The sequence below is a fragment of the Enterobacter nematophilus genome (genome assembly GCF_026344075.1).
Taxonomy (GTDB): domain Bacteria; phylum Pseudomonadota; class Gammaproteobacteria; order Enterobacterales; family Enterobacteriaceae; genus Enterobacter; species Enterobacter nematophilus.
The window spans coordinates 57,672-99,842 of sequence record NZ_JAPKNE010000012.1; the positions used below are offsets into that span (position 1 = coordinate 57,672).

The 42,171-nt window shown below is 57.5% G+C and carries 44 protein-coding genes and 1 tRNA gene (1 of these 45 cut by a window edge); 23 read left to right on the forward strand and 22 right to left on the reverse strand.

The window, feature by feature from the left end; all coding sequences use genetic code 11:
- The 4 genes from OSH03_RS20720 to OSH03_RS20735 form a co-directional block, all read left to right on the forward strand.
- Positions 1-113, forward strand: partial view of a type I secretion system permease/ATPase gene (locus OSH03_RS20720; protein ID WP_266179974.1) — the 3' end only. Its footprint begins 2,083 nt before the window's first position; only the last 113 of its 2,196 coding nucleotides appear in the window; its start codon lies beyond the left edge, outside the window; its stop codon occupies positions 111-113.
- 10 nt (positions 114-123) lie between these two features.
- Positions 124-1,293, forward strand: coding sequence for a beta-barrel domain-containing protein (locus OSH03_RS20725; RefSeq protein WP_151412901.1), 1,170 nt, complete (start codon positions 124-126; stop codon positions 1,291-1,293).
- A gap of 293 nt (positions 1,294-1,586) precedes the next feature.
- Positions 1,587-1,886: a type II toxin-antitoxin system RelE/ParE family toxin gene (locus OSH03_RS20730; RefSeq protein ID WP_048957972.1), complete on the forward strand. Its 300-nt coding sequence runs from the start codon at positions 1,587-1,589 to the stop codon at positions 1,884-1,886.
- 10 nt (positions 1,887-1,896) lie between these two features.
- Positions 1,897-2,244 carry a HigA family addiction module antitoxin gene (locus OSH03_RS20735; RefSeq protein WP_266179975.1) on the forward strand — a complete coding sequence of 116 codons (348 nt, stop codon included), beginning with the start codon at positions 1,897-1,899 and terminating at the stop codon, positions 2,242-2,244.
- A gap of 50 nt (positions 2,245-2,294) precedes the next feature.
- Here OSH03_RS20735 and OSH03_RS20740 read toward each other — a convergent pair whose 3' ends face one another.
- The gene (locus tag OSH03_RS20740; protein WP_266179977.1) at positions 2,295-3,476 is read right to left on the reverse strand and encodes an aminotransferase-like domain-containing protein; all 1,182 of its coding nucleotides are present in this window, start codon (positions 3,474-3,476) and stop codon (positions 2,295-2,297) included.
- A 20-nt stretch (positions 3,477-3,496) separates the two neighbouring features.
- A complete protein-coding gene (locus OSH03_RS20745; RefSeq protein ID WP_266179979.1) occupies positions 3,497-4,384 on the reverse strand; it encodes a LysR family transcriptional regulator in 888 nt (295 codons plus the stop codon).
- Between the two features lie 97 nt (positions 4,385-4,481).
- Between OSH03_RS20745 and OSH03_RS20750 the strand changes: the two genes are divergently transcribed.
- Complete coding sequence (locus OSH03_RS20750; RefSeq protein WP_266179980.1) at positions 4,482-5,084, forward strand: short chain dehydrogenase; 603 nt, start codon at positions 4,482-4,484, stop codon at positions 5,082-5,084.
- Here the strand turns inward: OSH03_RS20750 and OSH03_RS20755 are convergent.
- From OSH03_RS20755 to OSH03_RS20775, 5 genes are all read right to left on the reverse strand, one after another.
- The gene (locus OSH03_RS20755; RefSeq protein WP_266179982.1) at positions 5,078-5,812 is read right to left on the reverse strand and encodes a class I SAM-dependent methyltransferase; all 735 of its coding nucleotides are present in this window, start codon (positions 5,810-5,812) and stop codon (positions 5,078-5,080) included. The genes OSH03_RS20750 and OSH03_RS20755 overlap by 7 nt on opposite strands.
- A 75-nt stretch (positions 5,813-5,887) precedes the next feature.
- Entirely contained in the window at positions 5,888-6,886 is a 999-nt protein-coding gene (locus OSH03_RS20760) for a transketolase family protein (protein ID WP_266179983.1), read from the reverse strand.
- Positions 6,886-7,731 carry a transketolase gene (locus tag OSH03_RS20765; protein WP_061097318.1) on the reverse strand — a complete coding sequence of 282 codons (846 nt, stop codon included), beginning with the start codon at positions 7,729-7,731 and terminating at the stop codon, positions 6,886-6,888. The genes OSH03_RS20760 and OSH03_RS20765 overlap by 1 nt, the downstream gene beginning before the upstream one ends.
- Before the next feature lie 12 nt (positions 7,732-7,743).
- Positions 7,744-8,493, reverse strand: coding sequence for an SDR family NAD(P)-dependent oxidoreductase (locus OSH03_RS20770; protein WP_061097317.1), 750 nt, complete (start codon positions 8,491-8,493; stop codon positions 7,744-7,746).
- A 36-nt stretch (positions 8,494-8,529) separates the two neighbouring features.
- Positions 8,530-9,861: an MFS transporter gene (locus tag OSH03_RS20775; RefSeq protein WP_266179984.1), complete on the reverse strand. Its 1,332-nt coding sequence runs from the start codon at positions 9,859-9,861 to the stop codon at positions 8,530-8,532.
- A 215-nt stretch (positions 9,862-10,076) separates the two neighbouring features.
- Between OSH03_RS20775 and OSH03_RS20780 the strand changes: the two genes are divergently transcribed.
- On the forward strand, positions 10,077-10,997 hold the full coding sequence (locus OSH03_RS20780) for a LysR substrate-binding domain-containing protein (protein ID WP_061097315.1): 921 nt from the start codon (positions 10,077-10,079) through the stop codon (positions 10,995-10,997).
- Between the two features lie 18 nt (positions 10,998-11,015).
- On the opposite strand, the gene OSH03_RS20785 is transcribed toward OSH03_RS20780, so the two are convergent.
- The 6 genes from OSH03_RS20785 to OSH03_RS20810 all read right to left on the reverse strand — a co-directional run bounded on the left by OSH03_RS20785 (position 11,016) and on the right by OSH03_RS20810 (position 18,582).
- Positions 11,016-12,395: an amidohydrolase family protein gene (locus OSH03_RS20785; RefSeq protein WP_266179985.1), complete on the reverse strand. Its 1,380-nt coding sequence runs from the start codon at positions 12,393-12,395 to the stop codon at positions 11,016-11,018.
- Between the two features lies 1 nt (position 12,396).
- On the reverse strand, positions 12,397-13,353 hold the full coding sequence (locus OSH03_RS20790) for a carbamate kinase family protein (RefSeq protein WP_266179987.1): 957 nt from the start codon (positions 13,351-13,353) through the stop codon (positions 12,397-12,399).
- Entirely contained in the window at positions 13,350-14,900 is a 1,551-nt protein-coding gene (locus OSH03_RS20795) for a xanthine permease (RefSeq protein ID WP_266179988.1), read from the reverse strand. The genes OSH03_RS20790 and OSH03_RS20795 overlap by 4 nt, the downstream gene beginning before the upstream one ends.
- 11 nt (positions 14,901-14,911) lie before the next feature.
- On the reverse strand, positions 14,912-16,327 hold the full coding sequence (locus OSH03_RS20800) for a YlbE family protein (RefSeq protein ID WP_266179989.1): 1,416 nt from the start codon (positions 16,325-16,327) through the stop codon (positions 14,912-14,914).
- The gene (gene fdrA / locus OSH03_RS20805; protein WP_266179990.1) at positions 16,327-17,868 is read right to left on the reverse strand and encodes an acyl-CoA synthetase FdrA; all 1,542 of its coding nucleotides are present in this window, start codon (positions 17,866-17,868) and stop codon (positions 16,327-16,329) included. The genes OSH03_RS20800 and fdrA overlap by 1 nt, the downstream gene beginning before the upstream one ends.
- A gap of 108 nt (positions 17,869-17,976) precedes the next feature.
- Positions 17,977-18,582: an ankyrin repeat domain-containing protein gene (locus OSH03_RS20810; RefSeq protein WP_266179991.1), complete on the reverse strand. Its 606-nt coding sequence runs from the start codon at positions 18,580-18,582 to the stop codon at positions 17,977-17,979.
- A gap of 319 nt (positions 18,583-18,901) precedes the next feature.
- On the opposite strand from OSH03_RS20810, the gene OSH03_RS20815 reads away from it, so the two are divergent.
- A complete protein-coding gene (locus OSH03_RS20815) occupies positions 18,902-19,831 on the forward strand; it encodes a LysR substrate-binding domain-containing protein (protein WP_266179992.1) in 930 nt (309 codons plus the stop codon).
- Here the strand turns inward: OSH03_RS20815 and OSH03_RS20820 are convergent.
- Positions 19,828-19,986, reverse strand: coding sequence for a YqaE/Pmp3 family membrane protein (locus tag OSH03_RS20820; RefSeq protein ID WP_032644909.1), 159 nt, complete (start codon positions 19,984-19,986; stop codon positions 19,828-19,830). The genes OSH03_RS20815 and OSH03_RS20820 overlap by 4 nt on opposite strands.
- Before the next feature lie 178 nt (positions 19,987-20,164).
- Between OSH03_RS20820 and OSH03_RS20825 the strand changes: the two genes are divergently transcribed.
- Together OSH03_RS20825 and OSH03_RS20830 are read left to right on the forward strand one after the other, a co-directional pair.
- Positions 20,165-20,686, forward strand: a complete 522-nt coding sequence (locus tag OSH03_RS20825; RefSeq protein WP_151412880.1) for a rhodanese family protein — start codon at positions 20,165-20,167, stop codon at positions 20,684-20,686.
- Positions 20,687-20,765: 79 nt separating this feature from the next.
- On the forward strand, positions 20,766-20,945 hold the full coding sequence (locus tag OSH03_RS20830) for a hypothetical protein (protein ID WP_266179994.1): 180 nt from the start codon (positions 20,766-20,768) through the stop codon (positions 20,943-20,945).
- Between the two features lie 38 nt (positions 20,946-20,983).
- Here the strand turns inward: OSH03_RS20830 and stpA are convergent, their stop codons facing one another.
- On the reverse strand, positions 20,984-21,388 hold the full coding sequence (gene stpA, locus OSH03_RS20835) for a DNA-binding protein StpA (protein ID WP_061099627.1): 405 nt from the start codon (positions 21,386-21,388) through the stop codon (positions 20,984-20,986).
- A 493-nt stretch (positions 21,389-21,881) separates the two neighbouring features.
- On the opposite strand from stpA, the gene alaE reads away from it, so the two are divergent.
- Positions 21,882-22,331 (forward strand): L-alanine exporter AlaE, encoded by a 450-nt coding sequence (gene alaE / locus OSH03_RS20840; protein WP_028014172.1) that lies wholly within the window; start codon positions 21,882-21,884, stop codon positions 22,329-22,331.
- Positions 22,332-22,363: 32 nt separating this feature from the next.
- Here the strand turns inward: alaE and OSH03_RS20845 are convergent, their stop codons facing one another.
- Entirely contained in the window at positions 22,364-22,708 is a 345-nt protein-coding gene (locus tag OSH03_RS20845; protein WP_023308923.1) for a DUF2002 family protein, read from the reverse strand.
- 160 nt (positions 22,709-22,868) lie between these two features.
- Between OSH03_RS20845 and OSH03_RS20850 the strand changes: the two genes are divergently transcribed.
- The 13 genes from OSH03_RS20850 to leuA all read left to right on the forward strand — a co-directional run bounded on the left by OSH03_RS20850 (position 22,869) and on the right by leuA (position 37,608).
- Complete coding sequence (locus OSH03_RS20850) at positions 22,869-23,195, forward strand: ElaB/YgaM/YqjD family protein (protein WP_023308924.1); 327 nt, start codon at positions 22,869-22,871, stop codon at positions 23,193-23,195.
- Positions 23,196-23,438: 243 nt separating this feature from the next.
- The gene (gene nrdH / locus OSH03_RS20855; protein ID WP_080441995.1) at positions 23,439-23,678 is read left to right on the forward strand and encodes a glutaredoxin-like protein NrdH; all 240 of its coding nucleotides are present in this window, start codon (positions 23,439-23,441) and stop codon (positions 23,676-23,678) included.
- Complete coding sequence (gene nrdI / locus OSH03_RS20860) at positions 23,675-24,085, forward strand: class Ib ribonucleoside-diphosphate reductase assembly flavoprotein NrdI (protein ID WP_266179995.1); 411 nt, start codon at positions 23,675-23,677, stop codon at positions 24,083-24,085. Before nrdH ends, nrdI begins: the two co-directional genes overlap by 4 nt.
- Positions 24,058-26,202 carry a class 1b ribonucleoside-diphosphate reductase subunit alpha gene (gene nrdE / locus OSH03_RS20865; RefSeq protein ID WP_266179996.1) on the forward strand — a complete coding sequence of 715 codons (2,145 nt, stop codon included), beginning with the start codon at positions 24,058-24,060 and terminating at the stop codon, positions 26,200-26,202. The genes nrdI and nrdE overlap by 28 nt, the downstream gene beginning before the upstream one ends.
- A 9-nt stretch (positions 26,203-26,211) precedes the next feature.
- Positions 26,212-27,171: a class 1b ribonucleoside-diphosphate reductase subunit beta gene (gene nrdF, locus OSH03_RS20870; protein ID WP_061097302.1), complete on the forward strand. Its 960-nt coding sequence runs from the start codon at positions 26,212-26,214 to the stop codon at positions 27,169-27,171.
- A 333-nt stretch (positions 27,172-27,504) separates the two neighbouring features.
- Positions 27,505-28,707, forward strand: coding sequence for a glycine betaine/L-proline ABC transporter ATP-binding protein ProV (proV, locus tag OSH03_RS20875; protein ID WP_266179997.1), 1,203 nt, complete (start codon positions 27,505-27,507; stop codon positions 28,705-28,707).
- On the forward strand, positions 28,700-29,761 hold the full coding sequence (proW, locus tag OSH03_RS20880) for a glycine betaine/L-proline ABC transporter permease ProW (RefSeq protein WP_266179998.1): 1,062 nt from the start codon (positions 28,700-28,702) through the stop codon (positions 29,759-29,761). The genes proV and proW overlap by 8 nt, the downstream gene beginning before the upstream one ends.
- A 9-nt stretch (positions 29,762-29,770) precedes the next feature.
- Positions 29,771-30,766: a glycine betaine/L-proline ABC transporter substrate-binding protein ProX gene (proX, locus tag OSH03_RS20885; protein WP_266179999.1), complete on the forward strand. Its 996-nt coding sequence runs from the start codon at positions 29,771-29,773 to the stop codon at positions 30,764-30,766.
- A 194-nt stretch (positions 30,767-30,960) separates the two neighbouring features.
- Complete coding sequence (locus tag OSH03_RS20890) at positions 30,961-32,145, forward strand: MFS transporter (RefSeq protein WP_266180000.1); 1,185 nt, start codon at positions 30,961-30,963, stop codon at positions 32,143-32,145.
- A 315-nt stretch (positions 32,146-32,460) separates the two neighbouring features.
- Positions 32,461-32,991: a transcriptional repressor MprA gene (gene mprA, locus OSH03_RS20895; protein ID WP_028014181.1), complete on the forward strand. Its 531-nt coding sequence runs from the start codon at positions 32,461-32,463 to the stop codon at positions 32,989-32,991.
- A 128-nt stretch (positions 32,992-33,119) separates the two neighbouring features.
- On the forward strand, positions 33,120-34,292 hold the full coding sequence (gene emrA, locus OSH03_RS20900) for a multidrug efflux MFS transporter periplasmic adaptor subunit EmrA (RefSeq protein WP_266180001.1): 1,173 nt from the start codon (positions 33,120-33,122) through the stop codon (positions 34,290-34,292).
- A 16-nt stretch (positions 34,293-34,308) separates the two neighbouring features.
- Positions 34,309-35,856, forward strand: a complete 1,548-nt coding sequence (emrB, locus tag OSH03_RS20905; RefSeq protein ID WP_028014182.1) for a multidrug efflux MFS transporter permease subunit EmrB — start codon at positions 34,309-34,311, stop codon at positions 35,854-35,856.
- Positions 35,857-35,952: 96 nt separating this feature from the next.
- Positions 35,953-37,608 carry a 2-isopropylmalate synthase gene (gene leuA, locus OSH03_RS20910; RefSeq protein ID WP_266180003.1) on the forward strand — a complete coding sequence of 552 codons (1,656 nt, stop codon included), beginning with the start codon at positions 35,953-35,955 and terminating at the stop codon, positions 37,606-37,608.
- Here the strand turns inward: leuA and OSH03_RS20915 are convergent.
- The 6 genes from OSH03_RS20915 to OSH03_RS20940 form a co-directional block, all read right to left on the reverse strand.
- On the reverse strand, positions 37,595-38,359 hold the full coding sequence (locus OSH03_RS20915) for an AraC family transcriptional regulator (protein WP_266180004.1): 765 nt from the start codon (positions 38,357-38,359) through the stop codon (positions 37,595-37,597). The genes leuA and OSH03_RS20915 overlap by 14 nt on opposite strands.
- Before the next feature lie 99 nt (positions 38,360-38,458).
- Positions 38,459-38,974, reverse strand: coding sequence for an S-ribosylhomocysteine lyase (gene luxS / locus OSH03_RS20920; RefSeq protein WP_008499539.1), 516 nt, complete (start codon positions 38,972-38,974; stop codon positions 38,459-38,461).
- Positions 38,975-39,126: 152 nt separating this feature from the next.
- A complete protein-coding gene (gshA, locus tag OSH03_RS20925; protein WP_151412887.1) occupies positions 39,127-40,671 on the reverse strand; it encodes a glutamate--cysteine ligase in 1,545 nt (514 codons plus the stop codon).
- Between the two features lie 83 nt (positions 40,672-40,754).
- Positions 40,755-41,183 (reverse strand): YqaA family protein, encoded by a 429-nt coding sequence (locus tag OSH03_RS20930; RefSeq protein ID WP_266180005.1) that lies wholly within the window; start codon positions 41,181-41,183, stop codon positions 40,755-40,757.
- Positions 41,180-41,746, reverse strand: coding sequence for a fructose-1-phosphate/6-phosphogluconate phosphatase (yqaB, locus tag OSH03_RS20935; RefSeq protein ID WP_266180006.1), 567 nt, complete (start codon positions 41,744-41,746; stop codon positions 41,180-41,182). The genes OSH03_RS20930 and yqaB overlap by 4 nt, the downstream gene beginning before the upstream one ends.
- A 250-nt stretch (positions 41,747-41,996) precedes the next feature.
- A tRNA-Arg gene (locus tag OSH03_RS20940) sits at positions 41,997-42,073 on the reverse strand.
- Positions 42,074-42,171 lie beyond the last annotated feature (98 nt).

Consider the following 42,171-nt stretch of genomic DNA (forward strand, 5'->3'; position numbering starts at 1 on the left):
GGATGCTGGTCATGGACGCGCCAAAGGCGCAGGCGTTGAACAACAGCCGCATGCAGCAACAGCAGCAGGCAGCAACCGGACGGGAGTGGAAAAATGAAAATCAGTCAGCGTGACGTGGCCGCGATGGACGATCTGGACAATGCGCTCGACTCCGAAAGCGGCTATACCGGCGCGCGGCGGATCGTGATCTTCTCGCTGCTGATGTTTGTGGCGCTGGGCGTTTGGGCGTGGTTTGGGATGCTGGATGAAGTCTCAACGGGAACCGGAAAAGTGATCCCCAGCTCGCGCGAGCAGGTATTGCAGTCGCTGGACGGGGGGATCCTCACCGAGCTGAACGTTCACGAGGGCGATCAGGTGCAGGCCGGACAGGTGCTGGCGCGGCTGGATCCGACGCGTTCCGAATCGAACGTCGGCGAAAGCGCGGCGCGCTACCGCGCGTCGCTGGCCTCCAGCGCGCGTCTGTACGCCGAGGTCAACGATCTGCCGCTGAAGTTTCCGCCTTCGCTGGAGAAATGGACCGAACTGACCGCCGCCGAAACGCGGCTCTACAACTCGCGCCGCGCGCAGCTTGAGGACACGCAGCGTGAACTGCGTGCAGCGCTGGATCTCGCAAACAAAGAGCTGGCGATCACCCAGCGGCTGGTAAAAACCGGCGCCGCCAGCCACGTGGAAGTGCTCCGCCTGCAGCGGCAGAAAAGCGACCTGGAGCTGAAGCTCACCGACGTGCGTTCCCAGTATTACGTTCAGGCGCGCGAGGCGTTATCCAAGGCCAACGCCGAGGTAGATATGGTCTCAGCGATCCTGAAAGGCCGCGAGGATTCCGTCACCCGACTGACGGTAAAATCCCCGGTGCGCGGGATCGTGAAAAACATCAAGGTCACCACCATCGGCGGCGTGATCCCGCCCAACGGCGAGCTGATGGAGATTGTGCCGGTTGACGATCATTTGCTGATTGAAACCCGCCTCTCCCCGCGCGATATCGCCTTTATCCACCCGAACCAGGAGGCGCTGGTGAAGATCACCGCCTACGATTATGCCATCTACGGCGGGCTGCACGGGGTGGTGGAGACCATTTCGCCGGACACCATTCAGGACGAAGCCAAGCCGGAGGTGTTCTATTACCGGGTGTTTATCCGCACCAGCCAGGATTACCTGGTGAATAAGGCGGGCAGGCACTTCTCGATCGTGCCGGGGATGATTGCCACGGTGGACATCAAGACCGGTGAAAAAACGGTGCTGGATTATCTGATCAAGCCGTTTAACCGGGCGAAGGAGGCGCTGAGGGAGCGATAGTCAATCGCCGGACGGCTGCTGCGATCTTTCCCCTCACCCTAACCCTCTCCCCAAAGGGGCGAGGGGATGGTTCGCTGCTCGCATTAATTTGTGGGGATTCCTCAGCCCTGTGCCCCCACACCACAATACTTCTTTTCTGGAATCCGCCTCGAAGAAACCGCTTTTAATGAGGCCTTACGCTTTCCTTCAGCCTGCATCCGGGTAACATAGCTGCCAATCAAAAACGCACTTGCGCACTGTGCAAGAGTGCATTACTATCCACATAGCTTCATGGACTGGAGCTCATAAGCACTATGATTAATCATTTTCGTGATCAATGGCTTAAGGATTTTTTTCTGTATGGGAAATCAAGCAATGTGATCCCTTCAAGCCTTGAATCAGCCTTAGCGAGGAAGCTGGATATGATCAACGCTGCCACTTCGCACCGGGAGCTGAGATCCCCACCAGGCAATATGTATGAATCGCTGAATCCCCCTCTTGCAGGGTACTCTGCGATTCGCGTGAACAGGCAATACAGGTTGGTATTCAGGTGGTCAGAGGGCAAAGCAGACGATCTCTACCTCTCTCCGCACAAGTACACGCCATACAAATGAGGCATTACCTATGACTCTTCAACAGGCTCTACGCAAACCCACCACGCCGGGCGATGTGTTGCAGTATGAATATCTTGAGCCGCTCAATCTGAAAATTAGCGATCTCGCGGAGATGCTTAACGTGCACCGTAACACCATCAGTGCTCTCGTTAATAATAACCGTAAACTGACGGCCGATATGGCAATCAGACTGGCCAAGGCGTTTGATACCACCATTGAATTCTGGTTGAACCTGCAGCTAAACGTCGACATCTGGGAAGCACAGACCAATTCCCGGACTCAGGAAGAATTGAGCCGTATAAAGACGGTCGCGGAAATTATGGCAAAAAGGAAATCGGGACAGCCGGATGTGGCCTGAGTGGTCGTTTTCCCCGGTACGATATTGACCGCACCGGGTTTTACTCGTATTTACAGCGAGATCTTCAGGCGTCGAACCGCTTCTTTCAGCTGCTCATCCGTTGGAGTGACGAATGACATGCGCAGCGTTGTCTGGTCCGGTTCGTTGCAGTAGAAGAACTCGCCCGGTACAAACACCACGCCGTTGCTTAAGGTTTTTTCCAGCCATTTCGTCGTATTCATGCCGTTGTTCATTTTTGCCCACAGAAACATGCCGCCTTTAGGCTTGTGGAAAGACATCACATCGCCCAGCTCGGCTTCCAGTTCCGTTGCAAACGTCTGGTATTTCTGGCGATAGGCCTCGCGGATCGTTTTAATCTGGTTCGCCAGACGCCCGGTTTTCAGGTACTCATAGGTCATCAGCTGGGACAGCGTGCTGGTGTGCAGATCGGTGGTTTGCTTGAGGTTCACCACCGCGCGCTTCAGCCACTCCGGCACCAGCACCCAGCCTACGCGGGTGCCCGGCGCGAGGATTTTGGAGAAGGTAGAGGTGTACACCACGTTATCTTCATTGCCGATATCTTTCGCATGGGCAATCAGCGGGCGGAACACGTCGTCGGTGTAGTTAATTTCGCTGTACGGATCGTCTTCGATAATCACGAAATCATAGCGCTTTGATAATTCCACCAGCTGTTTACGGCGCGCTTCGGAAAGCGTTACGCCGCCGGGGTTACCAAAGGTTGGAACGATATAAACCGCCTTGATGGTTTTCTTCGCCACCAGCGCCTCAAGTTCATCGACCTTCATGCCGTCGCCGTCGGTGCCGACGGATTCAAAATTCGCCTGCGCCAGGCCAAAGACCTGCAGCGCGGCAAGATAGGTTGGACGTTCAACGACAACCGTATCGCCAGGATTGATTAACGCGCGCGCCAGCACGTCCAGAGATTGTTGAGAGCCGGAAGTAATGACCACGTCATCGGCTTTACAGGCGATGCCGCGCCCCTCGCAAATGCGTTTAATTTCCTCGCGCAGCCCCGGTACGCCTTCCGTCAGGCCATACTGGAACGCCTCGCCAAAATGCTGTGACAACACGGCATCGGCGGCAATTTTAAGCCCTTCGCGATCGAACAGGTCCGGATTGGGAATACCGCCGCCCAGCGAAATCACGCCCGCCATTTTGCTATGTTTTAATAATTCACGGATGGCAGATGATTGCAGGCCCTGCGCGCTGCTGGCGAGTTTGTTTGCAGACATTCTTTGATTACCTTCTTTTTTTATATTGTGCCCAATCTTAGCAGAATATGAGCAATAAATTCCGTTAGCTTAGGGAGGGGACGTAAATCCTGTCGCCACAGTAAATGCACCGGCCTCGGCGCGGGCGTGAACGGCTCCAGCACCCGCACCAGCCTGCCGCTCGCCAGCTCTTCCGCCACCAGCACCTCCGGCTGCAGCAGCAGCCCTGCCCCGGCTCGCGCCGCCATGCGTAAGCCGTAGCCGTCGTTGCATCTTAAGATAGCATCCCGCTTCCAGCGCACCTCTCCTTCCGCACCCGGCAGGCGCCATTCGTTGCGCGCGGTCCACACCGTGTGCGACAGGCACAGATGATCCACCAGATCGGCGGGCGTCTGCGGCGTGCCGTGTCGCGCCAGATAATCCGGCGCGGCGCAGATCGCCATGTTGTAGGGACACAGATATTTCGCCACCAGATCGTCATTGCGGATATCGCCAATGCGAATGGCCAGATCGACCCCCTCTTCCACCAGATCGACCATTCGATTGGTGAGATCCAGTTCGATACGCACTTCCGGATAGCGCTGCAAAAATGAGGCCGTCAGAGGGGCGATCGCGCAGCCGCCAAACGACGTAGGGGCCGTGACGCGCAGGGTGCCGGCGGGCGCCGCGCGCAGCCGTTCAACCGCGCTTTCGGCAATCGAGACCTGCTCCAGCACCCGTCTGGCCTCTTCGAAATAAACGCGTCCGGCATCGGTCAGACTCTGGCGACGGGTATTGCGCTCCAGCAGCCGCGTACCGAGCTGCGATTCCAGCAGCGAAATATATTTCCCGACCATGACCGCCGACATCTCCAGCCGTGCCGCCGCGCCGGTAAAGCTGCCGCTCTCAACCACCGCGATAAACGTCTCCATGCCGCGAAGCTTATCCATATTCCAAACCTCTGGTTAGCAATCATCTAACTTTAGCCCAGTTTATCTGATTTTTTATTTATTAAAGAATGAGGGCTCACAACATAAGGAGTCTGCTATGAAAATCGTCATTATTGGTGCCAGCGGTACGGTCGGGCGTGCCGTAACCGAAGAGTTAAGCCGTCGTCACGAGGTCATCCGTGTCGGTCGCACGCAGGGCGACTACCAGGTGGATATCACCTCGCAGGCGAGCGTACAGGCGCTGTTTGAGAAAATCGGCCATGTGGATGCGATTGTCTCCGCCAGCGGTGGCCTCTACTTTGGCCCGCTCGCGACCATGAAGGACAGCGACTTCAACCAGGGCCTGCAGGACAAGCTGCTGGGGCAGGTGCGCCTGGCGCTGACCGGCCAGCATTATCTGAACGAAGGCGGCTCAATTACGCTGATAAGCGGGATTGTGGCGCACGAGCCAATTGCCCAGGGCGTGAACGCCACCACGGTCAATGCGGCGCTGGAAGGGTTTGTCCGCGCCGCAGCCTGCGAACTGCCGCGCGGGATCCGCATTAACCTGATAAGCCCGACGGTGCTGACCGAATCCGCCGAAGCGTATGACGGGTTCTTCCCCGGCTTTGAAAGCGTTCCCGCCGCGACCGTGGCGCAGGCCTACCGTCGCAGCGTGGAAGGGGTGCAGAGCGGGCGGGTGTATAAGGTCGGTTACTGAGCCTTACGGGCGGAGATCAGCACCAGCATCGGGCGCTCCGCCTCTTCGGCCAGTGCAGGCCAGGCGTCAATCTGCGCCTGCGTTGGCCCCCACTCATTGACTTCACTTATCGTTAACCCGGCCCCGATCAGCGCGTTAAGCGTGGTGCCCAACGTGCGGTGGTATTTAATCACCCCGTCCGCCAGCCAGTTGCTGACGCGCTGGCTTTCGTCCTGATAACGGTTCACGCCCCAGAACCGCTCGCCGCTGTCGTCGGTCAGCCAGCCCTGACGGGAGGCGCAGGTGTAAATCGGGTGCTCCATCGAGAAGACCAGGCTACCGCCCGGTTTTAGCGCGCGCTGAACGTTGGCGAATAGCGTGTCCAGTTCCGGCAGGTAGTGCAGCGCCAGCGAGCTGTAGACCAGATCGAGGCTATTCTCGTTGAGCGTAAGAGACTCCAGATCGCTACGCTGATAGTGAATCCGATTGTCATCAGTCAGTTCAGCCGCGCGGGCAAGCATCTTTTCTGAGATATCGACACCCGTGACGTCAGACGCGCCCAGCTCGCGCGCCGCGCGGCAGAACCAGCCATAGCCGCAGCCGAGATCGATAACCGATGTATCAGTGAGATCGGGCAGCATGTTTTTCAGCGCGAGCCACTCCGGCGCGCCGTCCAGGCCCTGCACCGAGCGGGGAAGCTGTGCGTAGCCTTCGAAAAACGCCGGGTTGTCGTAGATGTTTTGTGGCATGGCGGACTCCTGTTATCGCAACAGAGGCGAGGGTAAAATACCCCTCGCCCGTTGGCAACGTATCCGTCTGATAAATCAGAGCCTGCGCCGGATCTTCTCTACCATGGCGGCGGTCGAAATCCCGTAGCGGTCGTGCAGGGTGGGCAGCGCGCCCGCATCAAGGAACGCGTCCGGCAGCGCGACGGTATCGAAATCCACGTTAACGCGGTTGCGCATCAGCAGTGACGCGACGGCTTCGCACAGCCCGCCCACGCTGCTGTGGTTTTCCGCCACAACGACCAGCCGTCCCGGCTTCGCGGCCTGGGCCAGGATCGTCACTTCGTCCAGCGGCTTAATGGTGGGCGAGTGCAGCACCGCCACGCTGACGTTATCCTTACGCAGCTGCTTCGCCGCCTCCAGCGCGCGCATGGTCATTAGTCCTGAGGCGACGATCAGGACATCGCTCCCCTCTTCAAGCAGCACGGCTTTGCCAATCTTAAACTGGTAGTTGTACTGGTCCAGCACCACCGGCACCTTGCCGCGCAGCAGGCGCAAATAGACAGGGCCATCGTGCGCTGCCATCGCCGGCACCGCCTGTTCCGTGTCGATTGCGTCACAGGGATCGATAATCGTCATGCCCGGAATACCGCGCATAATCGCAATATCTTCCGTCGCCTGGTGGCTCGGCCCGTAACCGGTGGTCAGGCCCGGCAGCGCCGCGCAGATCTTCACGTTCAGGTGCTCTTCAGCAATCACCTGATGGATAAAATCGTAGGCGCGGCGGGTGGCGAAGACGGCGTAGGTGGTGGCGAAAGGAATAAAACCCTCTTTCGCCATGCCGCCCGCCGCCCCCATTAAAAGCTGTTCAGCCATGCCCATCTGGAAGAAGCGTTCCGGGTAGGCCTGGGCAAAAATGTGTAGATCGGTGTACTTCGACAGATCCGCCGTCATGCCGACGACCTCCGGTCGCTGTTCCGCCAGCTTCACCAGCGCGTGGCCGAACGGCGCGGCGCGCGTCTCCTGTCCCTCTTCCGCGATAGAGGCAATCATCGCCGACGTGGTTAAACGCGGCTTTTTCTCCGTGGTCTGGCTCATTACAGCACTCCTTCAGGTTTGTTGGCATCCAGCACGGCGAGTGCCTTTTGCCACTCGTCAGCATCCACGCGAATAAAATGGTTCTTGTCACGCTTTTCGAGGAACGGCACGCCCTTGCCCATCAGCGTGTCGCACAAAATGACGCGCGGCTGGTTTTCCGGGTAGCGTTTGGCGTTATCAAAGGCCGTCACCAGCGCATGAACATCGTTGCCGTTTACGCGCTGCACGTACCAGCCGAAGGAGGTCCATTTATCCTCCAGCGGCTCAAAGCCGAGGATCGCGTGCGAGTTGCCATCCGCCTGCTGGCGGTTAATGTCCACCAGCACGATCAGGTTCGACAGGCCGTGATGTGCCGCCGACATCGCCGCTTCCCAGGTTGACCCTTCATCCAGCTCGCCGTCCGACATGGAGTTAACAACCCACGCCGCGCTCTGCTTATGCTTCAGCCCCAGCGCCATGCCAACGCCAATGCTTAAGCCCTGCCCCAGCGAACCGCCGGAGATCTCCATGCCCGGCGTGTAGGTGGCCATACCGGACATCGGCAGGCGGCTGTCGTCCGCGCCGTAGGTCTCCAGCTCCTCTTCAGGAACGATCCCCGCTTCAATCAGGGCCGCGTAGCAGGCAATGGCGTAATGGCCGTGGGAGAGCAGAAAACGGTCACGCCCTTCCCACTCCGGCTCGCCCGGCTTAAGGTTCATCCCGTGGGTAAACGCGGTGGCCAGCACGTCGGCATAGCCCAGCGCCTGCCCGATGTAGCCCTGCCCCTGCACCTCACCCATGCGCAGCGCGTAGCGGCGAATGCGCCAGGCCGCGGCGGCAACCTGTTGAACTGTGGTATCCGTCATCGTCGTATCTCCTTAATGGATCAGCATCCCGCCGTTCACGTCGAGCGTGATACCGGTGGAGTAAGAAGAAAGGTCGCTGCCGAGGAACAGCGCGGCGCGGGCAATATCCTGCGCGTCGCCGAGGCGGTTAAGCGGAATGCCCGCCAGAATGGACGTTTTCATCTCATCGCTCAGCTTGCCTGCGGTGATGTCCGTCTGGATAAGCCCCGGCGTGATGCAGTTTACGCGCACGTTGTCTGGCCCGAGCTCGCGCGCCATGGCTTTTGCCAGCCCCAGCACACCCGCTTTTGCAGCGCTGTAGTGTGGGCCACCGAAGATGCCGCCGCCACGCTGGGCGGAGACCGATGAAATGCAGACGATGCTGCCCGACTTTTGCGCGCGCATAGTGGGAATAACCGCCTGGGACATTAGCAGCGTGCCGCGCAGGCTGACGTCCAGCACCGCATCGTAATTTTCGCGTTTGATATCCATCAGCTTGATCGGCTGAGTAATGCCGGCGTTATTCACCAGAATATCGATGCGCCCGTATTTCCCCAGCACCTGCTCAATGGCGGCATTAACCTGTAATTCATTGCTGACGTTCGCCGCAAGGCCCAGATGTTCGTCGCCCAGGCTCGCGGCGGCAGCCCGGCTGGCTTCGGCATCTAAATCAATAATGACCACTTTCGCGCCCTGTTCGGCATATAATTTCGCCGTGGCGAAACCCAAACCGCGTACGGAAGCCGCGCCGGTAATAACGGCGACTTTATTTTTCAGTAGCATATATTTACTCCATTCGGACAAGAGGGATTTAATGTTTTATTTCGGCTCTTCCAGCAGCGTAATCATAATTAAGCCAATGGCTGCGCAAATACCGAAATAAATAAACACGGAATTAAAACTGCCTGTTTTATCCAGCAGATAACCTGCCAGCATCGGGGAAACAAATCCGCCGAGATTACCGCCGCTATTGATAATGGACGCGGCAATGGGATAGGTTTTACTGTCCGCAACAGCCATGCCATAAGCCGTAAAAGCGGGCCAGCCAATATTCAGACAAAGGCCGACAAAAAATAGCCCGACGCAAACCGCCACGGTGCTTTGCGGAATATTCAGCATAATGACCATCATTAAAACGGTGCTGATGGCGGTAAACATCATGGTCGGTTTACGTCGGCGGCCGAGCAGCCTGTCGGAGACGTAGCCGCCAAAAATCGCACCGATAAATCCGCCGATGCACGGCATGCTGGCGACCAGCCCCATGCTCATAAACGTAAAGCCTTTCTCTTTCACCAGATAGAGCGGGATCCACGTCAACAGTCCGTACAGCACGCTGACCATCATAAAATAGGCCAGGCAGTCGCCGAGAATATTCTTCGAGGTAAACAGCCCTTTCACCGTGCTTACCGGGGCTAACTCCCGCACGCGGATCAGCCGATCGAGGCGTGCAAAGCCCGGTGAAATCACGATGTTTTCCCGTCTGGCGTCCGGCGTCTCCTGGCCGGCGGTAATGGTCTCCAGCTCCGCTTTAGAGACGAATGCGCTCTCGGACGGCTTCGTGCGTACCAGCAGATACCACAGGACGGCAATGACCAGGCCTGGGATCGCAAAGGAGAAGAAGACCCAGCGCCAGCCCCAGGTCATGGCGATCCACACGGCCAGCGGCGGCACGAGGATGGGCGCGAACATGGTGGCGGCGATGTAGACGCCCGTGGCCGTGGCCTTCTCCTTTGGCGGAAACCAGTTGTTGATGGTGGAGGCCAGCCCGACCGGGCACGGCCCCTCTGTTAACTCCAGCCCCAGGCGGATACACTTCAGGCCCAGAACCGAGGTTGCGGTGCCCATCAGCCAGGTAAAGGCAGAGAAGCCGAATATCGACAGCGCCACCATGCCGCGAATTCCCTTTTTGGCAATAAAAAAGCCCGCAGGAATTTGGCTCAGGGCGTATCCCAAAAAAAACATGCTGGCGATGGCACCGGCTTCGAAATTATTGATATGAAATTCGTCAATGATAAACGGCAGTACCGCACCAATATTTGTTCGGTCAGCATAGTTAATGGCATAAACAATAAAAATTAATGCCAGCACAACGAAACGGTAATTGGTTTTTTTAGTCTTTATGTAGGGGACAGCTTGTTCTATACGAGACATAACTTACCTCATTATTCGAACACCGTGAGTCGTTTTATTATTGCGTTCAACGTCAATATATCGGCTCACCCATGAAACGCCATTCAATAAAGCTCATTTATTGCTGAGATAAATTTGATTCGCGGTACAGCTCAAAAAAATAACATCGGGATAAAATTGCCCGCTCGCAGTCTCAATGTTATGTTTTTTATCAATTATCGTGTAAGGAGTAGGCCATGCCCGCGCAGGATCGCCAGACGTTATCGCTGCCCTCGCTCAGAAATTTGCAGGCGTTTATCGCCGTTGCCAACGCCCTGAGCATCCATCAGGCGGCGGAACAGCTCAACGTCACGCCGTCGGCGGTAAGCCACCAGATCGCGTCGCTGGAATCGTGGCTGGGCAAGAAATTATTCATCCGCAGCGGCAAAGGGGTTCAACTCACCCCGACGGGAGAAAAATATCTGCGGGAGGTCTCGGCGGCGATGAGCGCCATCGGGCGCGCCACCGATCAGATCGTGAAAGAAAAAGACAATGCCGTGCTTCGCGTGCACTCTTCCCCCACCTTCGGGCTGTCATGGCTGTTGCGCCGTCTGGGCAGATTCCGCGCCGAATATCCTGATATCACCATCAACCTCACCTGCTCCTATGAGAACCTGCAGTTCGCCAGAGATAATATCGACATTGATATCCGTCACGGTATTCCGGACTGGGACGCTTACCGGGTGATGACCATTAAAAACGACACGCTGGTGGTATTGGCCTCGCCGGGCTATGCAGAAGAACATCCCATCAGCACGCCCGCCGATCTGCTGCAACAGTCGCTTATCTCGTCCACCAGCACTCTGGTGAACTGGGAAAAATGGTTCGCCTGGCACAATATCGACAGGCCCTGGCTCAATTTCAGCCTCAGCTTCGACCGTTCTTACATGAGCTTTGAAGCGGCGCGCATGGGGCTGGGGTTTATTCTGGAGAGCAAAATGATGGCTACCGATCACCTGAAGGATGGCTCGCTGGTGCAGGTGCTGCCGGATGAGATGGGGATCGCCATTAACGCGCATCATCTGGTGATGCCGCACATGAACGAACGCGCGTGGAAGATCCAGCAGTTCGTCGAGTGGATTGACCGGGAGTTGCGATTGTCGGGGTATCACCTGTAGCGATACCCCAGCGTGGCGTCAGGCGACCGTGCCCCAGACGAGGTTGCCCTTGTGGAACGTCGCGGTGCGCGGAGAAATGCGCGCTACCGCTTCGGCGGAGCAGGAGGCATCCACCAGCACAAAGCTGGCGTCATCCTGCGCTTTCGGCCATACGCGTTCGCCTTTATCGTTCAGCGGCAGCACGTCGCCGGTGGCGATGCCGAGCGCGCGAGAGAGCGTCTGCTCGTTCGGGCGAATGTAGAGCTGGGCGTAGAGATTGGCTTTTTCCAGCATGTCCCCTAAACCGTACGGCGACCAGTGGTCGATCACGCTGTCGGTACCCGTCATCACGAACACGCCCTTCTCCCGCAGCTGCTTCAGCGGCATGTGCAGGGTACCAATCGGCACCGTGGAGGCGATGGTCACCTGCTGCGCCGCCATGCGGGTAGCAATCTCATCCACCTGCTGCTCGTTGAGCGTCGCCAGCGCGAAGGCGTGGCTGATGGTCAGCTTCCCCTTCAGCGCCGGCGTTTTCTCCACGGTTTCCACCATGTAGTTCACCGCCGCCACGCCCGCCGGGCTGGTTTCATGGAGGTGAATGTCCACCCCTTTGTCGTAATCCAGCGCAATCTGGAACATCAGATCGAGGGATTTCTCCATCGCGCCGTCAACGCTGGTTGGGTCCAGCCCGCCCACGTAGTGCGCCCCGGCCTGCATCGCCTCGCGCATCAGCTTTTCCGATTTCGACAGCAGCAGGCCGTGCTGCGGGAAGGCGACGATTTCGCAGTCAAATCCTGCGGCCCGGCGCGCCAGCACCGTCTGCAAATTTTCCAGGTTTTTCAGGCCGGAGACCGGCTCTATGTTGCAGTGGCTGCGGGCGATAGTGGAACCTTTCGACTGGATCAGGTCGATAAGCGCCTCCGCGCGCTCCTGGGTGTAGGGCTGCAGCTCCGGCAGCAGCTTCTGTTCAAGGCGGATCATGTCCTGAATGGTGGTGCCTGCCGGGCGGTTCAGCGAGCGCCACGGACCGCCGTAGAAGGTTTTATCCAGGTGAATGTGCATGTCGCGCATCGCCGGAAGCATCAGCTTTTTACCCGCGTCGTAGTGCGGCAGGGTCGCGTCGGCGTGGCTGCCGTTGTCGCGCAGGGCAACGATCTTCCCGTCTTTGATCTCCAGCGTTTTCAGCTCGGTGCGGGTGCTCGTCGCCACGCTGCCGTCGAAGTTGAATCTGGCCTCCAGAAGCACGTTGTCGAGGTAGTAGTGTTTTGCGGTGATGTTCATCGGTTTGCCCGTCTCGCAGGTTGGCTTTGCGGTATCCGCAGCATACGCGACGGAGCCGGTGGCGCCAAACAGCGCGCAGGCGGTGACCATTTTGCCGCTCTGGCTGATAAACTCGCGGCGGCTTTTATTCTCATTCATCTTATCTTCCTTCATTAATAATATGGGTACCCGTTTCACCTCGCAGCGCCGCGGGCAGGCAGTCCGCCGAGGTGATGATCACGCGTCTGCCGCCGTGGCGTAAAAATTCCAGCGACGCGACGATTTTGGGCAGCATGCTGCCCGCCGGGAAGTGGCCTTCGTCCATGTAGCGCGTCATCTGCGCCACGCTGATAGTGTCCAGCGCCTGCTGGTTCGGCTTGCCGAAGTTAACGCAGACCTTCTCCACGCCGGTGGTGATCGCCAGCACGTCGGCGCGGATCTCGCGCGCCAGCAGCGCGGTGGAGAGATCTTTATCAATCACCGCATCGACGCTCTGGTAGTCGCCCTGTTCGCTGCGTACGACCGGAATACCGCCCCCGCCCGCGCCGATCACCACAAAACCTTTCTGCGTGAGGGTCTTGATGGCATCCGCCTCAACAATCCGCAGCGGCTGGGGTGAGGCCACCACGCGACGATAGCCGCGGCCTGAGTCCTCGACAAAATGCCAGTCCGGGTGCGCCTGCTGTAGTTCGTCGCGCTGCGCCTCGCTAAAGAACGCGCCGATCGGTTTCGTCGGTTGCGTAAAGGCGGGATCGTTTTTATCCACCTCCACCTGGGTAACGACCGTGACCGCCTTTTGCTCCCCGCGCGCCGCCAGGCGGTTGTTGAGCGCCTGCTGGATGAGGTAGCCGATGCCGCCCTGGGTGTCCGCCACGCAGTTGGCCAGCGGGGTCAGCGGCAGCCCCTCCCGCTCGTGGGCGATTTCGGCACGGCGCAGATCCAGCCCCACCTGGGGGCCGTTACCGTGGGTGAGCACGATGTCATAGTCGGAGGCCAGCATTTCCAGCACCGACTCTGCCACCGCTTTCACCGCCTGCGCCTGATGTTCAACCGACTGGCTGGCGTTGTCTTTGATAATGCTGTTGCCGCCGATGGCGACGACCATAAGCTCTTTCATACGTTTTCCTTCGCAACGGTAACTTCAGCGCTCGCAACTTCCCGGCTGTCGAGGAAATGCTTCACCACAAACATGCCGCCCATCATCAGGTAGGCCGTGACGAACATCAGCGAACTGCCCTCGGCGAAGCCCACCACCGGGGCGTGGATCACCCCAAACAGCGCCAGCAATGCCCCACCCGCCGCCGCAACGGCCCCGCGCAGCGGCTTGTTGATGATGGCGAAGATGGCGATACAGCCCCAGAGCATGCTGGCGAGCGGCGCGCCGTTACCGAGGTGCACCAGGCCTTCGTAGTAAATCCCTTTGCTGTGCAGCACGTCGGTGCCGATTTTCGCCGCGCTGGTGCCCGCCGCTCCCATCACGCTGTTCATCATGGTCAGCGCCCAGTTGGCGATCCACGGGAACAGGCAGATGAAGATCACCGGCACCTCCACTTTGGGCGTCTCCCTCACCACCTGGTTGGCGGTGACGACGCCGATAAACACCAGAATAGGCACGATGGCGGTCATCGGAATGATGGCGAGCATAAACGCCCCCAGCCCGAACAGCGGCACGATGAACATGGTCACCCCGGAGGCCAGCGTGTAGCCGATGCTGGCGCCCATCGCTTTCCAGCCCGGGTGGCCGACGTAGACCGTGACCGGGAACGGGTTGCCCATCAGGCAGCCGAGCATCGACGCCAGGCCGTTCGCCAGCATGACCTTGCGGGTCGGGTACTCATCCCCCGCCGCGTGGGCGCTTTCGATGTTCTCCAGGTCAAAGATGTAGTTAGCCAGCCCCAGCGGCACGGCGGATGCCAGATACGGCAGCGCGTGCGGCAGCCCCTGCATAAAGCTGTCCACGTGCACCTGCGGCGGGTTAAAGCCGAAGGAGGACATAGACGCTTTGATGGCTTCCGGGCTTTGCAGGCCGGAGATCCACGCTAATGCCGTACCGGCAATCAGCAACAGCAGACCTGTCGGGATTTTGGCGAAAATCGGCTTTTTACCGAACCAGTTGATAAAGATCAGCAGCAGGACGATGAACGACACGGTAGGCGCCTCGAACGCCTGCAGCATCGGGTTCATTGCCAGCAGCAGCAGGCCAAGCCCGGACAGGCACGACAGCAGCACGGTACGCGGGATCATCTTGCGGATGGTCTCCCCCAGGAACGAGCCCCCCGCGAGGATCATCGCCTCCACGAAGCACCACACCAGGCCGATCTGGATCGCAAAATCCGCATCACCGGTCTGCTGATAAACCGGCATCAGCACCAGGAAGGTCACGGTGAAAATCGACGGCGCGCTCGGGCCGGACGGCAGCGCGGTGACGTCCGTTCGTCCGGTGGCGCGCGCCATCTGCAGGCCAAACCAGACGTAGCAGATACTCGCCACCAGCACCGCCAGCCCGAAGGCCGGCGCGATGCGTCCATAAACAATCTCCTTCGGGATGCCGACGACAAAAATGAGCAGCCCCATCATGGTCAGCAAATTCGTTAAGTTGTTGGTCATCAACCCGAAATATGCCGCCCAGTCACCTCTTTTCCACTCCAGTTTCATGTTTTTCATGGATGCATGCCTTATAAAAAGTAGCGATCGCGGAAGGTCAACAGCGCCTTTTCAAAACAGCTAAACGGCGGGTGAACGATGCCCGCCCCAATCATGCCGATGCCCGCGTCCTTGTGGGCAATGGCGGTATTAATGACCGGCAGAATGCCGCTGCCCGCGACTCTGGTAATGTCGATGGCGGTTGGAATGCCCATAAACGAGAGCAGCGGAATGGTGACGTTCGGGTTTTCGCCGAGGGTGATCTCGCGCATCTGGCGGGAGAAGTCGATCGCTTCCTCCACCGTGCCGCCCACCAGCGCAACGATGGCCGGGGCCGTCGCCATCGCAAAGCCGCCGATGCCGTAGGTTTCGGTGATGGCGCTGTCGCCGATGTCCAGCCCGGAGTCTTCCGGCCTGTAGCCCGCGAACATCGGGCCAATCACCTGCTGCGCCGGGCCGGTGAACCATTGCCCCGGCAGGCCGGAGACGCGCAGGCCGAACTCGTAGCCGTTGCGCGCCATAGTGGTGACGACGGTGCTGTACTCAATGCCGTGGGCAGCGTCCAGCGCGGCTTTACACATCGCCATCCACGTTGGGCCGGAGAAGTAGTCGCTGCTGGCGACAAACTCAAACACCTCGCGCTGCTGCTCCACCGGATAGCCCGCCTGGATCAGCCCCGGCGTCAGGGCCTGGATCAGCAGCGTGGTGCCCGCGTTGTTGCGGTTGTGGCACTCGTCGCCCATGTGCAGCGCCTGGGCCAGCATCAGGCGCAGGTCGATTTCGCCGATAATCTTCATCGCGTCGCGCAGCATCGGGCCGAGCACGTCGCGCATCCAGTTCAGGCGGTCGATGACGCTCTGGTCGTTGGCGCCCATGCGCAGGATTTTCGCCATCTGCTCGCTGAGGTTGGTGAACGCGCGGTTGCCGTAGGTTTTGTTCTCAACGATGTGCATAAACATCGAGGCAGAGGTGACGCCCGCCATCGAGCCCACGCAGTCGTGCTCGTGGCACGGCGAGAAGGTGATGTCGCCTGAAGCCGCCAGCCTTGCGGCATCCTCCAGATCCGTCGCCAGCCCTTCAAACACCAGCGCGCCGGTGACCGCGCCCTTCATCGCCCCGCACATGTTCTCCCAGGAAACCGGCGGACCGGCGTGCAGAATGGTGGTGCGGGTCATGCCCGGCACCACGTTAATCGCCTGGTCATAGCCCACCAGCACCGGATGGGACTGAATAATGCGCTCAAGGGCGATTTTGTTCGCGGCGGCGATCTTCTCCGCCAGCGGTTTTTCCGCCAGCTGATCGAGCGCCTCCACCACCCGCATATTGCCCTGCCCCGGCGGCGTCCAGTCGAGCTGGGTCACGGGAACGTGCTGTTTTTTGAGGTCGTCGCTGAACATCGCAATGCCAACGTTAATCACGTTCAGCGGCTGGTTGAATAAGGTCGTCATTATGCTTTCTCCCCTTTGCAGACAAATTCGCGTGCCAGTAATCCGGTATTGGTGCTGCTGCTGGCCCAGATGACGCCTGCGTCCGTCAACAGCTGGCACTGCTGCGCCAGGGACTGCGGATCCTGGCCGGTGCCGAGCACGTAGCCGAGGATCTCCAGCGGACGGTTATCGGCCTTCGCGATCGCCTGCGCCTCTTTGATAGCGTCGAGCATCACGCCGACCGGATCCTCGTGCGCGCCGAAGCCGAGCACGAAGTCCATCACGATGACGCCCACCTGCGGATCGCGCGCCTCCTGCAGCAGGCGGCTGATGCGGTTGGTCGGGTCGATCATCGGGTGCGGCTTGCCGTTGGTGAAGTCGTCATCGCCAAAGTCGAGGAAGGTGTGGGCCTGGCTAACGCTGATGTCTTTCAGACGCTTAGCCGGATCCGGCTGGATGTTGCTGTAGACGTCGTCGAATTTCGCAAGCGCCGCGAACATCGCCTCATCGCACAGGGTGCCGCCGCAGAACAGGCCGCGAATGTACTTCTGCTGCGGCGTCAGGCGGGCGCGCACCTCTTCAATCAGCGGCCAGTTGAGCGGGTGTAAATCCAGCGACTCTTTTTTAACGCCGGTGAGCAGCACCGCCTTCAGCGCCGCCTCTTTGGTGCCGCGGGCAAACTGCAGGCCGTCTTCATCGGCGGGCGGTTCGCTGCGGCCGAGGAAACAGACAACCACCGGCTTGCGGCAGGCGCGCGCGCGGGCCAGCACCTTCTCCGCCACGACAGGGGCCGGCGGCTTGGAGATCAGCGCGATGACCTGGGTGCCCTCGTCCGCTTCGAGCATGTCGATAGCGTCGAGCATCATCAGGCCGCCGATTTTCTCGCTGAGATCGCGCCCGCCGGTGCCGATCAGCTGCGACACGCCGCCGCCGAATTCATGGATGCGCACGCTCAGCTCCTGGCTACCGGTGCCGGAGGCGCCGACGATCCCAATCGGCCCGCGGCGCACCGCGTTGGCGAAGCACAATCCCGCGCCGTTGATAATGGCGGTGCCGCAGTCCGGCCCCATCATCAGCAGCCCCTTCTGGTGCGCCAGCTGCTTCAGCGACAGCTCGTCGTCGAGCGACACGTTATCGGAAAAGAGCATGACGTTAAGATCGTTTTCCAGCGCCTGGCGCGCTTCGCGTGCGGCAAAGGTGCCGTTAACGGAAATCACCGCAAGGTTGCTGTCCGGGCGGTGGGTTTTGGCGCTGGCAATCGTCGCGTAGCGTGCTTCGTGGGTGCCGCCGCTCTCTTTACGCGTGAATAAGGCCTCAATAGCGGCCAGGGTTTCATCATTCGCCGCGTCGCCTTTAATCACGATCATCAGGTCGCCGTTTTTGGCGTCGGCTAATTCTGGGGTTAATAGCCCGAGGTTTTTTAATACGCCTTTGTTCATTTCCGTCGCCATGGCGACAAAGGCCTGCTCGACGCCCGGCAATTTATTGGCTTTGGTGGAAACGGACATCAACGACACCGAATCAAAGTACGTGTTCTTTTTTATGACGATTTTGGTTGGCATTGTTTTCTCCTGAATGCGGATAAAAGGGGGCCGCCGTCGCGCAGAATGCACGTCGGTAAAAATACTTTTTTGAATTAACGGCCAGCCGGACGTGGCTGGCCGAATGCGTTATGCGCCCGCCGCCAGCAGCAGGTCGGCTATTGCATCGAAGCCTTTTTCCCGCGCCAGTTCGAGCGGGGTTTTACCGTATTTATCGGTCATGTGCGGGTTCGCGCCGTGGTCCAGCAGCAGCTTCACAATTTCCTGCTGCTTCGCGCCGCCGTCATTCAGCACGATGGCTTCCAGCAGCGGCGTCCAGCCGACAAAGTTGGTGTGGTTGACGTTAATATCGGTTTTTTCCAGCAGCTCGCGGACGATTTCAACGTGGCCTTTTTCACTGGCAGGGGTAATGCCCACGCCGCCAAAGCGCGTCAGGCGGTCGAGATCCGGATTCGCCGGAAGAACGATGCGCAGCAGGGTTAAATCATTAGTCAGGCAGCTAATCAGGAAGGGGTTAAAACAGGTCTGGTCCTGTTTATCAATATCCGCGCCGGCGGCAATTAAAAACTCCACGCAGGCGTAATGCTTTTTCAGGCTGGCAATAATAACGGCGGTTCTTTTCTGGCGGTTGGTGGCGTTAATATCCACGCCGTTATCCAGGCAGGCTTTTAGCGCGTCGATGTTACCCTCTTCTGCCGCCAGCAGAAATTCCGTGACGAGTGCGTTTGCAGACATATTCAGTCTCCCAATGTTTCACTTCTGATGACCTGAGAATAGCAACAGCCTGGTCACAAAAGAATCCGCTTAAAAATGATTCATCGACACGCAATTCATTGTTGAGTTAAATTCAACAGTCAGGCTAAAACGTGCGTCTGTGCAACCTTTTTCTTATGGTTTACCGCTTTTTAGCGCCTCAGGCAGCATTATCCTTATGGTTTAAAAAGCCTTGCATGACGCGGCTTCGCGTAAATAGTCAGAACTGTGACCCACTTCAAATGTGATGTAACGGCGCTGTTAAAATATGTTCAAAACTGATGACTGAGGATGCCGTGATATGAATTCCATCTTTACCGAAGAGAATCTGCTGGCCTTCACCACCGCGGCACGCTTCGGCAGCTTCAGCAAAGCCGCCGCCGAGCTGGGCGTGACGACCTCCGCCATCAGCTACACCATCAAGCGCATGGAGACCGGGCTGGACGTGGTGCTGTTTGTGCGCAACACGCGCAGCATCGAGCTGACCGAGTCCGGCTTTTACTTTTACCGTAAGGCCACCGACCTGCTGAACGATTTTCACGCCATCAAGCGCGGGATTGATACCATTTCACAGGGCATTGAGGCGCGGGTGCGCATCTGCATTAATCAGCTCCTGTATACGCCGCGCCATACCGCCAGGCTGCTGCAGGTGCTGAAAAAGCAGTTTCCCACCTGCCAGATCACGGTGACGACCGAGGTGTATAACGGCGTCTGGGACTCGATCATCAACAATCAGGCCAACATCGCGATTGGCGCGCCGGACACCCTGCTGGACGGCGGCGGTATTGATTACACCGAAATTGGCGCCATTCGCTGGGTGTTTGCCATCGCGCCGGAACATCCCCTCGCCTTTGTTCCCGAACCGATAGCGGAGAGCCAGCTGCGCCTGTACCCCAACATCATGGTGGAAGACACCGCGCATACCATCAACAAGAAGGTCGGCTGGCTGCTGCACGGACAGGAGGCGATTCTGGTGCCGGATTTCAACACCAAATGCCAGTGTCAGATTCTGGGGGAAGGGATTGGCTTTTTGCCGGAATACATGGCGAGGGAGGCGGTGGAAGATGGTCTGCTCATCACGCGGCGCATCAACAACCCGCGTCAGGACTCGCGCATGCTGCTCGCCACGCAGCATGCGGCGACCGGCCAGGTGACGCGCTGGATCAAACAGCAGTTTGGTCCAGCGGGCGTGCTGACCGGCATCTACAGTGATTTATTGTGGCGTACCTAGTTTTTCGTCTGCACCCAAAACGCGTGGATAAGGCCCGGGAAGTAGCCCAGAATGGTCAGAAGGATGTTCAGAATAAACGCCCAGCCCAGTCCCTTGCCAAGCAGCACGCCCAGCGGCGGGAGAATAATCGTAAATACAACGCGCCAAAAACCCATAATCACTCCGTGCAAGCTAACCAATTGAAAATTAAAAGAGACATTTCTCTAAGCATAGCCAGTTTACGGGTTACTGCCATTCGTCTCTCGCGCTTTTACCTGCCTTTACCCTCTTTACACTGGCTTAAGCCCTTCCTTAAATGTTCTACTACTCAGAAATTGACCGTAAGGAAACACCATGTCTCTTTCTCTTATTTCGCCGCAGCAGGCGAACGCGCTTATTAAAGAAGGCGCAAAACTGATTGATATTCGCGATCCCGACGAGTATGCCCGCGAGCATATTCCGGCAGCGCACTCCATACCGCTGGATTCTTTACCCGGCGGGCTTAACGCTGCCCCTGGTGAAACGGTGATTTTCCACTGTCAGTCCGGGGCACGGACATCAAACAATGCTGCGCGACTTGCGCAGGCAGCGTTGCCGGCTCAGGCCTTCGTGGTTGAGGGTGGCCTTCAGGGCTGGAAGCAGGCCGGATTGCTGACCGTTGAAGATAAAACCCAGCCGCTCCCGCTGATGCGGCAGGTACAAATTGCCGCCGGGCTGCTGATCCTCTGCGGCGTGGTGCTGGGTTATAGCGTCTCCAGCGGCTTTTTCCTGCTGAGCGGTTTCGTCGGTGCCGGGCTGCTGTTCGCCGGTGTGACAGGTTTTTGCGGTATGGCACGGTTGCTGAAAGTGATGCCGTGGAACCGTCGTACCTCATAAGCAGTAATCAATGAATTACGCTGTACCCGGCATCAGACGTCGGCTAAGGTGAAGATCGCTAAAACGATGAGGAGGTTATATGTTTTCTGTCGGTGATTATGTGCAACCGCTTAAAGGCGGCCCAAAGCTGAAAGTGCTCGAAGTGAACGGTGAAAGCGAGGTGGCGGTACAGGCCAGCAATGAACAGGGTGAGAAATATACGCTGAAAGCGGCCGATTTGGCGCCGTATACCGAAGAAGGTGATTTCGGCGTCTGCTGAACAGACAACCGGGCGGCGTGTTCCGCCCGGTCCACGTATTAGATCAGAAAATCATCCAGTGATTTACCCTCTGCCAGCGCGCTGGCAATAGGCTTCGGCGTGCGGCCCTGGCCGGTCCACGTTTTCTCTTCACCGTTCTGGTCAATAAAGCGATATTTCGCCTCACGCGGTTTACGCTTTTTAGTCGGTTTACCCGCCTGCGCCAGTTCTGAACCCAGCAGGTCAGTCGGAGAAATACCGTCGGCTTTCATCAGTTCCAGCAGGGCATTAATTTTTTCCTGCTGTTCAGCGCGCTGCTGCTCTAATTCCGCCAGCTCATTGCGTTTTTCTTCAGTAACGACCCTGACCTTTTCCAGCATTTCCTCAAGAACGTCCAGGGATAATTCGCGCGCCATCGCGCGCAGGGTTCGGATATTATTAAGATTCTGTAACGTCAAAGACATATTATTGAAAACCTTTTCTTTGGGGTAAATAGATAAATCGCCAACAGAATAATTCATTTCAGTTGAAATATCTACCCAAGGGGCCGTTCGGGCATAAATGTAAATATATTTAAATATCGCCGTTAATAATAGCGCAGAGCATTTGCGGGAAACATGTTGATCCAATCACCGTATCAATATAAATGGTCAACTTTAATCCAAATCACAGCATACTGCGCTCCCATCAGGGGAGCGGATTTTTGCGTCAGCAGCGAAAACCTTAACTTCTTGATTTATAAAGATAACATCTTGAATGAGACAGATTATAACGAACCGAACAAAAAACAATCAACTTTAGAGAATTTTGTGGACAAAAGGCGATTAAATAAAAATTAATCACTAGTTGTTAGTTCAAAGATAGAGATATACGCTATACACCTCAAACAAACCAACCTAAAGCACTAACCGCTGAAGGAAAACCGATTCCACTGCGTTCTTCTCAAGGAGTTCAGACATGTTCTCGCCGCAATCTCGCCTGCGCCACGCGGTGGCGGATACTTTCGCGATGGTTGTCTACTGTTCCGTTGTGAACATGCTGATTGAAATATTCCTCTCCGGAATGACCTTCGAGCAGTCACTTTCTTCTCGTCTGGTGGCGATCCCGGTCAATATTATTATCGCATGGCCTTACGGGCTATACCGCGATGCCGTCATGCGTTTCGCGCGCCGTATCAGCCCGGCGGGCTGGATGAAAAACCTTGCCGACGTGCTGGCGTACGTCACGTTCCAGTCTCCGGTCTACGTGGCTATTCTCCTGACAGTGGGCGCGGACTGGCACCAAATCGCCGCTGCGGTCAGTTCGAATATCGTGGTATCAATGCTGATGGGTGCGGTATACGGCTATTTCCTCGACTACTGCCGCCGCCTGTTTAAGGTCAGCCAGTACGGCCAGGTAAAAGCGTAATGTGAAGCGACTGGCGAAAGCCAGTCGCAGATTTACTGTACGTCGCCAAACAGTCCCTTCAGAAACCGCTCCAGCGCCATACGCGAACTGAAACCGTGCGGAATACCATAATGCTCATGCCGTTCACCGCCTAAATAGAGCGGAAATTGCTGATAGTGATCGCAGGTTTTAATATCCGAGGCAGGCTCAGCAAATGACAGACTTCTGTCTTTCAGCGTCGGGTGAATAATGAGAGCGGTACGTCCCATCCTGGCTTCACGATTAACATAAACATAATTCTCGCCGCGGCGATATCCATACGCTTTTGGCGTCACCTCATCCATGGTGAATCCCTCTTTTTCAAGAACGCGTGCCACCTCGTCAGGTCGTAAATACATATCTTTTCCTCGTTATCTTTTCCTGCCCGGCAACCTTACAGTAATCAGCATTAGCAGGGCTTTCAGAATAGTCCATAAACTGGCGGATAACGCGTGACGCGCTTCAGATATTAAATTTCTGAACTAAACTAAACGGGAACACAAAATTACGGAGGATCGTATGTTTAACAGACCGAACCGAAACGATATTAACGACGACGCGCAGGATATTCGTAATGATGTCAGCCAATTAGCGGACACGCTTGAGGAAGTGCTGAAATCCTGGGGATCGGATGCGAAGGATGAAGCAGATGCTGCGAAACGTAAGGCTCAGTCTCTGCTCCGTGAAACCCGCGCCCGTATGAACGGACGTTCACGCGCTACGCAGGCGGCCTGCGACATGGCAAGCTGTGCTACGACCTTCGTACGTGAAAAACCGCTTTGTACGCTGGGCACCGTCGCGGCGGTCGGCATTTTTGTCGGAGCCCTGCTCAGCCTGCGTAAGTAAGCCCGCGTTCTCAACCCCGGTAGCCTCAGGCGCCGGGGCTTTTTTATGCCCATAAGCCTGAAAAACCCGTACAGCCAGCCCTGCCCCGCTGTGCTCATCATCAGGGCAACATCAATCTGAATTTCCCATATCTTGTATGGTTGAATCTTTTCTCAACTACATCTAGTATTCCCTTAAGAAAGACACATACTCTATGACGCGTTAACTCGCGCCGTTTTCTCATTCTAAATGGAAATACGAATCATGAGCATTATTATTTACACTCGTAACGATTGTGTTCAGTGCCACGCCACCAAAAGGGCGATGGAGAGCCGCGGCGTGGCGTTTGAGATGGTCAATATCGACCTGGTGCCCGAGGCCGCGGATACCCTGCGCGAACAGGGATTTCGTCAGCTTCCGGTGGTGGTTGCCGGTGATACCAGCTGGTCTGGCTTTCGCCCGGACATGATTAACCGCCTGAGCGCTCAGGCCACGCGTGCATGAGTGGGCTGGTCTTCTTCTCCAGCAGCTCAGAAAACACGCTCCGCTTTATTGAGCGCCTCGGGCTGCCTGCGGTGCGTATTCCGCTCAACGATCGGGAGCGCATTCAGGTGGACGAACCTTACATTCTGGTGGTGCCCAGCTATGGCGGGGGCGGTACGGCAAGAGCGGTACCTCGCCAGGTGATCCGTTTCCTGAACGATCCTCATAACCGGGAACTGATTCGGGCTGTGATCGCGGCGGGCAATCGTAATTTTGGCGATGCCTTTGGCCGCGCCGGGGATGTCATCTCTCAAAAATGCGGCGTGCCGTATCTCTATCGCTTTGAGCTGATGGGGACACAGCAGGACGTAGAAAACGTGCGTAAAGGAGTGAACGAATTTTGGCAACGACAACCGCAGAACGGGTAATTCAGGCAACGCCGGACTACCACGCATTAAACGCGATGCTTAACCTCTATGACCGGGAGGGGCATATTCAGTTTGGCAAAGATCGCGAGGCGGTAGAGGCCTTTTTCGCCGCCCACGTCCGTCCGAACAGCGTCGCTTTTGGCAGCCAGCAGGAACGTCTCGACTATCTGGTTAACGAAGGTTATTACGAGGAGCGCGTGCTGACCCGCTACGACCGCGCCTTCGTGGTGAAGCTGTTTGAACGCGCCCATGCCAGCGGTTTTCGTTTCCAGACCTTTCTCGGCGCGTGGAAGTTCTACACCAGCTACACCCTGAAAACCTTCGACGGCAAACGCTACCTGGAAAGCTTTGAAGATCGCACCGTGATGGTGGCGCTGACGCTGGCCCAGGGCGATGAAGCGCTGGCTGAACGGCTGACGGAGGAGATCCTCTCCGGCCGCTTCCAGCCCGCCACGCCGACGTTTCTCAACTGCGGTAAAGCCCAGCGCGGCGAGCTGGTCTCCTGCTTCCTGCTGCGCATCGAAGACAATATGGAGTCGATTGGTCGCGCGGTGAACTCGGCGCTGCAGCTTTCCAAACGCGGCGGCGGCGTGGCGTTTCTGCTCTCGAACCTGCGGGAAGCGGGCGCGCCAATCAAGCGCATCGAAAACCAGTCCTCCGGCGTGATCCCGGTGATGAAGATGCTGGAAGATGCGTTCTCCTATGCCAACCAGCTTGGCGCACGACAGGGCGCGGGAGCGGTTTACCTGCACGCGCATCACCCGGATATTCTGCGTTTTCTCGATACCAAGCGCGAAAACGCCGACGAAAAGATCCGCATCAAAACCCTGTCGCTCGGCGTGACGATCCCGGACATCACCTTTAAACTGGCCAAAGAGAATGCCGATATGGCGCTCTTCTCGCCGTATGACGTGGAGCGAATTTATGGCAAAACCTTTGGCGACGTGGCCATCAGCGAGCTGTACGACGAGCTGGTAGCCGACAATCGCATTCGCAAGAAGTACATCAACGCCCGCGATTTCTTCCAGACGCTGGCCGAAATTCAGTTTGAATCCGGCTATCCGTACATCATGTACGAGGACACGGTAAACCGCGCTAACCCGATTGCCGGGCGCATCAACATGAGCAACCTGTGCTCGGAAATTTTGCAGGTCAACAGCGCGTCCAGCTACGACGAGAACCTGGACTACGCGGAGATCGGCAAAGATATCTCCTGCAACCTCGGCTCGCTCAATATTGCCCACACCATGGATTCGCCAGATTTTGGCCGCACGGTGGAGACCGCCATTCGCGGGCTGACGGCGGTCTCCGACATGAGCCACATCCGCAGCGTGCCGTCCATTGAGGCGGGCAACGCCGCGTCGCACGCCATCGGCCTGGGGCAGATGAACCTGCACGGGTATCTGGCGCGCGAGGGCATCGCCTACGGCAGTCCGGAGGGGCTGGACTTCACCAACCTCTATTTCTACACCGTCACCTGGCATGCGCTGCACACCTCAATGATGCTGGCGCGCGAGCGCAGCCAGCGGTTCGCGGGCTTTGAGCAGTCGCGCTACGCCAGCGGGGCGTATTTCAGTCAGTATCTGGAAGGCGAGTGGCAGCCGAAAACCGAAAAAGTGCGCGAACTGTTCGCCCGCGCGGGGATTACCCTGCCGACGCGCGAGATGTGGCAGCAGCTGCGCGACGACGTGATGCGCTACGGCATCTATAACCAGAACCTGCAGGCCGTGCCGCCAACCGGTTCGATTTCCTACATCAACCACGCCACGTCAAGCATTCACCCGATCGTGTCAAAGATTGAAATTCGTAAGGAAGGCAAAACCGGACGCGTCTACTACCCTGCCCCGTTTATGACCAACGAGAACCTGGCGCTGTACCAGGACGCGTACGAGATCGGCCCGGAGAAAATCATTGATACTTACGCCGAGGCCACGAAGCACGTGGATCAGGGGCTGTCGCTGACGCTTTTCTTCCCTGACACCGCCACCACGCGGGACATCAATAAAGCGCAGATCTACGCCTGGAAGAAAGGCATCAAAACGCTGTACTACATTCGCCTGCGCCAGCTTGCGCTGGAAGGCACCGAAATCGAAGGCTGCGTGTCCTGCGCGCTGTAAGGAGAAAGGATGAAACTGTCACGCGTGAGTGCCGTTAACTGGAACAAAATCCAGGATGATAAAGACCTGGAGGTGTGGAACCGCCTGACCAGCAACTTCTGGCTGCCGGAAAAGGTGCCGCTCTCCAACGATATTCCGGCCTGGCAGACGCTGAGCCACGCCGAACAGCAGCTGACGATCCGCGTCTTTACCGGCCTGACGCTGCTGGACACCATTCAGAATACCGTCGGTGCGCCCGCACTGATGTGCGATGCGCTGACGCCGCACGAAGAGGCGGTGATGTCGAACATCAGCTTTATGGAGGCGGTGCACGCCCGCTCCTACAGCTCGATTTTCTCGACGCTGTGCCAGACCAAAGACGTTGACGCGGCCTACGCCTGGAGCGAAGAGAGCGAGTCATTGCAGCGCAAGGCGGAGCTGGTGCTGGAATATTACCGCGCCGACGAGCCGCTGAAGAAGAAGATCGCCAGCGTGTTTCTGGAATCCTTCCTCTTCTATTCCGGCTTCTGGCTGCCGATGTACTGGTCGAGCCGGGGCAAGCTCACCAATACCGCCGATTTGATTCGCCTCATCATCCGTGACGAGGCGGTGCACGGGTATTACATCGGCTATAAGTACCAGAAAGGGCTGGAGAAAGTCAGTCCGGAAAAACGCGAGGAACTCAAAGGTTTCGCCCTCGATTTGCTGATGGATCTGTACGACAACGAGCTGAGCTATACCGAAGAACTGTACGCCGGAACGGGCTGGGAAGAGGACGTAAAAGCGTTCCTCTGCTACAACGCGAACAAAGCGCTGATGAACCTGGGCTACGACGCGCTATTCCCGCCGGAGATGGCGGAGGTAAACCCGGCTATTCTGGCGGCGCTGTCGCCGAATGCCGATGAAAACCACGATTTCTTCTCCGGGTCCGGATCGTCGTACGTGATGGGTAAAGCGGTGGAGACAGAAGATGAGGACTGGGATTTTTAATGTATGAATTAACGTTCATTAATTAAATATAAATCACATTATTTCGACACCACTATTTCCCCAGGCACTACACTGTAATTTCCCCGTCATATTCGCCTGAATCACACCGATTCAGGCGAAATTTCCCGATGCAGCAGCAAAAAATTGAGAAAAATTCAAACCGCCCTCAGCCCTTTATTCATGGGAAATTCAGCCGTTTCGCTTATCGCAAAATTACGGCGTCAGGCCAACTCAGGGTTGTCTCAGATTCTGAGTATGTTAGGGTTATGCCCGTTAACAATTTACCATGGTAATCATATCGACATAAACAAATAACAGGACACTCTCTATTGCATGGCAATTAAATTAGAAGTGAAAAATCTTTATAAAATATTTGGCGAGCACCCGCAGCGCGCATTCAAATATATTGAAAAAGGCCTTTCGAAAGAGCAAATTCTGGAAAAAACCGGGCTATCGCTTGGCGTTAAAGACGCCAGTCTGGCCATTGAAGAAGGCGAGATTTTTGTCATCATGGGGTTATCCGGTTCGGGTAAATCCACTATGGTTCGCCTTCTCAATCGCCTGATTGAACCCACCCGCGGACAGGTGCTGATTGACGGCGTGGATATCGCCAGAATATCAGACGCAGAGCTTCGCGAGGTGCGCAGAAAGAAGATCGCAATGGTGTTTCAGTCATTCGCGCTGATGCCGCACATGACGGTGCTGGATAATACCGCCTTCGGCATGGAATTAGCCGGTACGCCCGCTCAGGTACGTCAGGAAAAAGCCCTGGATGCCCTGCGTCAGGTAGGGCTCGAAAATTATGCTCACGCGTATCCGGATGAACTTTCCGGCGGGATGCGTCAGCGCGTCGGATTAGCCCGCGCGTTAGCCATTAATCCAGACATATTATTAATGGATGAAGCCTTCTCCGCCCTCGATCCGTTAATTCGCACCGAGATGCAGGATGAGCTGGTAAAATTACAGGCTAAACATCAGCGAACTATTGTCTTTATTTCCCACGATTTAGATGAAGCCATGCGTATTGGCGACCGCATTGCCATTATGCAAAATGGCGAAGTGGTGCAGGTCGGCACGCCGGATGAAATTCTTAATAATCCGGCGAATGATTATGTCCGTACCTTCTTCCGCGGCGTGGATATTAGCCAGGTGTTTAGCGCCAAAGATATTGCCCGCCGAACGCCGAACGGTATTATCCGTAAAACGCCAGGCTTCGGCCCGCGCTCCGCTCTTAAGCTGCTGCAGGACGAAGACCGTGAATACGGTTATCTGGTTGAACGCGGCAATAAGTTTGTCGGCGTTGTCTCCATCGACTCCCTGAAAACCGCGCTTAGCGAAAGCCAGGGCATCGATGCGGCGTTAATTGACGCTCCGCTTGCCGTGGACGCCGAAACGCCGCTCAGCGAGTTGCTCTCTCACGTGGGCCAGGCGCCGTGCGCCGTGCCGGTCGTGGGTGAGGAACAACAGTACGTTGGCATCATCTCCAAACGGATGCTGCTGCAGGCTTTAGATCGCGAGGGGGCAAACAATGGCTGACCAAACTAACCCGTGGGGCACCGCTGAGGCAGCGGACAGCGCTGCGCAATCCGCCGACGCGTGGGGCTCCACGCCTGCACCAGCCGATGGCGGCGGCGCGGACTGGCTGAACAGCGCGCCCGCGCCTGCGCCAGAACACTTCAACATCATGGATCCGTTTCATAAAACGCTGATCCCGCTGGACAGCTGGGTCACGGAGGGGATCGACTGGGTGGTCACCCACTTCCGCCCGGTCTTCCAGGGGATCCGCGTCCCGGTGGATTACATCCTGAACGGCTTCCAGCAGCTGATGCTCGGCATGCCGGCGCCGGTGGCCATTATCCTGTTCTCTCTGATCGCATGGCAGTTCGGCAGCGCGGGGATGGGCATCGCCACGCTGATCTCCCTGATCGCCATCGGCGCGATTGGCGCGTGGTCGCAGGCGATGATCACCCTGGCATTGGTGCTGACCGCCCTGCTCTTCTGCATCGTCATCGGGCTACCGATGGGGATCTGGCTGGCGCGTAGCCCGCGGGCGGCGAAGATTATTCGTCCCCTGCTGGATGCGATGCAGACCACGCCGGCGTTCGTCTATCTGGTGCCTATCGTGATGCTGTTCGGCATCGGTAACGTGCCGGGCGTGGTGGTGACCATTATCTTCGCCCTGCCACCGATTATCCGTCTGACCATCCTGGGGATTAACCAGGTGCCGGCGGATCTGATTGAGGCTTCGCGCTCGTTCGGCGCCAGCCCGCGCCAGATGCTGTTTAAGGTTCAGCTTCCGCTGGCGATGCCGACCATCATGGCGGGCGTTAACCAGACGCTGATGCTGGCCCTGTCAATGGTGGTGATTGCCTCGATGATTGCCGTTGGCGGTCTCGGCCAGATGGTGCTGCGCGGCATTGGCCGTCTCGACATGGGGCTGGCCACCGTCGGCGGCGTCGGGATTGTGATCCTCGCCATTATTCTTGACCGCCTTACCCAGGCCGTCGGTCGTGATTCACGCAGTCGCGGCAACCGTCGCTGGTACACCACCGGCCCTGTCGGGTTACTGACCCGCCCATTTACAAAATAAGGAACAACGATGCGACAGAGCGTACTTTTTGCTACCGCGTTTGCCACCCTTGTCTCCACCAGCGCGTTTGCCGCTGACCTGCCGGGCAAAGGCATTACCGTGCAGCCGGTGCAGAGCACCATTTCGGAAGAGAGCTTCCAGACCCTGATCGTCAGCCGCGCGCTGGAGAAGCTGGGCTATACGGTCAACACGCCGAGCGAAGTGGATTACAACGTGGGTTACACCTCGATTGCCTCCGGCGACGCTACCTTTACCGCCGTGAACTGGCAGCCGCTGCACGACGACATGTATGCCGCCGCCGGTGGGGATAAGAAATTCTATCGCGAAGGGACCTTCGTGACGGGTGCGGCTCAGGGTTATCTGATCGACAAGAAAACCGCGGATAAGTACCACATCACCAATATTGAGCAGCTGAAAGATCCGAAGATCGCCCGACTGTTCGACACCAACGGTGACGGCAAGGCCGACATGATGGGCTGCTCGCCGGGCTGGGGCTGTGAAGCGGTGATTAACCACCAGAACAAAGCGTTCGATCTGGCGAAAACCGTCGACGTGAGCCACGGCAACTACTCGGCGATGATGGCCGACACCATTGCCCGCTTTAAAGAGGGCAAGCCGGTGATCTACTACACCTGGACTCCGTACTGGGTGAGCGACGTGCTGAAGCCGGGTAGAGACGTGGTGTGGCTGCAGGTGCCGTTCTCCTCCCTGCCGGGCGAGCAGAAAGATATTGACACCAGGCTTCCGAACGGCATGAACTATGGCTTCCCAGTGAACACCATGCACATTGTGGCTAACAAAGCCTGGGCCGAGAAAAACCCGGCGGCGGCGAAGCTGTTCTCGGTGATGAAGCTGCCGCTGGCGGACATCAACGCCCAGAATGCGATGATGCACGCGGGCAAATCCTCTGAGGCGGATGTCAAAGGCCACGTGGACGGCTGGATCAAAGCCCACCAGCAGCAGTTCGACGGCTGGGTAAAAGAGGCGCTTGAAGCGCAGAAGTAAAAACAACACCCCTCACCCTGCCCTCTCCCCAAAGGGGAGAGGGTGTATAAAGTCCCCTCTCCCCTTTGGGGAGAGGGCTGGGGTGAGGGGCTCAAACCGCACAATCCAGCACGTAACAATCCCCCAACATTCACAATCATTGGTTATTATGGTTTCCGGAAAAATAATCACTTAACTAACGATTCCTGAAACCAATGACGAAAACAACTCAAGGGCTTAGCCCCGCACTTATCCTTTTAATGTCCGTGGCAACGGGTCTGGCGGTCGCCAGCAACTATTACGCACAGCCTCTGCTCGACACTATCGCCCGCGCGTTCAATCTCTCTGCCAGCTCCGCTGGCTTCATCGTGACGGCAGCACAGCTTGGCTACGCCGCCGGGCTGCTGTTCCTGGTGCCGCTCGGCGATATGTTTGAGCGCCGGATGCTGATCGTTTCGATGACGCTTCTGGCGGCAGGCGGCATGCTGATCACCGCCAGCAGCCAGTCGCTGACGATGATGATCGTCGGTACCGCGCTAACGGGGCTTTTCTCCGTCGTCGCGCAAATCCTGGTGCCTCTCGCCGCAACGCTCGCCTCGCCGGAAAAACGCGGCAAGGTGGTCGGCACAATTATGAGCGGCCTGCTGCTCGGGATCCTGCTGGCGCGTACCGTCGCGGGGCTGCTGGCAAGCCTCGGCGGCTGGCGCACCGTTTACTGGGTGGCGAGCGTATTGATGGTTATCATGGCGCTGGCGCTGTGGCGCGGCCTGCCGAAGGTGAAGCAGGAGAACCACCTGAATTACCCGCAGCTTCTGGCCTCCGTATTTAGCCTGTTCACGCAGGATAAACTGCTGCGCACCCGCGCCCTGCTGGGATGTTTAACCTTCGCTAACTTCAGCATTCTCTGGACGTCGATGGCGTTTCTGCTGGCCGCGCCGCCGTTCAATTATTCCGAAGGGGTGATTGGTCTGTTCGGTCTGGCAGGCGCAGCAGGCGCGCTGGGCGCTCGCCCGGCAGGCGGGCTGGCTGATAAAGGCAAATCGCACATGACCACGACAGCCGGACTGATTTTGCTCCTGCTCTCCTGGGCGGCCATCTGGTATGGACACGTCTCGGTGCTGGCGCTGATCGTCGGTATTCTGGTGCTCGATCTCACCGTACAGGGCGTTCACATCACCAACCAGACCGTGATTTACCGCGTGAAGCCCGAGGCGCGTAACCGCCTCACGGCCGGATACATGACCAGCTACTTCATTGGGGGTGCGGCGGGTTCGTTAATTTCAGCGTCGGCGTGGCAGCATGCCGGCTGGTCAGGCGTGTGCGGGATAGGGGCAATCGTCGCCGCGCTTAACCTGGTTGTATGGTGGCGCGGCTACCATCGTCAGGAAGCAATTCATTAAGTTTTACATTGCTTTGGGCCTCTTAGGGTGTAAAGGGGCCCGGCAGTCTGTTAATGTAAACGTAATCATTTATCCCAGAAATTTTAATGTGGGTGACATATCTACAATTGGCATGAATAGTTCAGACCCCCGTCCCCACATCCTCCCTTCAGCGGGTTTATACCCTACGCTTTCTGTGCTCACCGGGTCACGGACTTACCCGGCGCTTTCTGATGGTGGCATTCGTTTGGCGGATATAACCGCACAAATAATTCATTTACATTATTTGTCACCATCGTTACTATATCGGCTGTAATTAATGAGGTTATGCCCAAAATGGATAGTTCGTTTACGCCCATTGAACAAATGCTTAAATTCCGCGCCAGTCGTCATGAGGACTTCCCGTATCAGGAAATCCTGCTGACCCGCCTGTGCATGCACATGCAGGGTAAGCTGCTGGAAAATCGTAATAAAATGCTGAAAGCTCAAGGGATTAACGAGACGTTGTTTATGGCGTTGATTACGCTGGAGTCTCAGGAAAACCACAGCATTCAGCCTTCTGAGCTGAGCTGCGCGCTGGGATCGTCCCGTACCAATGCGACCCGTATTGCCGATGAGCTGGAAAAGCGCGGCTGGATTGAGCGCCGTGAAAGCGATAACGATCGCCGCTGCCTGCATCTGCAATTGACCGATAAAGGTCACCAGTTCCTGCGCGAGGTGCTGCCACCTCAGCACAATTGCCTGCACAAACTCTGGTCTGCCCTCAGCACCACCGAGCGCGACCAGCTTGAGCACATCACTCGCAAGCTGCTCACCCGTCTGGACCAGATGGATGAAGAAGGCGCCGTTCTTGAGGCGCTGCGCTAACGCGACGACACGCTCAACAATCCAGATTTATAAAAGAAAACCGACAGGCCAGCACGTCACACTGCTGGCCTTTCTGACAACAGGTCGGCTCAGCCGATGTGAAAATAAGAAGATCGTGGAGAACAACAATGAGCGCAAATGCGGAGAGCACTACCCCGCAGCAACCGGCCAATAAGAAAGGCAAACGTAAAAGTGCCCTTCTTCTGTTGACCTTGCTCTTTATTATTATTGCCGTGGCATATGGGATCTATTGGTTTTTAGTATTGCGTCATGCAGAAGAGACTGACGACGCATACGTGGCAGGGAACCAGGTACAGATTATGGCGCAGGTGTCGGGCAGCGTGACGAAAGTCTGGGCTGACAATACCGACTTTGTGCAAAAAGGCGATGTGTTGGTGACCCTCGATCCGACCGACGCCCAGCAGGCCTTTGAGAAAGCCCAGACCGCGCTGGCCTCCAGCGTCCGTCAGACCCGCCAGCTGATGATCAACAGTAAACAGCTGCAGGCCAACATCGACGTGCAGAAAACCGCACTCGCACAGGCGCAGAGCGACCTGAACCGCCGTGTACCGCTCGGTACCGCTAACCTGATTGGCCGTGAAGAGCTGCAGCACGCGCGCGACGCGGTTGCCAGCGCTCAGGCACAGCTGGACGTGGCGATTCAACAGTACAACGCCAACCAGGCGATGGTGCTCGGCACCAGCCTCGAAAACCAGCCCGCCGTACAGCAGGCGGCGACCGAAGTACGCAACGCATGGCTTGCTCTGCAGCGTACCAAAATCGTCAGCCCGATGACCGGCTACGTCTCCCGCCGTTCCGTCCAGCCAGGGGCGCAGATTAGCCCAACCACGCCGCTGATGGCGGTTGTGCCGGCAGACAACCTGTGGGTAGACGCTAACTTTAAAGAGACGCAGCTTGCCCATATGCGTATCGGCCAGACCGCGACGGTCGTCAGCGACATCTACGGCGATGACGTGAAGTACACGGGGAAAGTGGTGGGTCTGGATATGGGGACCGGCAGCGCCTTCTCCCTGTTGCCTGCGCAAAACGCCACCGGTAACTGGATCAAAGTGGTTCAGCGTCTGCCCGTGCGTATCGAGCTGGATGCCAAACAGCTGGCGGATCACCCGCTGCGTATCGGCCTCTCAACGCTTGTAACGGTGGATACCGCCAACCGCGACGGTCAGGTCCTCGCAAGCCAGGTGCGAAGCACGCCGGCTTATGAAAGTAACGCCCGTGAAATTAGCCTCGATCCGGTCAACAAGCTGATCGATGACATCGTGAAGGCAAACGCCGGTTAATCCGAAGGTGAGCGTTATGCAACAGCAAAAGCCGCAAAAACCGCTGGAAGGCGCGCAGCTGGTCATTATGACCATTGCGCTGTCGCTGGCGACATTCATGCAGGTGCTGGACTCCACCATCGCAAACGTGGCGATCCCAACCATCGCCGGTAACCTTGGCTCGTCGCTGAGCCAGGGGACTTGGGTCATTACTTCGTTTGGGGTGGCAAACGCCATCTCCATCCCTATCACCGGCTGGCTGGCGAAGCGCGTCGGTGAGGTGAAGCTGTTCCTCTGGTCCACGGTGGCGTTTGTTCTTGCCTCCTGGGCGTGCGGCATGTCCAGCAGCCTGACGATGCTGATTTTCTTCCGCGTCATTCAGGGGATTGTCGCCGGGCCGCTGATCCCCCTCTCGCAGAGTTTGCTGCTGAGCAACTACCCCCCTGCAAAACGTTCGGTCGCGCTGGCGCTGTGGTCTATGACCGTTATCGTCGCGCCTATCTGCGGACCGATTCTGGGCGGGTACATCAGCGATAATTATCACTGGGGCTGGATCTTCTTCATCAACGTACCGATTGGCGCCGTCGTGGTATTGATGACGCTGCAATCGCTGCGGGGACGAGAGACGCGGACCGAACAGCGACGTATCGACAGCATCGGGCTGGCGCTGCTGATCCTGGGCATCGGCAGCCTGCAGATCATGCTCGACCGCGGTAAAGAGCTCGACTGGTTCAACTCGCAGGAAATCATCATCCTGACCATTGTCGCGGTGGTGTCGATAAGCTTCCTGATTGTCTGGGAGCTGACGGACGACAATCCGATTGTCGATCTCTCGCTCTTCAAATCGCGAAACTTTACCATCGGCTGCCTGTGTATCAGCCTCGCCTATATGCTCTACTTCGGCGCGATTGTTCTGCTGCCGCAGCTGTTGCAGGAGGTGTATGGCTATACCGCGACCTGGGCGGGTCTGGCCTCGGCGCCCGTTGGGGTGATCCCGGTCCTGCTGTCGCCGATTATTGGCCGCTTCGCCCACAAGCTCGACATGCGTCGGCTGGTGACGTTCAGCTTCATTATGTACGCCGTGTGCTTCTACTGGCGCGCGTATACCTTTGAGCCGGGAATGGACTTTGGCGCCTCGGCGTGGCCGCAGTTCATTCAGGGCTTTGCTGTGGCGTGCTTCTTTATGCCGCTGACCACCATTACGCTCTCTGGCCTGCCGCCTGAGCGTCTGGCGGCGGCGTCGAGCCTGTCGAACTTCACCCGTACGCTGGCGGGCTCCATCGGGACGTCGATCACCACCACCCTGTGGACCAACCGTGAATCGATGCACCACGCCCAGCTGACCGAAGCGGTGAACCCGTACAATCCGAATGCCCAGCAGATGTACAGTCAGCTTCAGGGCATGGGGATGACGGAGCAGCAGGCATCCGGCTGGATTGCCCAGCAGATCACCAACCAGGGGCTGATTATCTCGGCAAACGAGATTTTCTGGATATCGGCGGGGATCTTCATCGTCCTGCTGGGGCTGGTGTGGTTTGCCAGACCGCCGTTTGGCGCCGGCGGTGGCGGCGGCGGCGCGCACTAATTCGCGTTGTCCAGAACGCGACAGCGATTGTCAGTTTCGATAAAGCAGCGCTCCTGAAATCACTTCACGATAGTGAAAAGACAACAGGAGCGCATCATGCTGAACACACCCGCCGACAAATACCAGCCTTATCCCACCGTTTCATTGCCCGACCGCCGCTGGCCGGAGCAGACCATCACCCGCGCGCCGCGCTGGCTCTCGACCGACTTACGCGACGGCAACCAGGCGCTTGCCGAGCCGATGGACAGCGAGCGCAAGCTGCAGTTTTGGGATCTGCTGCTGGGCTGCGGATTCAAAGAGATTGAGGTCGCCTTCCCGTCCGCCTCGCAAACCGACTTCAACTTTGTCCGCCAGCTTATCGAAGAGAACCGCATCCCCGATGACGTCACGATTCAGGTGTTAACTCAGGCGCGGGAAGACCTCATTCATCGCACTTTCGAATCCCTGCGCGGCGCAAAGCAGGCCACCGTCCATCTCTATAACGCCACCGCCCCGCTGTTCCGCCGCCTGGTGTTCGGCATGGAGAAAGCGCAGATCGTCGAGCTGGCCACCCGCGCCACGCGGCTTATCCGCCAGCTGTGCGAAGAAAACCCTGACACCCGCTGGCAGTACGAGTACTCCCCGGAAACCTTCTGCTTTACCGAGCCGGAGTTTGCGCTGGAGATTTGTGAAGCCGTGGCGGAGATCTGGCAGCCGTGCGACGCGCGGCCCATGGTGATCAACTTACCCGCTACCGTCGAGGTCAGCACGCCCAACGTCTACGCCGACCAGATCGAGTATTTCTGCCGCCACTTCAGCCGCCGCCGCGACGTGTGCATCAGCGTGCATCCGCATAACGACCGCGGCACCGGCGTCGCCAGCGCGGAGCTGGCCGTGATGGCGGGCGCGGACCGCGTGGAGGGCTGCCTGTTCGGCAACGGCGAACGCACGGGCAACGTCTGTCTGGTGACGCTGGCGATGAATCTCTACAGCCAGGGCATTAGCCCGAACCTGGACTTTAGCGACATGAACCGGGTGGTCGAAGTGGTGGAGGCCTGTAATCAGCTGCCGGTGCATCCGCGCCATCCGTGGGCGGGACGGCTGGCCTATACCGCCTTCTCCGGCTCGCACCAGGATGCCATCAAGAAAGGCTTTGATGCCCGCAGGCCTGGCGATCGCTGGGAGATGCCCTATCTGCCCGTCGATCCGCAGGATATCGGCTGCACCTACGAAGCGGTGATCCGCGTAAACAGCCAGTCGGGGAAAAGCGGCAGCGCGTGGCTTATCGAGCAAAATCATGGGCTGAAACTGCCCCGTGCCCTGCAGCAGGATTTCAGCCAGCACGTGCAGCAGGAAACGGATCGTCACGGGAAAGAGATGACGCAGAACGCGCTGTGGCAGCTGTTCCGCACCCGCTATGGGCTGGTAACCACGCCGCAGCTGGCGCTGCAATCCTACCGCAGCGACGGCCAGCAGGATGGGCAACTTCGGCTGACGGCAAGCATCTATACGCAGGGGGGAACGCGCCAGCTGGAGGGTCAGGGCAACGGGCTGCTTTCCGCTGCCGCGCAGGGTTTGAGCCGCTGGGTCAACGCGCCGTTTGTGATTAAGGACTATCACGAGCATACTTTAGGCGAACGCAGCGACAGCCGCTCGGTGGCGTATATTCGCTGCCTGTTCCAGGACAGGACCAGCAGCTGGGGCGTGGGCATTGACAGCGACGTGGCGCGCGCGTCGCTTCAGGCGCTGCTTAACGCGGTCAGTCGTTCTTAAAATAATCGCTGGGGGAGACGCCCATCGCCCGGCGGAACATCGCGGTAAAGGCGCTGTGGCTGCCATAACCCAGGTCCAGCGCCACGCGCAGCACCGGCTGGCCCTGCGCCAGCCGCACTAAGGCTTCCAGCAGGCGCGCCCTTCTCACCCATTCGCCGTAGCTTAGCCCGGTCTGCTGCTGAAAATGGCGGTTCAGCGTGCGCTCGCTCATGCCGAGCAAGCTCGCGCTCTGTTGACCGCTCCAGCTTTCACCCGGTAACTGACGGACCTGCCGACACAGCTGGCGTAACGCTTCACTTTCCGGCTCCGGCAGGTGAAACGGCAGCATCGGCATAATGCGAATTTCATCCAGAATGAGTTCATATACGCGCTCGTCACGGCATCCCGGCGAGTACGACTCCGGCAGCGTCAGGGAGGTGAGGATCAGCTCGCGCAGCAGCGGGGAGATCTGCACGATCTGGCAGGCCGCCGGGAGATCGGCCCGCGCCAGCGGATCGATAAACAGCGTGCGGGCTGCAACGTTGCCGGTGATGCGAAGCGAGTGCTGCGTTCCCGCAGGTAGCCAGACGCCGCGCCCGGGCGGCACTACCCAGCAGCCGGATGCGGTATCGACCCGCACGACGCCCGTCAGGCTGTGCAGCAGCTGCGCGCAGTCGTGCTCATGCCACGGCTCGCTGTCGCCGTGAACGTAATCATGAGCAAACGGAACGAGGGGACGATGGGTAAAGGAGAACGTTGCGGTTGTGGTCATGGCCTAAACACCCCTCCCCCTACCACCGCAAATTAATGCGAGCAGTGAACCATCCCCTCGCCACTTTGGGGAGAGGGTTAGGGTGAGGGGAAAGGTGCACTAGATGTGCAGTTCCTGCAGTTTTTCTTTTGGCAGGGCCAGCTCTTCGTTGCTGTTCACGCGAACGTCACGCTCGATGATGTGACGCGCGATCTCCTGCGCTTCTTCCAGAGAGTGCATCTGGTAAGTGCCGCACTGGTAAACGTTCAGCTCAGGGATCTGGTTTTGCTCTTTCACCTTCAGCACGTCTTCCATCGCCGCTTTCCACGCATCGGCGACGCGTTTCTCTTCCGGCTGACCAATCAGGCTCATGTAGAAGCCGGTACGGCAGCCCATCGGAGAGATGTCGATGATCTCAACGCCGTTGCCGTTCAGGTGGTCACGCATGAAACCGGCGAACAGGTGCTCCAGGGTGTGAATGCCTTTCTCCGGCATCACTTCTTTATTCGGCACGCAGAAGCGCAGATCGAAGACGGTGATCGTGTCGCCGTGCGGGGTGTGCATGGTCTTCGCCACGCGGACTGCAGGTGCTTCCATACGGGTATGGTCGACAGTAAAGCTATCTAATAACGGCATACGTCACCTCCGATAGTGATTTTTTTTAAAATAAACTGAACTCTTCTACAGAATGCACGTCTGAGTATATGAAAGACGCGCATTTGTTATCATCATCCCTGAATTCAGAGATGTATATTTTGGCCACAGCGATGTGGCCTTTTTCTTTTCTGCTAAGCCTGCTTCGCCAGAAACGCCTCAAACGACTCCGTATCCGCCGCTTCAACCTCTTTCTGACGCACCACGGACGCATCGCGCTCCGCGACAAAATCCGCCTCGCTCAGGATTTCTAACGGCTCCTGCATAAGCATCTCACGGTACTCCGCCGAGAGTGAACGCCCCGTGCCGCCAATCCCCTGCTCGATCATGGAGCGCAGAATGCGCGCAGAGAACGTCAGTTCCGGGTTATCAAAGCATTCCACCAGCTGGTCGCAAATCCGTTGATACGCGTCACCGCCGTCGATGCTGTCCATTGTCCGGGCAACACGCTTCAGGTCACGGAACAGATCCTTACCCACCTTAGCCAGCGGGAACTGCGCCGTTTCACAGCCAATGCCCAGCGTCAGACCCGGTTTACGGCCTTCCAGAATCACGCGATTCCAGTTCGTGCGCGTACAGAGCAGCTCGTCTGAACTCATTTCCGGCGCATCCGCCAGCGCGCACCAGACCATAAACAGATCCAGGAAGCGAACCTGCTGCTCGTCAACGCCAATCGGTGAGAACGGGTTGATGTCCAGCGAGCGCACTTCAATGTATTCAATGCCGCCGCGCTGCAGCGCATCCGACGGCGTTTCGCCGCTGCGCGTCACGCGCTTCGGACGAATTGGCGCATACAGTTCGTTTTCAATCTGCAATACGTTACTGTTGATTTGCAGGCGCTTTCCGTCTTTTTCGAGGCCGATTTTCGCGTACTCTTCCGACGGAGTTTTAATCGCCCGCTTCAATCCTGCCACATATTCGTGCAATTCGTTAAACGTAATACCGAGATTGCTTTGCGATTTATTGGTATAGCCCAGATCGCTCATGCGCAGAGAAGTCGCGTACGGGAGATAGTACATTCCGCACTCCGTCTTTTCGAACGGCAGCGTGGTTGGTTTCCCCTGCAGGAACGATGAGCAAATGGCAGGCGATGCGCCAAACAGATACGGAATCACCCAGCCGAAACGGTAATAGTTGCGGATCAGACGGAAATAACCGGCGGAGATCGCTTCTTTATCCGTTTCTCCCCCCTTCGCCTGCCAGAACGCCATCGGCAAAGAGAAATTGTAGTGCACGCCAGAGATCGTCTGCATGAGTGCGCCGTAGCGATTTTTCAGACCTTCGCGATAGAGCGTTTTCAGCCGGCCAATGTTTGACGTGCCGTACTGCGCCAGCTCAATCTCCTGGCCCTGCTCGATATAGCACGGCATGCTGAGCGGCCACATACGCTCATCGCCGAGGTTGCGCGCGGTGTAGCGATGGATGTCGCGCAGGATCGTCAGCATATGATCAATATCGCCGTCCACCGGCGTAATGAACTCCAGCAGCGCTTCAGCGAAATCGGTTGTGATCCATTTATGTGTCAGCGCCGAGCCTAACGCCTTCGGGTGACCCGTAGTCGCTAAGCTACCGTCCGCGTTAACGCGCAGCGTTTCACGCTCAAGACCACGCTGAATACCCTTCAGAGCCTGAGGGTGGTTTTCCAGCCAGGCCAGCGCCTGAGATACGTCCGGGATCAAATTGACCTCCCGCCTGTCAAAGTAATGTTACTCAGCATAATTGTAATGGTTGACGATTGAAGGTCGCGTATTCATTCCACCAATTAGTGCCACCACGTCATACCCTGTAGTGTTGCCCACGCCACGAGAACATAGCGCAACGCCTTGCCAAGGCACAAAAAAAAGAGCACCGGTCCCCATGAGATGCGCATCCATCCCGCCAGCAGACACAGTAAATCGCCTATTACAGGCATCCAGCTTAATAACAGCGTGGCAGCGCCATAGCGTTTTAGCCAGCCGACTGCCTTTTCCTGCCAGCGCGATTTTTCGCGCAGCGGAAAGAAACGCCCAAGAATAACGTTAGTCAGCCCTCCAAGGCTATTACCCATTGTTGCTATTAATACAAGCAGCCAGGGCTGACTAACGCCGGACAACAGCATCGCCACCAGCACCACTTCCGAATTTCCCGGTAACAGCGTGGCGCTTAGAAAACTGCTGGCGAATAATGAGGCAAGTGACAGCGTGTCACTCACAGTAAGCGCACATCCACCGCATCCATTCCGGCATCACGCGCGGCCTGAATACCGAAATCGGCATCTTCAAACACGACGCATTTTGCCGCCGGGACGCCCATTAATTCTGCGCAGAGCAGGAAGGTGTCCGGTGCGGGCTTGTGATTTTTAACATGATCGACGGCCACTACGGCAGAAAAATAGTGGCGCAGGCCAAGATGGTTGAGCAACGCTTCTGCTATCGCGCTCTCGCTGCCCGTCCCGACAGACATGGGGCGACGCCCGTGCCACTCTTTTACCACATCAATCAGTGGCAGAGGGCGTACGGTATCTAAAAGCATGGCTTTTACCGCATCGGTTTTTTCACGCGCGAGAAGGTGTGGGTCGAGATCGGCCTGATTCAGTTCAATCACGGCCTGCGCAATACGCCAGGTTGGGGATCCGTTGAGGGCAATCATCGCCTGAAGGTCGAAACGCATGCCGTAGCGGCCAAGGACCTCGGTCCAGGCTTGACGATGCGTGGGTTCAGTATCGAGGATGGTGCCATCCATGTCGAAGATCAAACCGTCATACTGTGCGTACATCGTGCTCTCGCTAAACGATTAACAAAGCATTACTTTATCGTAAAAGGTGGTTTTTGTCGCTGACTGAGAGTGTGATTGCTGACGGAACGTCGAAGGAATAAACAAAGAAGGAGAAGATGGTGCATCCGGGAGGATTACTCGGCTTACGCCTCGCCCTGCGGGCCGTTGCTAAAGCAACGTTATCCTCCCTGGTGCTTGCGATTAACTCGCAGACCTTAAAACAACAGCATCGCTGTTATCTCGGAGAATATGGTGCATCCGGGAGGATTCGAACCTCCGACCGCTCGGTTCGTAGCCGAGTACTCTATCCAGCTGAGCTACGGATGCATCGGGATTTACTGCTGTACTGCTCGATACTCATATCACTTCAAAAGCAATATGAAGTAATAAATGGTGCATCCGGGAGGATTCGAACCTCCGACCGC

Bases quoted from the DNA above. Each gene is read 5' to 3' on its own strand.
- OSH03_RS20725 (WP_151412901.1), top strand. From the start codon at position 124: ATGGACGATCTGGACAATGCGCTCGACTCCGAAAGCGGCTATACCGGC.
- OSH03_RS20730 (WP_048957972.1), top strand. From the start codon at position 1,587: ATGATTAATCATTTTCGTGATCAATGGCTTAAGGATTTTTTTCTGTAT.
- OSH03_RS20735 (WP_266179975.1), top strand. From the start codon at position 1,897: ATGACTCTTCAACAGGCTCTACGCAAACCCACCACGCCGGGCGATGTG.
- OSH03_RS20740 (WP_266179977.1), bottom strand. From the start codon at position 3,476: ATGTCTGCAAACAAACTCGCCAGCAGCGCGCAGGGCCTGCAATCATCT.
- OSH03_RS20745 (WP_266179979.1), bottom strand. From the start codon at position 4,384: ATGGATAAGCTTCGCGGCATGGAGACGTTTATCGCGGTGGTTGAGAGC.
- OSH03_RS20750 (WP_266179980.1), top strand. From the start codon at position 4,482: ATGAAAATCGTCATTATTGGTGCCAGCGGTACGGTCGGGCGTGCCGTA.
- OSH03_RS20755 (WP_266179982.1), bottom strand. From the start codon at position 5,812: ATGCCACAAAACATCTACGACAACCCGGCGTTTTTCGAAGGCTACGCA.
- OSH03_RS20760 (WP_266179983.1), bottom strand. From the start codon at position 6,886: ATGAGCCAGACCACGGAGAAAAAGCCGCGTTTAACCACGTCGGCGATG.
- OSH03_RS20765 (WP_061097318.1), bottom strand. From the start codon at position 7,731: ATGACGGATACCACAGTTCAACAGGTTGCCGCCGCGGCCTGGCGCATT.
- OSH03_RS20770 (WP_061097317.1), bottom strand. From the start codon at position 8,493: ATGCTACTGAAAAATAAAGTCGCCGTTATTACCGGCGCGGCTTCCGTA.
- OSH03_RS20775 (WP_266179984.1), bottom strand. From the start codon at position 9,861: ATGTCTCGTATAGAACAAGCTGTCCCCTACATAAAGACTAAAAAAACC.
- OSH03_RS20780 (WP_061097315.1), top strand. From the start codon at position 10,077: ATGCCCGCGCAGGATCGCCAGACGTTATCGCTGCCCTCGCTCAGAAAT.
- OSH03_RS20785 (WP_266179985.1), bottom strand. From the start codon at position 12,395: ATGAATGAGAATAAAAGCCGCCGCGAGTTTATCAGCCAGAGCGGCAAA.
- OSH03_RS20790 (WP_266179987.1), bottom strand. From the start codon at position 13,353: ATGAAAGAGCTTATGGTCGTCGCCATCGGCGGCAACAGCATTATCAAA.
- OSH03_RS20795 (WP_266179988.1), bottom strand. From the start codon at position 14,900: ATGAAAAACATGAAACTGGAGTGGAAAAGAGGTGACTGGGCGGCATAT.
- OSH03_RS20800 (WP_266179989.1), bottom strand. From the start codon at position 16,327: ATGACGACCTTATTCAACCAGCCGCTGAACGTGATTAACGTTGGCATT.
- fdrA (WP_266179990.1), bottom strand. From the start codon at position 17,868: ATGCCAACCAAAATCGTCATAAAAAAGAACACGTACTTTGATTCGGTG.
- OSH03_RS20810 (WP_266179991.1), bottom strand. From the start codon at position 18,582: ATGTCTGCAAACGCACTCGTCACGGAATTTCTGCTGGCGGCAGAAGAG.
- OSH03_RS20815 (WP_266179992.1), top strand. From the start codon at position 18,902: ATGAATTCCATCTTTACCGAAGAGAATCTGCTGGCCTTCACCACCGCG.
- OSH03_RS20820 (WP_032644909.1), bottom strand. From the start codon at position 19,986: ATGGGTTTTTGGCGCGTTGTATTTACGATTATTCTCCCGCCGCTGGGC.
- OSH03_RS20825 (WP_151412880.1), top strand. From the start codon at position 20,165: ATGTCTCTTTCTCTTATTTCGCCGCAGCAGGCGAACGCGCTTATTAAA.
- OSH03_RS20830 (WP_266179994.1), top strand. From the start codon at position 20,766: ATGTTTTCTGTCGGTGATTATGTGCAACCGCTTAAAGGCGGCCCAAAG.
- stpA (WP_061099627.1), bottom strand. From the start codon at position 21,388: ATGTCTTTGACGTTACAGAATCTTAATAATATCCGAACCCTGCGCGCG.
- alaE (WP_028014172.1), top strand. From the start codon at position 21,882: ATGTTCTCGCCGCAATCTCGCCTGCGCCACGCGGTGGCGGATACTTTC.
- OSH03_RS20845 (WP_023308923.1), bottom strand. From the start codon at position 22,708: ATGTATTTACGACCTGACGAGGTGGCACGCGTTCTTGAAAAAGAGGGA.
- OSH03_RS20850 (WP_023308924.1), top strand. From the start codon at position 22,869: ATGTTTAACAGACCGAACCGAAACGATATTAACGACGACGCGCAGGAT.
- nrdH (WP_080441995.1), top strand. From the start codon at position 23,439: ATGAGCATTATTATTTACACTCGTAACGATTGTGTTCAGTGCCACGCC.
- nrdI (WP_266179995.1), top strand. From the start codon at position 23,675: ATGAGTGGGCTGGTCTTCTTCTCCAGCAGCTCAGAAAACACGCTCCGC.
- nrdF (WP_061097302.1), top strand. From the start codon at position 26,212: ATGAAACTGTCACGCGTGAGTGCCGTTAACTGGAACAAAATCCAGGAT.
- proV (WP_266179997.1), top strand. From the start codon at position 27,505: ATGGCAATTAAATTAGAAGTGAAAAATCTTTATAAAATATTTGGCGAG.
- proW (WP_266179998.1), top strand. From the start codon at position 28,700: ATGGCTGACCAAACTAACCCGTGGGGCACCGCTGAGGCAGCGGACAGC.
- proX (WP_266179999.1), top strand. From the start codon at position 29,771: ATGCGACAGAGCGTACTTTTTGCTACCGCGTTTGCCACCCTTGTCTCC.
- OSH03_RS20890 (WP_266180000.1), top strand. From the start codon at position 30,961: ATGACGAAAACAACTCAAGGGCTTAGCCCCGCACTTATCCTTTTAATG.
- mprA (WP_028014181.1), top strand. From the start codon at position 32,461: ATGGATAGTTCGTTTACGCCCATTGAACAAATGCTTAAATTCCGCGCC.
- emrA (WP_266180001.1), top strand. From the start codon at position 33,120: ATGAGCGCAAATGCGGAGAGCACTACCCCGCAGCAACCGGCCAATAAG.
- emrB (WP_028014182.1), top strand. From the start codon at position 34,309: ATGCAACAGCAAAAGCCGCAAAAACCGCTGGAAGGCGCGCAGCTGGTC.
- leuA (WP_266180003.1), top strand. From the start codon at position 35,953: ATGCTGAACACACCCGCCGACAAATACCAGCCTTATCCCACCGTTTCA.
- OSH03_RS20915 (WP_266180004.1), bottom strand. From the start codon at position 38,359: ATGACCACAACCGCAACGTTCTCCTTTACCCATCGTCCCCTCGTTCCG.
- luxS (WP_008499539.1), bottom strand. From the start codon at position 38,974: ATGCCGTTATTAGATAGCTTTACTGTCGACCATACCCGTATGGAAGCA.
- yqaB (WP_266180006.1), bottom strand. From the start codon at position 41,746: ATGTACGCACAGTATGACGGTTTGATCTTCGACATGGATGGCACCATC.